This is a genomic window from Anaerobacillus alkalidiazotrophicus (genome assembly GCF_001866055.1).
This window is the reverse complement of record NZ_MLQS01000019.1, coordinates 1-57,671: the sequence shown is the minus strand read 5'-3', so window position 1 is coordinate 57,671 and position 57,671 is coordinate 1. Positions and strand designations below refer to the sequence as shown.

Genomic DNA, 57,671 nt, shown 5'->3' with positions numbered 1-57,671 from the left:
TTAACATATGTAATGAACCCTTTTTCATCGGTCACCAAAATAATGGAATCTTTTTTTAGCACTTCATAAATATCACGTAAACTTCCATCGTTTCCTTCATAATTGGTATTTTTCACTTCTTCTTCAAGATAGGTGACTACACCATTTAACTGCTTACAAATTTGTGAAAATTCCTTAGGAACTTCTATATTTTTTCCGAAATTAACTAATTGTTGTTTGATTTGTTCTATTTCATCTAACAATTTTGCTGCCTTAACTAAATTATTCATATACTGCTCCTTTAATCTCTCTACTTTCATTAAGTACACGCTCAAATGAGAACTTACAGAATACTCAGTTATTTATTCGAAAAGCAATTCTGTCTAGAAACCATTCTTTTTACACTATCCCCAAATATAAAGCTGAACTTCAATCAGTGGGGGTTTTCCTTCATCCCCCACTGATTGTTAGTTTAACTTATACCACGGGCATAAGAATAACTAATCATCAGCTTTCACTGATGAAAGTTATTCTATATCGGACCTTTAGGGGCAGTTAATCCCCCACCTAAACTTTTTGATTCTCTTATGTTTTGAGGTGGGGGTCTTACTGCCCCTTAAGAGTGGGATAAATTTGTAATTGTATAAGTAATACGAGTCTAATAGATAGGTCTAATTTAATACTTTTAACAAGTGTATAAAAAAAGACTATTCCAATTAAGAATAGCCAAAAAATTTAAAACAATAAAAAAACTTAAAATTTTGGCAACCCGGCGATCATAGTTTTAACCTTAGACCCGTAGCTTTGCGTCCTTACTTTTCAGTAAGTTTGCCTTTTTCAACTGAGTAAGTAGAAAGACGTAATACTATCTAACTACTTTTACTATTATAAATCAAAGATATAAAATTTCAATGTTTTTCCAAAGTATCGCAAGTTTTAATTATTCTAAGCAGTGAGTGAATTTAATTAATGACTTAAATAGTATATTAGTGGAGAGAATGATGGATAATCAAATTCATTAATTACGTTGATACTGAAATACTTTATTTCGATAAAGCTGAACTTCAATCAGTGGGGGTTATCCTTCATCCCCCACTGATTGTTAGTTTAACTTATACCACGGGCATAAGAATAACTAATCATCAGCTTTCACTGATGAAAGTTATTCTATATCGGACCTTTAGGGGCAGTTCATCCCCCACCTAAACTTTTTGATTTCCTTAAGTTTTGAGGTGGGGGTCTTACTGCCCCTTAAGAGTGGGATAAACGTAAAGGTGAATATTATGATACAATTATGATACAATCTCATTAATAAATTTTCGATAATTGATAGTATTAATTATCATTAAAGGGGTTATTTTCATGGGAAGTACATACGTTTTCCGACTTCTCGAAACTGCGGTTGTCGGTTTTATTGGTGGATACTTATTTAGTATCATCCATTTTCCACTACCATGGATGTTAGGGTCATTAACGCTTGTTATGGTTTGGCAAGGACTGATGAAGCGAAAGTCATATTGGCCTGGTTCCATAAAAAATAGTGGGTTAATTATTTTAGGTATTTATTTTGGGTTATATTTTTCAAAGGAAACATTTTTAACAGTTGGTCCCTATTTTCTCCCTTACCTAATAGCAACCTTCCTCCTTATACTCTTCAGTATTTTCCTAAGTTCAATTGTAACTAGGTGGATAAATGTCGATAACATTACTAGTGCTTTCGGTTCTATTCCAGGTGGGCTTACAGAAATGGTAATTGCTAGTGAAGCTCTAAATGCTAAATCTTCATTTGTATTAATCTTTCAAACTGTTAGGTTACTTACCGTTTTATTTCTGGTACCAAGTACGATTACTTATATTTTCAATGAACGAAGCTCTTCTAGCTATGAGTGGTCAACAGCAACGGTGTTTAGTTTTGGAAATTGGAATTTATTATGGTTTGTAATCCCTGTAGTTATGGGAATATTATTTCGAAACAAATTACCAGCCGGGACAGTAATAGTACCACTATTAATTACAGCACTTATGAACATTAGTATAATCAGCTTATCAACCCTTCCCCCTTTTTTATTAATTTTAGCTCAAGTAGCAGTTGGAATTGGATTAGGTAAAAATATTTCTTTTAGCGACTTGAGACTAGGCGGGAAATATTGTTTCGTTTATTTTGGAGTTTCTCTTGCCCTTATTTTTGTTTCGTTTGGTTTAGGAGGATTGTTAGCACACTTTACTACTCTAAATCTGTCAACGGCTATTTTGAGTATTGCTCCTGGAGGTTTAATTGAAATGGTGTTAACAGCTTCTATTATCGGTGGGGACCCTGCCATAGTTAGTGCCCTACAATTAACAAGAATCCTTGTAATCGTTATATTTGTCCCTTCATTTATAAAATGGTATTTTAAAAAAGCGGAAATACAAAACGCGGCATAACACCTCAAGAGAACTCGTTCTAGCTTCGCTACGCTTAGAGGTGGGGGTCTATGACCCTTAAGAACAAATCATTTGATTAACTTTTCTTAAGTGGAAGTTATTAAAGCTGAACTTTAATCAGTGGGGGTTTTTCTTCAGCCCCCACTGATTGAAGTTCAACTTATACCACGGGTATAAGAATAACTAATCATCAGCTTTCGCCGGCCGATGAAAGTTATTCTATATCGAACCTTTAGGGGCAGTTTATGTGCCAAAAAAATGTTGTATGAAGTTACTTTATTTAATTTTCATCCTCAATTTGATTGATCTTTTCAGCTTCAGTAGTTGAATCTGTAGGAACGTAACCATACCCTGTTTCACTAATTTCTATTGAATGTGGTTCTTGCTGATTATTTTTTAGTTTATTAATTTCTGAAGACTTTTTTTTCAAGTAAACACCTCATTTTTAAAATTAATGAATATTATTCTGCTCGGTTTTCACGAAAATAGTAAAACGATACTTTATCATTATTCCAAATGATTTCGTTATTATACTTACTAGAGTGTCACGGTTTTTTATATAATGAATACTCTGTCCTAAGGGGGTTAATAGGGGGCTCTATAACAGTTTAGTTAAAAATATTTAATCTTATCTAAAATTCACTATTTTAGGTAAGGTTTTTTTATTCAAATAATTAATAGGTTGTTATAAAATGGTTTTATAGGAGGTGTTTTCATGTATACACTAAAAGAAGCCGCAAACATTTTAGGGGTTTCTAGTTCCACGTTACGTAGGTGGGAAAAAGAAGATAAAATTACTTCAACATGAACTTCCGGAGGGCACAGGAGATACACTACCGAAGATTTATCTAACGTTAATAAAAATAAAGTTAAAAATCCTAAAATGACTATAGGATATTGTAGGGTTTCTTCTACAGACCAAAAAGATGACTTGAAAAGACAAGTTCAAAATGTTAGTCAATATTGCACTGCTAATGGTTACTCTTTCAAATTTAGGTAGTGGATTAAATTACAACAAAAAAGGATTGAAAGAGTTGATTGTTTTGATAGAGTCCAATAAAGTTGCAAATATGTGAAGGATTTCACAATGTGGAAATCGAGATCATAAACCACAGCGAAGATAAAACATACGAACAAGAGTTGGTAGAAGATATACTATCTATCATTACTGTTTTTAGTAGTAGGTTGTATGGAAGCAGAAGTAAAAAAACTAAAAAAGTCAAGGAAACTATTGAAAGTGCTTTAAGAGAATGACTTACAATGAACTTAGTTAAGGGAGGTGAAAATTTGTGATATTCAACCGAAAAAATAAGTTAATCACTACAAAAGAACAAGAATTACAGCTAGATGGACAATCAAAAATGTGCAATTGGTTATACAATCAATTATTTCAATTAGTAGAAGAAGATTATAAAAATGGTAGACAGGAAAAACTATTAAACGGGCGTAATTTAAGGAACAAAGTTCCAAAAATTAAAGCACAATCTCCGTTTTTGTACAAAGTTCATTCATCTCCTTTGAAAAATACAGCCTTACGTTTAAAAGAAGCGTATGATAGATTTTTCGATCAAAAATTAGATAACCAAAAACCAAAATTTCGTTCTTGGAAAAAGAAATGGTTTTCTCTTTTTTACGATGAACCGAACAAAGGGTTTAAACTCCTTGATGAAGGTAAATTATCTATTACTTTCGGAAAATTATCTGTTGAAGAACATCAAGAATTAAAGAAAAAAGATAAAAAAATAAAGAAACAATTGTCTACAGTAGTTACTTTAGTAGAACCGTTGGCTCTCGGAGAGAACGAAAAGGTTAAAACACTTCGTATCACGAAAGATATTGGTGGGTATTATGCTATTTTTACGATTGAAAACTCAAAAGGAATAGAAATGGTTAAGGAAAACTCTTATATCGTTTTTGACCCTAACCACAAGAATTTAGCTGTTGGTATAGATCATAAAGGACGTTCTTACGAGCTTAAAGCGTTATCTTCAACACTAAAGTATTGGGATAAGCGTATCGACCAAATAAAATCAAAACGTGATAAATGCGAACGTTTTGCCCGTTTAGTTACAACACCAAACACACAGTATTGGAAACCAAGCAAGCGTTGGAATTATTTGAATCGTGCATTAGAGCGAGCTGAACTCACTCGGCGAGAACAAATTAAGCAAGTGTTATACAGTTATGCTCATTACTTCAGTAAGAAGTACGACCATATTTTGATTGGTGATTATGTACCAACTCCAGACGTTGCAAAGCATGGTTCCATGAAACGTGCCATGTTAAATCAAACACCAATTGGACAGTTTCGTAAAATCCTTGAATGGGTTCAAGAAAAGAATAGAAAATATTATACAAAAGTTGATGAAACAAGCACTACGAAAGCGTGTTGTGTTTGTGGTCATCACGAAAAGAAAGAACCTGATGTACGAGTATTTACGTGTAAAAGTTGTGAAACAACAATGTATCGTGATATGAACAGCGTTGTTAATATTGGTAAGAAAGAAGGAAAATTATTGCCACGCTTGGGCTATGTAGGCGTGAAATCCCCTACATATACGGTTTGGTGGGATTGGAAACGACAATCTATTGTCCGTGGAAAATACCGTCAACTGGCTAGTGTAAATGAGTCACTAGGAGAAATTAAAAGAACTCTTCGCCTGAAGAAGAGTTCCTCTTAAATATTATCTAGATATGCTCAACTTTGAGTAATTTTAGGTGAGTTAAGGGAAGCGGTGAGTTAACATGCCAAAATTTAGAAGAAAGCCAGTCATTGTAGAAGCTGTTAAAATTACTAGCCCAATAACTATTGAAACGGCTGAAGGAACATTAACTGGTAAGGCGGGAGATTATTTAATAACACATGCTGATGGTACGCAATATCCATGCAATGCTGACACTTTTAAACAAACATACGAACCCATAAAGGTAGATATAAGAACATTCGTGTATAAAGTATTAAGAAAAGTAAAACATAAACTAAAAACTCAGTAAAAAATTCAAAAAGTTCAATAATCTTTTAAGGTTTACATGTAACCCTGAAGTATAATAATACTCCAGGGTTCACTTAAAAATACGACTCTTAAGTACAAGAAAAATTCAACTAAATTTTACAAATTGGGTATTGTAATGGTAAAAGTTGTTCCATGATTAACCTCACTGTCTACAAAAATTGTACCTTTATGATCATGAATTATTTTAAAACAAACCATTAATCCTAAACCATTTCCATACTCTTTTGTCGAATAAAATGGTTCTCCAAGATGTTGTAACTTTTCTTTTGGTATACCCACACCTTCATCTTGAAAATCAATACTCACCGTTTTTTTATTTTGCCTTACTCTAATATAAAGATTTCCTCCAGTTGGCATCGCTTCAATCGCGTTCTTAACAAGATTTAGAAATACTTGTTTTAACTGGTTTTCATCACATTCGACAATAATCTCGTCTGAATTAAAGTCAGTTGTTATTACAACTCGTTTATATTTAGCCTCTGTTTTAAGGAATGTTATAGTATGATTAAGGATTGAAATTAGATTTTTCTGATTAAATTTTAAGATCTTTGGTTTAGCTAATAACATAAACTCGTCTACAATAAAATCAATCCGCTCAATCTCATCTAATAATATGTCAAAATATTGTTGCTTTTCTTCTTCTATCGTTTCATCTTTTAAAAATTCTGTATATCCCCTTAACGAGGTTAAAGGATTACGAATTTCATGCGCTACTCCAGCTGCTAGTTCTCCAATAAGTGCTAGTTTTTCAGACCTTAATATCATTTCTTCAACTTTTTTTCTGTCTGAAATATCTTTACGGATTGCAACATATTGATAAGGTTTGCCTTTATCATTCAAAAAAGGAACAATCGTCGTATCTACCCAATATTCCTTTCCATCTTTCGTAACATTTTTCACTTCACCTTTCCAAATATTACCCTTTCCGATCTTCTTCCACATGTCTTTAAAAAAGCTTGGTTGATGATAGCTAGAGTTTAATATGCTATGACTTCGACCTATTAATTCTTCACGACTATATTTTGAAATTTCACAAAATGTATCATTCACATACGTAATAATTCCTTTATTATCAGTAATTGCTAAAATCGAAGAGGCATCTAATGCGTGTTTTATATCTGCCAATTCTTTATTAGTATTTGCTAATACTTTTAATGTGTTTTTTAAATTTTCTTCAGTAGCTTTTCTGTCGGTAATATCAGTGCGAATTGATATATACTGATACGGTTTCCCATGTTTATCTAAAAAAGGAACGATCGTTGTATGAACCCAGTAGTACGTTCCGTCTTTGGATTTATTTTTAATTTCACCGGTCCATACAATCCCTTTTAATATTGTTTTATACATTGTGTGAAAAAATTGTTTATGATGATGACCTGAATTAAGGATTCGATGATCCTGTCCGATTAATTCTTCACGGGTGTATTTTGATATGGTACAAAACTTATCATTCACATAAATAATTTCACCTTTACAATCAGTTATAGCGATTATTGTAGTTGCATCTAATGCATATTTAATATCAGTGGTAAAATTACTAAAAGCGTTTGTAGAATTCAATTCATTTTCCTCTCTTCCTGTTCGTACGCTATTGTCTTTTTTCTATTATGCACCACAGAAAAACACTATGTCCATAGTGTTTTTCAACAAGAAGCCAAAGTACTTTTTTGTAAATTACTAAATTGAGTAGAAAACATGACTTTGCATTTATCATTTAAAAGGGACGAAACCAAGTGGTTTCGTCCCTTTATGTTCCATAATCAGAATTTATAAATTTCTAACTTGAAAACTGTCTAGCTTCAGCGCCTTCGCTTTTCTTAAAAGTTAATAACTTGAAAATTCTACTTTAGGATATTTCCTATCCCTATGACATTTCGTAAACTTTTCAAGTACAGTTCATAAATCTCATTTGAGTTGTTTTCGTTTTTTTCCATAATGACAAATAAATGTATTATGAACCGGGTGTATGGCACATGGTCGTCTCGTTAACTTCCTTCTTCAACTTCTCCTCGGATCGCTCGATACACTGCATTTCCTTCTGAATAATTGTAATATTACAATTATTTATTGCACTTGTTACTTATTCAGGTTCTTCATAAAGAGAGATAATTGCAGGGTTCAATAATGAAGTATTAGAAAAGTCTAAATTTTCTAGTGGATGTCCATTTGTATAAGACATTATTTCTTCTTCAATTTTTGTTAGATCTACATTAATATTGTCAAAGTTTTCATTACTGACACTTAATTCAGCAACTTTATCACGTAATATTTGACGAGTTTCGGTTAATATATAAAGCTTTTCTAACTTTTCAAAGTAAGTTAAAGAGTTTTGTTCCATACTGCTCCTCCTGATTATAAAGTTAAACAACACTGATTTTATAAGTATTACCACTACAATAACGAGATATGAATTATTTTTTACCGATATACCGAATTTATTCGATTGATCGTAAAAAGTAAAAATTTCTTGATTCAACTTTTACTGAGTAAAATTCATAACTAAATGGTGCTACATAAGTCTAAATGTTGTTGGAAACGATCTTTATTCAACAACATTTAGTATCAGAGTAGCAAAAATAAACAATTATGAAATTCATTAGCTAGGAAAAATTAATAAGAGTCTATTAAGGAAGGTGATAAAATCATGGAAATCGATGCTATTAGAGATCAAATTACAATTGAAGATGAAAATGGCAATATGAAGGACTACAATGTTGAGGGGTTATTCGATATGGAAGATAACTCTTATGTTTTACTTTCGGATGATGGTGAAACAATTCTTATGAGGATTGAGGATCAAGATAACGAACAATTTTTAGTGGGGATTACAAACCCAGACGAGAGAGACTCCATTTTAACTGCTTATGAACTCGCAGTAGAGGCAGAGCCGACAGAAATCCAATAAAGCTGAACTTCAATCAGTGGGGGGTTTTCCTTCATCCCCCACTGATTGTTAGTTTAACTTATACCACGGGCATAAGAATAACTAATCATCAGCTTTCGCCAAACCTTTTTCATCATCAAAACAACACCTTTTATAATGGAAGAAACTTCCTAACTTATAGTTACGTAATATCAAAATTTTGTAAGACATATTAAAAAAAACAAAACACATAATAGTCTTGTTTCAAAAAACAAATTCAATTTGGAGGTTAGATCTTATGAACACTATGATGCCACAAGGTACTTCGATCCAACAAATTAATGAATGTCGTCAGCAAGCTCAACAATTAATGCACCAAACTCAACAAGGTACTCAACAGTACAAACAAATGATGCAGCAAGAACAACAGAACATCCAAATGTTAGAGCAATTACTTCAACGCGAAAGACAAGCAGTTCAATATATTCAACAGTCTTTACAAGGGCATGACCAAGCTCTAAGACAGTGTCAACAAATTATCCAAACATGTAATCAAATAGAAAGTCAAATTGGGCATCAACAAACGAGCATGATACACTCATATCAACCAATACACCAACCAGCTCAACCTTCTATGATTAATCAGATGCAACATCAAATGGCTAGTCAACCACAATACCAAATGAGCAATATGCAACAACAATAACGATTAAATAGCTGGCTTTATTAGTCAGCTATTCTCCCCTACCCCCTTTTGTAAATTCATGCATTTTCTAATTGATGATTCCTAAGATAAAATCATGTTTTTTTACTAAACTTAAATCAGTTAGTTTTTTTCATCTCTCCCCTAACCTTTACTTTTTTCTTAAGTTTTGAGGTGAGGGGCTTACTGCCTTTAAGGGTGGGATACAATTATCGTAACCTACTAGCCCAAACATTATTTCTGTACTAGCAGTTCTTTGATTATTGTACCTTTATAACTACCAAAACCTAGCCGTTCAAATCTAAATCTATTTTCGAAAGGCCCATCGTAACAGTGACGAGAATAACGAACGATGAAATTAGTCCCGCTTTTCAATTCACCTAACGTGTATCTATAGTCTTTTGGTAGGGTGAGGATCTCTAGTACTGAAACTTATGAACTATCTTCACTATTTGTTCACACTTTAGACAAAACTACCCATTAATTCACTATCAAATATATAGGATAATAATACTATCTGTTTTAAAGGGAGTGACACATATGTTAAATACTTTGAGCTTAATAGAAAAAATTGAAGAAAAACGTCGTGAAATGCTTCAAATATCATTAAACTATGGGATTTCATCAAAACAAACTATAAAATGTAGTCAAGAACTAGATGATTTATTAAATTTATACGATAAATTAAAAAATTACACTTCAAAAACTTATGTTATCCTATCTTACTTCATAATACAGCTAATGAGTATTTAAAAATAACTTTACTTATAGAGGATGATTAATGAATGATACGCTTGTAATAATATCATTTGGAGTAGAAGCAACATAATCTGGACTCACTATATCTACCACTTCAATAGAATCAAAACCCCAGTTTACCCAAATGATTTTGATTGATACTTGTCGACAAGCGACGATATCTCGTAATTCATCCCCAATATAAAGAACTTCTGATGGATGTAATTTATGCTTTTTCAAAAATCTTTTTATAACCTGAGCTTTTCCAAAAACATTATTTGAACAATAAACCTCATCGATTGAATAGATACCTCTATTTTTAAAAAACTCTCTAATCGTTTCTTCAGTATTAGAAGAAATAACCGCTAATCTATATCCGCTGCCTACTAACTTTTCAAGCATATCTTTTATTCCTGGAAAAAGAATAAGTTGATGTGTGAATTTTTTATAAAGAGTTAAAAAATCAATAACGGCAAATGGAATTTTATATAAAGGAAATCCAAGGGCTTTGCACCGTTCTTTAATTGAAACTTTTCTTAATTTCTCAATTTTTTCTTGAGTTAACTTTTCATAGTTATATTTAACCGCTAATTGGTTTATAACTGAAATAGCTATATCCTTGGAGTCTACTAATGTACCGTCAAAATCAAAAATAATGTACTTTATCATATATAATACTTCCTCTCTGGTCGTCCTTTCCCAAGACTAAAAGGTCTTTAAAACCGTGTTGATAAGCAGGAATGTTTTATATTTTTATATCCCACGATCTTATCAATGCTAACCTAAATATTTCATCTAATTGAAAAGTAGATTGATTTAGTCCTTGATCATTTGGAAAAGCTTGATTTGATAATCTCTCTAACTCGCTTTCAATGTACAAATTAACAATATCAAAATGAATACTACCCTCGCTTTCATCTCCTTTCTTCCTTTTAATGAGTTGTTCGATTTCTTTATTTATTGGTTGATATAAATCAATTCCATTTATTAACTCATTGACTTCAATAGGTGGGAATGAGTTATTTTTTTCTAACCAAAGGCTTGCAAGTAATGGTCTAATCACGTTAATATAGTGTTTTATTTCCTCATTACCTTTACGTTTACATACCTAATTCCTCTTAGTCATATTCAAATAGTGGAAAAAACATGTTTTTCTAGAATACATCCACGGTATAATTCTTCTTAGTTCTGCCACAATCATAGGATCTTCCAAATATACAACGGATGATGAAAGCCATTCTAACAATGTTGGATTTGATTTCTTCATTAGATAAAGTGCCTTACGTAAATCCCAACCATGTATATCTAACTTATTATTTATAGGAAATGATAACACATCATTTTTGGAATCAATTGATAAATACCAATCAATTGGCTTTATGTATATAAACCGAACATCAAAGTCACTCAGTGACGTATGTAAGCCAGCTGCTCTACTACCTGCTTCACAGGCAAAGATAACTTTAATACGATGTACCTCTTCTAGTTTTGTTAATGTAGACATTATAAGGTCTTCCATAATATATTTACCTCATTCTTATTCACATAGAAACTTACTAATTAAAATAGTAAAGACAGTGCACTTATGACACCGTCTCCTTTTCAACATCTATTTTAAATCAAAATTCCATTTTCTAAAATAGTAATTCATACACTTCGCTAAGTTCGTGAGCTCTTTTATCATCTTGCTCTTTTTTTGCATAATTTATTTCATTTTTTAACACTAAATCTAATACTGCCATCTCAGCCTCATTTAGATCATTAACAAATTCACCTTCGTCTTTATACTGATTTTCTTTTAACTTAGCATAAATTTGTTGGCAACTTTCATATTTTTCTGTGTAATTAGATAAAGACTCACGTAAATATCCTAATGTTACATCCATCTGTACTACCTCCAATTATTATATATTGTGTTGATTACAATATGTATCAACAATCTTTTCTATTTGTTCTGTTTCAGGAAACTCTCCTTGAAATTGAAATTTTATTTCTTCAACATACGTACCACTTTTATAGACATGTACTGCTCCAACCTGACTGATCACACTGTATTCTGGTTCAAATCGATAACCATTTCGATCGATCGCTCCCAATCCATACAACTCCTTTACTATCATTCAACAATATAATTATTATGACTCAAAAATGAAAAATTATCGTTCATATACAAGTATTTTAATGAGTGTTCTAAAATGTATTTTGAAAACTGTATCTAGGCGCATTAATCGTACAAACTAGATATAGTTTGTTGTATTTAATAAATTAAATAAATATTACCTAGTTAAAGCATATTAAAAGTGTAAAAGAAACTAATAAAGGGGTATGAAAATGGATTTTATATCAAGAGAAGCTATCATTCGTGAAATGACTGAATCATTACCAAGCATGATTGACCAGTATGAACTAGAAGATATTGGAGTATTTGAAGAAGAAGGCGAAGATGATCGATACTATTTTGGCTTTACAATACGTAAGAACGGTGATGTTTACATGATTCACCAACCATTTAAAAAAAATCATGAAGGTAAATTAGCACCAATTGACTCTAAATGGGTAATCGAGTGTGATGAAGGAGACTCCACAGGTTATAACAACCTTGACGATGTTTTCGACTATATTAAAGAAGGAATTAAACATTAAATTTAAAATAATTTAACGATAACGGCTGCTTATTTTATATAGGCAGCCAGTATTAACAAGTTCTTGAGATTTCCTACAAACCGATATACTCCAAGGCTAATTTAGCCTATTATTTATGAAAATTGTTAAAGTATCTCATCTACTTATGCTTGTTTAATTTCACTAATATTATTTTTTCAAGTAGTGACCAAGGTAATATATTCTTCCAAAATATCATTGACTTTACTCCGCTCCCTACTTGATAACGTAGCTTTGGATTTCTTGCTTTAGATATTTTTTCAATTAATAAAACAACTTTGTTTGGGTCTGCGGCTTTTTTAGCTGTTTTATTAGCTTCATTAAAAATTAATTTCATAAAACCATGATAATCTTGTTGCTCTGGAAGTTGAACTTCACTTAAACTTTTCTTCCAAATATCCGTTTGAAAAGAACCAGCTTCAATGATACTAACATATATATTAAAAGGTAATAATTCCAATCGAAGTGATTCACTAAAACCACTTAAGGCAAATTTCGATGTCGCATAAGCCCCCAAACCAGGGAAACCAAAACGACCGCTAATGCTGCCAATATTTATGATTTTTCCTTTCCTCCTTTCTCTCATCATAGGTAAAAAAGCTTTTGTAACAGAGACAACGCCTAAGACGTTTGTCTCTAATTGATATTTCCAATCGTTAATGGAGAGAAGTTCAGTCATCCCCCCACAGCAGTAACCTGCGTTATTAATTAAAATATCAATTTTATGATATCTTTGTTGAACATAGTTTTTTATTTCATTAATTTCTTGATCTTTGGTAACGTCTAATTGTAAAACATCTATATTGTTTAATATATTGTTTTTCTTGGCTTCTTCTATTAATAAATGTTTTTTATTTAAGTCTCGCATTGTAGCAACAACAAAGTAACCCTGTTTAGCTAAATGCAGCGTAGCTAAATAACCAAACCCACTGTTTGTTCCGGTTATCAACACAATCGTTTTTTCCATTTTCGTCACTCTTTCTTTAAATCTATTAAATATATATTAGTTAATAAATTTCATAATTGCTTATTTTCGGTAGTCTTGATACTAAATGTAGCTCCTTTTAGGTAGTTAAGCATAAATATTAAATAAAGATTTTCTTTATAGTACAATTGCAAAAAATTATCACAGTTCCTTATAATAAATTTTTTCTGCAAAAAGAAAACCTAACCTTACATTCCATTCCATTTTAGGCTAGGATGAAATAGTCCGATAAGGTGTCGTTTATACAATAAGTTAACTTCGCTTAAGTTAACACCACTACTATAAAATGTCAATTATATTTGGTATTCTTATTGAATTCTTATGTACACTGACTACACAATTAAGAGTGAGAAGAAAAAAGGAGTAAGGATCTCTGATTTTTCGTCCTTACTCCCTTATTTACAACTAAATAAGTCTTACACCCTTCGTCTGTTTTTTTATTATTTCATCACGCTCCCCACCATCGGAAAGCTCTTCAGAAAACTCATGGTCTTCTTTCGGGACATATTTTGAAGCTTTTATATCTCCAGGTGTCATATTGTTATTTGGTGCCGCTTCATTATTTAGTTTACTCATTTCAAACCCTCCTTTAGGTTTTTATTATTTCCAAAATCGTATGAATAATTTTTACCCAAGAAAAGCGCAAGGCGCCCACCTATCGGCGACAAACACTGGAAGACCGGCTCGTAGCGGTCGGGTTTTTGACCGAAAGAGAAGGTCTGAAGTGATCGAGCCGATGGCACCTGGAGCTAGACAGTTTCCAAGTTAGAAATTTATAAATATTGATACTATAAAAAACAAGAGCCTTTGAAAATTAGGGCTCTCGTATATATTATTTAATTTTTTTCGGAATATATTAAGGATTTCTTTTAATTAATTCCTTTTGTAACTCTTCAACTCCTATGATCATTAATGCATATAGCTCCTCATCAGAAAAGCGGTCTTTTAATTGGTCTACTAATTGAAGTTGTTCATCTATCGTTAAAGCAATTTGAAACTGATTTGAAATATCGTTCAATTCTTTAATAGAAAAATTATTCAAAATAACTTTAACTCCCTCTTCTTTTGTAGAAAATGGTAGATGTTCAAGATTTTCTTGTGTTGGATTTATCTGATGGTTTTCCATAAACTCTTTAACTAGCTCAGTAATTTCAGAGTTACTTAATAGTTCATCCACAATCTGATCATCTAATAAATCATTAATTACGTTTTCTATTAATTTATCTGATACCACATTAATAAAAAAATCATAAGCATACTTTCCTAAAACGACAAGACAAACAATAATTGAGAATGTAATAAATAGCTTTTTCATTCTTGTCTCCCTCAAATCATATTTATTTAATATTTAACATACTAAAACCGATTTGGGAAGAGCCATAATTTACTAAGATACCTTGTAAATTTATCACTTCAAATAAAAACTACCTGATGAGGTTCGAACTTTTACTTTATGACTTTCTGAACCAATTGTTCCTAAAATACGATTATTCGACTTTTCCTCAAAATTCATACCAGGAATATGAACATTTCCATTACCCGAGCTTCCTAGGAAGTCAATAATGGCTGAGCTTGGCGAATTAGTAAACTTTACTTCGACACTACCACTTGAGGTATCTGCTGTAATATCATTAGTTAGTTCTTCGTTTACTATCGTAATTTCACCTGAGCTCGAACTAGCAATTATATCTCCTTCAATGTCAGATAAATTAATTCTTCCAGAAGAAGAAGTAACCGCTAACTTTTCCGTAATAACATTTGATAAAGATATAGTTCCACTACTTGCTGTAACAGCTAGAAACGTTGCTACACTATCTTTTGCCTCAATTCGACCACTTGAAGCTTCTAATTTAAGATTTTTTTCTACAAATAAATTTATAACTTCAATTTTTCCTGAACTTGCTCTTATATCAAAGTTCTTAGCTTGTAAATCTGTTGCGATAACCTTCCCTGATGAAGAACTGATACTAATAGAATCGTAAAGCTTTTCTGGAACATAAATGTTAAGTTGCATATTTATTCTCGTAGCTCTAAAATTAAATCCGGTTCTTATTGGACTTTTATTTTTCATCCCAACTTGCAATATATCATTATTTTTTTTCACTTCAAGAGTAAATTTTTTTTTATATTTTTCACTTACTTTACCTTCAAACTCAATCCTTATGTCATTATTTTTTGTAGGTTTTATAAGTACTGGATGTGATGAGATGCTTACATCGATGTTTGATATGTTTCTTCCGTCAATCACTTCATACTCATTTATATTCACAACTTTATCCGAAAACAATCCAAAAAATGGTTGGTTAAAAGTTATAACTAAAGCAAACAAGCCAATGACTATTAATGATAAACCTAAAAATGTTACTTTATTCATCTATGCTCCTCCTAAATTTTTATAGTGCCTCGTCATTCTTCCGATAGCCTCTCGTTCATATATAGTTTACTTTCCTTTCTTATTAGATAGAATGAACTTCAGATATATTTATTGTAAGACTAAAGGCTTATAACTTAATATCAAGCAACGAATGATTAGAGATCGAAACATATCGCTCTTTAGATTTATCAAATGAAAAAGATGAAAGAATGCAACTTGTCAGCTTAAATTATTAAGTTGAACTTCAATCAGTGGTGGGGTTTTCGTTTATTTCACACTGAGTGTTAGTTTAGGTAATACACATTAACTGGCTAAGGATAAGTAGCTATCTTAACATTAAAATCAGGTGGTCTTAGAGCCTCAACAGAGTTTAATTAATTCAAGATTTCAATAAGTAGAGAAGTATTTTTTTCCATACTCGTTTTTAACGTTATCATTTGTTCTTCTGTTAACTTCATAAAATCTCTCCTAATAAAACATCATTCATAACAAATTCCAATTATGTAAGAGAAAGAAATGTATAAAGAGAATATTATTTTCAAAAAATAATTCAGAAAATTACTGTAGAGGAATGATCTTTTTGAAAAAACTATTTGTATTTATGTTAATCTGTTTGTTTTTATTAATGTTAACTGGCTTTGAAAGTCAAAATGATCTTGAAATAACTGATGTAGAAACGACGCTAATAAAAGCAGAGCACATACTACGTTATGATATAAAGATAAAAAATCTAACAGGTACCCGATTAGTTCCCGTATTTGATTATCCTGGGCATTACTATTATGGATTCGAGATTGTCATTAAACCAAATAAAAAGTTAGCATCATTAATGGTAATGGATGATAATACGAAATATAAAAAAATGATGTTTAGAGGCGGAGGAGCAAGTGGTTTTTTAGAGCCTGGTGTCGATACAACCTTTAGTGTCGAGTATCAAATAAAAGATGACTCAGATTTGGAGAAAGTAAAAAAATATGCATTTGATTCAACATTATTATTTTTAGACGGGACAAAAGTAATTGCAGAATTCCCACTCAAGAAATTTGACTAATCCAGAAAAACCTAACCACCAAATCTATTAGAGATCATAAGGAATTGATGAAAATCAATAGTTTAGTTTACTAAGCAAAAATTTGCTTTTTTAACGGACAGTAGATCCTCTATTTTGAAAATAACACGCAAATTTTAGATTTCGCGGACAGAGGATCCGCTATTTAATCTTATAATGTCATTCTTTTAATGATTTTGATCAAATAAGAGATCTGATGTCCGCGAAAGTTTAATTAGATCGAATTTTTCAAAAATAGCGGAACCTGTATCATAAAGCTGAACTAGTGGGATAAAAAATTAGCAAACATAGTTATTATGAGGCTTAGAGATAATTTTTTCTCCAAGTCTTTTTAATACACCAGAATTTATAAATTTCTAACTTAGAAACTGTCTAACTCCAGCGCCTATCGCTCGTGACCAAGGCGCTTGCGCTTTTCTTGGTGTGAATTACTTTTTATAAATTTGACTTTTTAGATCAAATAGATTGCGTAGTTGTTTATAGTACAAATCGTTAAGTTTTACTTGATTTAGATTTTTCGTTTCGAATATGTGTTTCGATAACCAGTTACAAGCCTTACGATAAGCATTAGTTGTTATTTTTAGACTTTCAGTTTGATTGTCAGAAACATAGATTTGTATTTTTGCGGTAATTGTAGACATTACCCTCACCACCTTTCACTAACTAAATTATCCCAAAATTTTAGTGAAAGTTAAATAACTAAAATAGAGAAAGGAGTGACAAGGTGGAAGTTTCAGATACTTAATATGGTACAAAATCTTACGATTTTAACGTACCATACCGTATCTGACGGCAATTCCTCCCCAACTTATCGTTGGGCTATGCCCTTCACACGATTGAAGTGGGGGTATCCTTGCCGATTTTACATGAAATCTGTTCCAAGTGATTGATGACAAGTTTTTGACGGTCAAATGGATGGTTTTGAATTAACTTCGCCTTACCCTCTATCTTGTTGATTTTTAATCTAAATCCTTGAACATCCTTGTTCATACGAATAAGAAAATCAGCATCTACATCCTGTAATTTATCGTTGTAAGCTCGATACCATGTTGTTAACGGCACTAAACAGAGCTTTTACTGAAGAGGTCATAATATCAGTGTCAATTCCGCACCCCCAATATACAGCACCATTCTTTGCGGTAATTCCTACATAAGATACAGCGTTTGATCCTGAGCCTATTTCTAACGCATGCTGCTTATAGACCAAATCCGTATAACCGATACCCAGTTTGGTTTTAAGTGCGTTACTGATAGCATCAAGCCTTCCATTTCCCACACCAGTAAATTCATGTTCTTCATTATTCATCCGGATCGATATGATCGTTTCATAATGACCATTTTGAGTGTATTTGTAACGGATTAATTCTATAGGGGTATTAATATTCACATATTCGTTGATGAAAATGTTATAGATTTCATTCGGCATAAGTTCCTTGTGCTGATGATCTGATACATTTTTTACACTATATCCAAAACTCTCACGCATTTCGAAAGGTAGATCAATTCCATATTTTTGCTGAAGAATATAACCGATCCCTCCCTTACCGGATTGACTGTTAATTCGGATGATATCTCCTTCATATTCTCTTCCAATATCCATAGGATCAATTAATAGATAAGGTACAGTCCAATACTGACATTCTTTTTCCTCGCGCCATTTCATACCTTTTGCAATGGCATCTTGATGGGAACCTGAGAATGCAGTAAAGACAAGTTCACCACCATATGGATGTCTTTCGTGAACCTTCATTCTTGTTAATTTTTCGTATTTGGAAATAATGGTAGGGATATTTTCAAAATTCAGCTTTGGATTTACCCCGTGTGAAAACATGTTTAATGCAAGCGTTACGATGTCCACGTTCCCTGTTCTTTCTCCGTTTCCAAACAATGTTCCTTCGACCCTTTGTGCTCCAGCAAGCATCCCTAGCTCGGCATCTGCTACCCCAGTTCCTCTGTCATTGTGTGGATGAAGTGATAGGATGACATTATCACGGTAGCTTAGATTGTCACTCATATACTCAATTTGACTTGCGTAAACGTGAGGCATGGACATTGATACAGTAGCTGGTAGGTTTATAATTACCTTGTTATCAGCTGTCGGCTGCCAAATATCAAGTACCTTATTGCAAATTTCAAGCGCAAACTCCATTTCTGTACCCGTAAAACTTTCTGGAGAATATTGAAATTGAAAATTCCCTTCAGTTTCAGCAGCATATTTCTTAAGCATTTTTGCCCCAGTTACTGCAATATCGATAATTTCTTCCTTAGATTTTCTAAATACTTGCTCACGCTGTGCCACAGATGTGGAATTGTATAAGTGCACCACTGCTTTATTTGCACCCTGTAACGCTTCAAATGTCTTTTTAATAATATGTTCTCTTGACTGTGTTAAAACTTGAATTGTCACATCATTCGGAATCAAATTTTCTTCAATTAATGTACGTAAAAAAGCAAATTCAGTTTCAGAAGCAGCTGGAAAACCTACTTCGATTTCCTTGAAACCTACTTGTAAAAGCAACTGAAAATATTCTAACTTTTCCTCTAGACTCATCGGGACGACCAAAGCCTGATTTCCATCACGAAGATCCACACTACACCATGTAGGAGCTTCTGTAATATACTCCTTCTCTGTCCATTTCAAGCTTTGTACTGGGGGCATAAAGTAACCTCTAGAATATTTATTCGTATTTTTCATTCTGACTCCCACCTTCTCATTAATAATTGTTTGTTTATTAAAATAAAAAAAGCGCAAGCGCCTTGGTCACGAGCAGCTGCTCCTGTGCCACTTCGTTTGCTCGTTGCAAAGCTGCTTCGAAGTAATCCAAGTAGTAGCTTCACTGGGGCGGCCTTTGACAGAAGCCGTTCTTTGGCTTCTTACGTGCTTCTGCGTCTTCAAGTACTGCTTCGTAGTAAGCTTCCTCGAAGCAAAGCTGCATGAAGCTAATCAACGAAGAATTTCAAGCGGTAATTGAAGTCAGTTGCTTGACTGAAGTGACCGAGCTCGTAGGCGCTGAAGCTAGACAGTTTCTAAGTTAGAAACTTATAAATTCTGATACTGTAAAAAAGCCCCGTCTCTATAAAAATATAGAGACGAGGCATTACTCGCGGTACCACTCTAATTGATTAATCATAATAATATTAACCCACTCATTTTCGGTGGCTATCACCACCTATCTAGATAACGGTAGAAAACCGACATCCCCTACTGATTATATTCAGGGAGTAGCTCTTGGATGAGTTCAAAGGTTATAACTACCGATTCTCACCAACCATCGGCTCTCTGACAAGTTTATCAATCCTTTTACTATTTCCAATCTTTGCTTATTTTTATTAAATTAAATAATATAATATATCGATAAACTCGAGTTGTCAATACTAAATTTATGGAACAGCGGGACAGGTTTCTCTGTCCCTTTTGTCCCATTTTATTTATAAATAAGGACTTTCATGTTTTGCTTTAAGCTGATTCCAGCGGCGTTCTACTTCATCATTGAACATTTGAAGCACTTCTTTACTCTCTTCTTTTAGTAAATGCTTCGTTTTCCCCATCAGCGTTAACCAATCGGAAACGTCAATTCGTTTCTTTTTCTCCTCAGGATTATACGTGATGGTCGTAACGCCTCGTTCAACCTCATAAAGCGGGAAGAAACAGGAGTTAACAGCAGCTTCTACAATGGTTTGCCCTAATTCGTCTTTTGATTTCCAGTTTAACGGACAAGTAATTAAAATTTTCCCATAAACAAGCCCTTCATTTTGGGCATACCATTGAGCTTTTGCTGCTTTTTGTAGTAAATCACGATCGAAGGCTTCTGTTCCCGTGAAAACATACGAAATATGTGTTGCAGCCATAATTTGTGCGGTATCTTTATGGTGGAATGGTTTTCCTTTTTGAAAGTTACCAACACTTGAAGTACTCGTCATATGTCCCATTGGAGTTGAATACGATAATTGACTTCCAGTATTCATATAACCTTCATTATCATATTCTAGAATAATCATTTTATGATTTCGTAACGCAGTACCGATAGCCGGACCCATTCCTATGTCCATACCACCGTCACCAGTAACCATAACGAAAGTAAAGTCATCACTTAATCCTAATTGTTCAAACTCACCTCTTCGCTTTCTTTCATGAAACATTTCAACCAATCCAGATAATGTTGCCGAACCATTTTGAAATAAGTTATGAATGTAGGTCGCTTTATGCGCGCTATACGGATACCCTGTTGTCACTACCATTGCACATCCTGTATGGAATAAGGTCACAATGTCCCCTTCAATTCCTTTAAAGAATAATTCTAATCCTGAGAAGATTCCGCAGCCTGGACATGCACCATGACCAGAAGCAATTCGTTTTGGCTTTTTCGTTAAACTGCGTAATGGTGGGATTCGGACCTTTAACTTACCAGTACTCTCATCTCTCGCCACTTTAATTAATCCAGAATTCAAATCTTCCTTTTTCATTGGATTTAGTACTCTCTTAGGGGCATATTCTGCCTTCCCAGGTCGGTGGCCAAAGTAATCAAATGATTTTTCCACATAGCCAGTATCAGCGGCATCGATTGCTAATTGAAAAAAGTTTTCTGCATCGTCTGCATAAAAGTCTTTACCACCTAAACCATAAATTCGATTAATTACCTTGGTAGAAACATTCCCGTATACTTGGAGTGCTGCTCGTAATTCTAGGGCCATATTTCCGCCATGAGCGCCATAAGAATCTGCACGGTCGCCTACTGTTACTGCTTTTACATTTTTTAATGCTTCAGCCAGCTGTTTTTGTGGAAATGGACGAATCATATTTGGAGAAATCACTCCAGCCTTTATACCACGTGAACGCAAGTGATCCGCTACATCCTTACAAACCTCGGCTGAAGAGTTTAACATAAAAACAGCGACCTCGGCATCATCCATTCGGTATAGATCAAGAACAGGATAATCTCTTCCCGTTAATTTTCCATATTCTTTAGCAATTCTTTCGTATACTTTTTCTGCTTTGTACATGGCTTCAGACTGCTGGAAGCAGTTATTAATATAATCTGGTTCATTCATATATGGTCCAATTGTCACTGGATTTTCTCGGTCTAATGCATGAAGAAAACCTGTCGGTGGTTCACCTATAAACTGATGTACATCCTCTTTATTTTTAAACACTTGTACGCGTCTTTTTTGATGAGAAGTAAAATAGCCATCAAACGACACGATAACAGGCAGGCGAACTTCAGGATCTTCAGCTAGTTTAATCGCCATTAGATTCATATCATAAACCATTTGCGGTTCACGAGCCATCAAAATTGGCCACCCTGTGTTTAAGGCAAAATATAGATCTGAATGGTCGCCATGAATATTTAATGGTCCAGATACTGAACGGTTGACTAAGTTTAAAACCATTGGAAAGCGTGTTCCAGATTGAACGGGCAGCTGCTCAAGCATATACAAAAATCCGTTTGCACTTGTAGCGTTAAAAACACGCCCTCCACCAGTTGAAGCTCCGTAGCATATTCCTGCTGAACCGTGTTCGCCATCTGCAGGAATTAATACGATATCATGCTCGCCTTTAGCCTTCATACTATCAAGAAACTGAGCAACTTCCGTTGAAGGAGAAATCGGATAATAGCCCATCACATGATAATTGATTTGGTAAGCTGCAAACGCTGCCATTTCATTTCCAGATTCAAAAACGATACTCTGTTCAATTTCCCCTGGTACATTCACTTTATCTTTGTTAGTTTCTACAGACATCCCTCTCCCACCTTTCTGTTTATTTCGTTGCTAAATCAAATAAATGAGGTACACGATTTTTTTCAGCATAACCGTCATTGTATTCACGTTCTCTTGTTAGGGCATCAACAGGACAAGCATGAACACATTTGAGACAGCCTTTACAATACTGATAGTCAATTCCTTTTAGGAACATTTGCGTACGTCCCTTTTTATCTGGTTTTTCTTCCCATACAAAACAGAAGTCAGGGCACACTGTATCACAGGCTGCACAATTGATACATTTATCATCATGAAAATGCGGAAGCATTCCGACACGAGAAATACTTAAATCTTTTAAAATACTGTTTCCGGGATTCGTTACCATCCCGCCGAGAGGTTGTGTTTCGTATCCAAGGACAGGTTCATGCCTTGAGAATGATTGTAAAACGGTTTCCTCTTTCGCTTCATAGGTTTGAAAAACGACTTCACTAAACCCGCGTTCAAATGTACGAATGTTTGGTTCAACAAGATGGGGGTATTTATTTTGAAATGTTCGACGAATGGTATTTTTCATTGATTCAGGATCTAGGAAGTCTAAAATTCGGTAAAGTGCACCTAACATTGCGGTATTTGCTTTCGTTTGTTCTTCTAAAGCTATTCCAGTGGCATCCACAACGGCAATGCTTCCGCTTGGAATATTCATTAATTTCATTAATTCGTCTGGGGATTTTAGTGAATTGACCAGAACAGTACTATCGGGATAAATCCCACTCGTACAGTTGATCGTTTTAAATAGTGCATCATGAAAAATACCTATAACATGGGGACGTTCAATCGGTGTATTATCTCGAATGTTTGTTTTAGGATCGCAAAAACGAATATGTGCTTTCACTGGTGATCCTTTTTTCTCTGACCCATAAGAAGAAAAACCTACTCCATTTAATCCATTTCCAACTACGCCATCTTCAGAAAGTAGTTTTCCTGCTAAGTTTGCTCCTAATCCTCCAATCGATTCAAGTCGGATTTCATAAAAACCTAACTCATTAACTTTTGGTAACTTTCCCAAACATAGCCCTCCCATCTCTAAAAAACACATTTCGATACTTAAATATTTAAAATATTTTTAAAATTACAACTTTATTGTAACAGCATACGAAATTGAGAACAACAGAAACTTATACTATTTTTCCTACAATAAATTTTATAGGGCATTTAACTTTTAAAATATATAGTCTATACTACTTGTTGGTATAGTACAGTTTTTTATTGTGTTGTAACAGAATGTGCAACATAGGACAGGTTTATTATGAAAAAAAAGGATAATTTGTTAAATCTCATTATTTTTTTAGTATGCGGTGAGCGACATCACTGCTCTATAAAGATGGACAGGTTAGGCTACCTAAAATTCATTTGGGACAAGGTACCTGTCCCTTTTTCCCTAGAAAAATATGAACCCCTCTTAGGAAGAGATCTTGCACCCATTCAGTTAGTAACTTGTTGATGCGTCGGCTAATTTAAGAACCACTTATACTTTAATTCTTTAGCGAAGAATAAATGATAATGTATTTTCTCAAATCTTTGTTTACACCTTCATTCCCTAAATCGTCTATTGGTCTATCCTTATTCAAAAAAATCAAAACAGCCAATTCCCAAAATGGAAATTGACTGTCGATGTTAATGTCCCTATATCAATCTATAACTTTAGCTATAAATGAATAAGAGGCTTTCTCATCACCCCACTCACCTAGGAGTACAATTAAGTAATCGCCCTTTTCTGTCGGTAATTGAAGTTCTTCTAATGAACCTTTACTATAAATATTCCTCTGCATGTTCATAATTTGAAATTCAATTGTCTGGGGTTGCTCATCAAAAGTAACTTCCATAATAGCACTAGGAGTAACGCCAATTGGTTGTAAACGCTCTGCAAGTTCAAGAAGTATTTCACTATCATTACTATCATTACCATGAATGTCTGAACCAAGATAAGTAAGTACTACATAATCCACTTCAATATTTTGATTATTTATCGAGAAATTAGGGATAGGGAAGGGACTATCACTTGCTATTGTCATAATTTTATTATCGACATCCTTTATTATGCCTCTAGCATTTAGAAATTGGTCAAGCAATTCAGGTTTAACATCTGTATTTTCAAAGCTTTTACTAGGATTAATCCCGCTTTGTACTAGTATTTTTTCATACGTCATGAGCGCTTCAATATATAATTCATATTCCTCAGCAGATAACATATCATTACTAGACTCATGACCATTTAATCTATCAAAATACGGTTGTACAACCATCATTGCATTTTTTATCTCCTCAACTTTGTCTTGAGGAAGCAAATCAAAGTCAATGTTTCCATATTGATTTCCGTAATCTATTTTTACACCTGTTATTATTTTTAAATGATCTTTAAATTGTTGAAATTCTTCTTTTCCAAGTTCACCTTTTACTTGTAATAATTTAGCATTCAATAACATATAGCTGTCTATTGTTGCAGAAGCAAAATGGTTTTTTACATTTTCAAATGAACCATATAATTCGTCAGCTAAATAGGCTTGGTAGGCAATCGCACTAGTAGGAATAATTAAGAAAATTACGATCAAACCCGCTACTATGCGTTTTTTTATTTTATTTAAACCACTGTTCATTTCAATTTTATTTAATACTTTTTGTTTCAGCTTTTGAGGGGGATTTACTTCTTTACTTTTTTCTATTAAAGATTGTTTTACCGTCTTTTCAAAGTTCATTGTGCATTCCTCACTTCCTCAAAAAGATTTTGATTACTATGACCTTTTTGCCGTAGTTTTGTTAATGCGGCATTAATTCTTGACTTCACAGTACCGAGTGGGATATTCAAAATTTCGGAAACTTCTTCTTGAGAATATTCGTTTAAATAATGAAGAATAATCACCTGTTTTAGTTTGTACGGTATCAAATTTACAAGCTCATAGATTTCTTTGTTGGATATTTTATCAATTAGGTCGTCTGTCTGATCTATGACATTTCTTGGCTCTGTTCTTTCAAACTTTTTAAGTATCCTAAGTCCCATCCAACTTTTTCTGCGATAAGAGTGAATTTGTTTAATGGCAATTCCAGTGATCCAAGGCTTAAAAGGTTTCGTTTTATCGAACTTTTTAAGATTTTTATAAACTTGAATATACGTTTCTTGAACAATATCATCTACATTTGTTTTTTCATCTAGTAAAAAATGAACGGTTCTATAAACGTCATGAATCGTACGTTCATAAAGTTCACCGAACGCTTGTTGATTTTTAGACAATACTAGTTCTATGAGCTGATTTATATCATTTGCCTCTTCCATAATCAATCCTCCTTTTCTTTTTACACACCATATTGGTAAGAAATCGAGATTTCGTTCGATTTTTTTTGAAATATTTCAAGTTATTTTTCGAAAAATACTACATATTCCACTCGGTATGCGGTTTAACAGCTTAAAAACAAAACATTCCAATTATTGACGATATATCTGAAAATGAAGTAATTAAAGCAAAAAAAAAGAAAAAGATCATTTGAGGACTTAACAAAAGCAAGTAAAAGTAGCCTAGAGTTTTCTGGGATAACGATATGATGATGAGGTTTGGAATAATGTATTAACCATGAAATTTCACGTATTTTCATTTTTCTATTACAGTGATACAACATTATTTCAGCCATCTATACAAAGACGGTAAAACTGTCAAAGTAATGATTAAACAAATGAGTAATCCTAAGGACACGGTAGCACCTAGCATAGCCATTCCTGGATGATTAATAAATATTAGGCTACCAAAACCAATACACGTAGTCATCGCAGATAGAATGATTGCTTTTCCTGTTGTCATTAAAGCGTAGCCGATATTTCTTTCTTTTTGTGTTTTGAGTCGGTGTAAGAGATGGATACTGCTGTCAATCCCAATCCCGATAAGTAAAGGAAGTGCGGCAATACTTAGGATGTTTATTTCTAAATTTAATAACGGCAAAACCCCAATTGTTACATAAAGTGTTAAGACAACCGGTGTAACACAAATAAGCATCTCTTTTATTGACTTAAAGATGACTAATAAAAAGATTGCCACAATAACGATACATAATATTGAAATTTTAATAATGTCTTCTTTTACTAAACCGATGACTTCATTCATAATAGCTGCCATGCTCACAGGTGTATTTCCGCTTGCATTTAAAATCGCTACTTTCAATTCGTTATAATAGGCTTCTTCATAGATGTTTACAGCTGGAATCACTTCAACGAGTAATCGGCCTTCTTTACCGGCAAAGTTTGCGATTAAATTAGCTGGCAGGTCATTAATTTCCATTTTGTTTATATTAAAGATTCCTATCTGTGGGTAGCCAACATTTTCTAGAAACGTCATTAATTTATTGATGACTTCTGTTTTATATTCTTGTTGTTCAGGTAAATATTCATAGATTGATAGGATTTTTTCGACATCCGCCCTTTTTTCTAATTTTCTGACCACATCTTTTAAAACTTCTTCATTTTCAACCATAAAAGTTAATGTATTAGGGTTATAATCAAACTGCTCTTTCACAACAGCTTCCCACTTCTTACTTTCGATATTATCAGGATAGATTTTATCCAAATCACCAATCACTTCAGTATTTTTCACGTTAACGAACAATAGAGGCAGTAAAACTAGGATACTTAGTATAAAAATCGACGGTTTTTTTTCAATGATTTCTCCAAATGAATATAAAAAGGTAAATTTAATTTTTTTCTTTTTAGCAAATGGTCGCTTTGAATCAATGATCATCATTAACGCCGGAACAATCATGATCATTGTTGTACAAAGGAGAATAATTCCCATACCCGAGATAATACCCATTTGTTCAAAAGCTTTAAATTTTGCTAATACAAACGTAAAGAAGGCTACACTTGTTGTTATAGCGCCGATAGTAATACTGACGCCTGTTCCTTGTATCGCATTTTTTACCGAGTAGCTGACATCCTCGCCATTTTCTCTTTCTTCAAGATATCTAGCTATTAAATGGATGGAAAAATCAATCCCTAAACCAACTAATAAGAGTGCAAAGCTCATTGAAAAAACATTGATCGAGCCATAAAATAAATAAGCGAAAGCAGCAGTTAATAATGCACCAAGGATTAAAGGATAAATAACAGATGTTAATAATAGTGTCCTCCGAAAAGATAGGACGATTAGGAAGATAATGAACAAAATCGTGATAAAAAATGTTCCTAAAAATCCATCAAGTGCGACACGGTCAGCTTCAATATCTTGAATAAATGCTCCGCCTGTCAATCCAGCCTCTAAATCAAGAAATTCTTCTTTCGTAAGTAAATAATCGATCGTTTCTCTTAATTGATCATAAATTAATTCTCGACTTTCTAAAAAGTCAACGTTTTTATCTAATTTAAAGCGGATCATCAACAGAAATACATTTTCATCGTCATTCGTTATATATTGAATCGTATTTTTCTCAGATTGAAAGCTTTGATTATCTTTTAAAGATGTTAACAATTGGTCGATTTCTTCAATGTCTTCAGTATTAAGTGCTGTTTCTAAGTCTATAAAAAAGGATGTATCTAAATATAATAGACCGAAGTCTTTTAAACTACTTAAATCTACTTTATATAATAAATCTGCGTCAATTTCATTTGCTAATAGTTGTTGCTCCAATTCAGCTAAAAAGTGTTTGCTCATCTCTGTGTCGCCTTGCACAACAACAATTCCACTTTCTTGGGAGTCGAAATATTGCTCAAACTCCCTAATAGAATGCAATGTCTGACTATCGTGAGGGAGTAATTCTTCCATATCAGAACTAATATTTAGCTTTGATGCTAATATGACTGATAACCCAAATACAAGTAAGCTTATAAATAAGATAAGTTTATATTTGTTAAGCAATAAGTTTGCTAAATGTTTCATCACTTTACTACCACCCTATTATTTTATTAATGATGTCTTTTAGGTGCGTTTCCGCTTCGTTGAGATCATAGTCTAATTCACCTAAAATCATTCGCTCTAAAATTTCATGTAAAGAAATTAGAATAAATTTGGCATAAAAATCTGAATCTTGAATATCGAGAACACCTTCAGCAATACCACGATCAAGCCAAGCTTTAATTGCTAAAGAGAATTTTTCTTCAAACTTAGATTGGTGATTTTCATGATTAATGAATTCTAAAAACTTCACTTGATGAATGATCCTAATAATTTTTTTGTTTTTTATGGAAAAGTTTATCGCTTTGCTTATTAAGTTGTCGATTGTTTCTTTTGATACGGACGCTTCTTTTAATTCGGTAATTTCATGCCAAAAAATTAACACGCCTTTTTGCACGAGATCCCATGCTAGGTCTTCTTTGCTCTCAAAATAAAGGTAAAAGGTTCCTTTCGCTACTTTTGCTTTTTTGACAATTTCACTTACAGAAACTTTAGTAATATCTCTTTCCATTAACAATACTTCTGCAGCTTCTACTATTTTTCTTTTTGTCTGCCTTGCTTTATCACTTTTAAAAAAATCCATTTCAATACACATCCTTACGCGCGTTTCGGATAATGTGACCACTGGTTATAAATTAATTTTAGGTAGAAATTAACAGTATTTCAATGTACAGTTTAACGATTTTGGTCAGTTTAAAAAGTGTAAAAAGGGATCTAGTCCCCACCGCAGTATCGTTAACGCAGTGGGGATCAGACCCCTTTTAACGTACATTCATTTAACTTTTCTCATGTTCAATCGAGATGGCTACATTGCCCTTTTTATGACCTTTCTCAGCATAGCGATGTGCTTCGGGTACTTGATCCAACGGATAGGTTCGGTCGATAACGGATGTATATTTTCCAGCCTCAATAAGTTCTTTCAAGAAGACTAAATCTTCAGACTTTTCTTGAGCGACTCCTGCTATCGCCTTCTTGCTGCCTACTAATGACGTTCCAACACCTAATAATGTATGAGAAACACCAGCCGAACCTAATAGGAAATAGCCATGTTTGGTAAGTTTACTCTTAGTTTCGAAAAAAGAAATCTTACCTACCGTGTCAAAAATAACATCATACTTCTCACCACTTTTAGTAAAGTCATTTTTTGTGTAATCAATTACCTTATCTGCTCCTAATGATTTAACCATTTCTAGATTAGAGGTACTACATACCCCAGTTACTTCAGCTCCATAGTACTTGGCAAGCTGAACAGCAGCTGTTCCAACAGCACCAGAAGCGCCATAAATAAGAACCTTCTGTCCACTTTCGATTTTTGCCTTTCTAAGAAAGTGTATCGCTGTCATTCCCCCAAACGGAATAGCTGCTGCTTCTTCATAGCTTAGATTTTGCGGTTTTAATGCTATTGGAGCATCTTCACGTAGACATTTGTACTCAGCATAACTACCCAAACTCATACCAGTAGATCCGTATATTTGATCACCTTGTTTAAACCGTGTTACAGCTTTACCAACAGCTTCAACCTCACCAGCAAGGACACCTCCAAGAATAGCTCGTTTGGGTTTGGTAAAACCAAAGAAGAATCTTACTATGAACGGGTCAGCTTTTCGTAATCGCCAATCAGCGGAGTTTACTGCTGTCGCATGAATTTTTATTAATATTTCATTATCTTTAGGGACTGGCTTTTCAACTTCTTGAAGTTGAAGAACATCATATGGACCATATTCCTGACATACAATCGCTTTCACAAAATTCCCCTCCTCTTTTTATTAATGCAGCATTTTTTGTACTACTTTTGCCGTTAACAAATAGTTTATCTACAAATTTTTAAATTTGAATGTTACTTATTCTCTCAAAGTTATGATAGCGAGTGCCTTGAAATGTTAATTTTCCGATATCTCCCTCCGCAATAAGACCATACTGCTTACCCTTTACAGAAAGTTCAATCCGATCACTACTTTCTACTTCAAATGTAATATAGTAATGCGTTGTAGTATTGTGATGATGATGCCCATTGTGATTATGCATATGTCTAGATGTTTCAGTTCTTTTGGAAACAACCCGTGTATTTACTGTCAAAGTAGGTTGCTGATTATTGCTATGCCATTCAGACACACCTTTAGCAACATTAAAAATAATTCCTCCAATCACAATAATGAAAATTAAAGGTATAAAAAATTGGGCAAAAGAAAAAGGATCTATAATAGTTATCACTCTCCAATTCGTTTCTAATATTTACGCTAAAATAGCTGCAAAGGTTACATAAATTTAGGATCATTAGACTTTCACATGAATTTCTTTTGGTTGCATCGTCTTTACGGTGGTTTATTGTCTTCAGGAAATAAAACTACCTAATATATATGTAGATATGTAGGTACTATATTTTTTTCAACATTCGAATGATGCTTTAATTTTTAAAAATGCTTCTACTATGAAATCTATTGACCTGCTATACGAATATATATATACGTCGTAGATAAAAAGTTTAATTGGACCTTTGAATTTGTTAAATATCGTTTGATTTTTTAGTTTGTGGTGAGCGACATCACTGCTCTATAAAGATGAGTACGTTATCACGAAAGAGCCAGTCTTTAAAAAAAGTAATTAATAACACCTAACCTATTACTTGCAAAGTAAAATAGGGAGCCCATTATGATGGAATCCCTATTTTGCATATGGTTTTAGCTTTTGCGTGTTGTTACTTTTCTACACCTAAACTTTCTTTAGCCATTTGTACATATTCTTTTGAACCAGATGCTTCCGCAAACTCGGTAATATCAATTGCATAAGTTGCTTGCAATTCAATGATATGCTCTTTCATGAGAGGCCAAGTAACTCCACCTGCTGCTTCATAGGAGGCAATAACTTGTTCTAACACCTGTTCACCAAACGTCATGTTAATGCCAACAAAATCTTTTGAGACATCTGTTACAGCCACTTCTGTCCAATCGATTAATCCAGTTACTTCAGCCTGGTCATTGATTAACGTATGACCGGCATGAACATCACCATGGATCAGCCCGGTATGCATTGGCCACATTTTGTCATTGTCCACCCATGCTTGCCACCTATTCCATAACTCCTCACCAACGCCATACTTTTCTTTTACCACTGACATTCGTTTTTTCATGCTTGCTTTCGCTTCAGTCATGGTTTGTACCTTTAATCCCGGTATCTTCAACATTTCTTTCGGAACTTGGTGCAGCTCTGCTAACACTTTTCCTAGCGAGTTAAGATAGCTTTGGGGAACATTGTTTATATCAATCTCCCAAATATAGTTTTTTATTGTTGGATCAATTGTTCCTGCTGGAATACCTGATAATTGCTTATAGGCAATGAATTCATCTGTATATACCGACCATACAGGCACTTCGAACGAGACATGACGACTCACAATATCCAACACTTTCTTTTCGACACCAGCTTTCGCCATCGAATTCTCTCTTCTCGGTAACCGCAATATCCATGGTACCCCTTCATGATCAACCGCATGAACGACTTGAAAGTCCAAGCCAGACTCGTTGATTTTCATGGAATCTCCCGCAATGATAATTCCTTTCCTCTTAGCAATCTCTTTGATCTCAATTACTTTTTTATTCATCATCATAAACACCCTACTTCCTCAATTTTAATTGTTGCTCTTCCATGAAATAGACAACATCAGCTACAAGTTCTACAAACATTCGATCATGGGAAACAAGAAGGACCGTTCCTTCATATGCTGATAGAAACTTTTCTAATGCTAGGATACAATCAACATCCAAAAAGTTCGTTGGTTCATCTAAAACAAGGACATTGTATCGTCCTAGAAACAATTGACACAATACGAGTCGAATTACTTCTCCCCCACTTAACTTGCATATATCTTTTTTTAAATCATTTCCTTTAATATTCAAATTGTGTAATACCGCTCGGATTTTACTTTCGTCATAGTCACTTTTATTTTTCATATATGAAAGGACGGTTTCAGATTTTCCAAACTGATAATTCAATTGCTCATACATACCAAACTCGATCTTTGGAGAAAGAGTAATCCCTTCACCGCCGTTTAAAATGTGCTTAAGAAGTGTCGTTTTACCAGATCCGTTAGGCCCTGTTATGGCAATCGTCTTCCCTACCGGAAATTGAAAGCTTGCATTCTTTAATAACGTCTTTTCACCAACCTGTAACGTTATGCGATCAGCGATAATTGGAAACTTATTGTGTAATTGAAGTGCTCTTGGTTGTTGAAACTGAACTACTTTTTCTTTTTTTGGAGCATCAACCGCATCAAGCTGCTTCACTCGTTGCTCAATCGCTTTCGCGGCACGTTGCATGGACTTTTGACTTGTATCCTTTGATTTTGTTTCGAACATTCGATTACCTTTTGTCTTTATTTCTTTCTTCGTCGTTTGTTTATTCGCTTGAGTAACCTTTTCTGCCTTTTTCATTCTCTCCTCTGCCGATTTCAGTAGACGATTTTTTTCTTTTGTATACTTTTCATACTGCTCTTTGTGCTGTTTTCTCTCTAATTGTTTTTGCTCAACGTAAGCGGAATAGTTGCCCGCATACTCGGTAACTTTTCCATTTTGCACCTCCCAAATCTTTGTCACCAATTGATCGAGCACATAACGATCATGACTAACGAGGACAAGAGCGCCGTAGTAATACTTCAATTCCTCAACTAAAAAATCTATCCCCTCAGCATCTAAATGGGTCGTGGGCTCATCAATCAATAACCCTTCATGATAGGTGGAAAACAACTGCGCTAACTTCATCCGTGTTTGTTCTCCACCACTTAATTTCTCAATTTCCGTTTTGGGAACCGCTAGTTTTCCTAGTAGCCCATCATTGACTTCTATCTCCACAGGCTTTGCCATTTGTTCAAAATAGCCAACGTTTATCAAACGTTTGACTTTTCCTTTATAAAGACTGACTCTATCAGCCAAGACTTTTAATAGAGTACTCTTTCCTTCACCGTTCTTTCCAACAATCCCAATTCAATCAAACTGATAAACTGATAATTTTTCAATGTCTAATACGACCTTATCTAAATACGAAACTTCTATTTTCGATAGTTCTAAACATAATTGTTCCATCATTCGTTACCTCCCGTTATTTACCCAAATAAAAAATCACAGGCTACTGCCTGTGATTTTGAGTAAACGGATGATAACAATCCTTATCATAGATCCTAACGTACAATCGCCTGACCAAATAAACCCACTTTTACTAGAAAAGAAGGAATACCTGTGGCCGATAGCCTCCATTTATTTTATACTTTTCACATTTATATGCATAAAAAAACCTAGCTTATCGCCAACTCCTGGCTTTAGACTTAGCTTTCCTATAGCGAAGTTTAACGTAAAGTATAAAAAAGAAAGGCAGAACGATCCGCCTTTCAACATATAGCATATCTCTATGCGAAATGAAGATTATTAAAAAAGGACAGACTGATCCCGTTTACTCTGCATACACAAGCAGAGCCTTTGAACGTATGAAATTACTTGTTCAAAGTACGGAACCGAATTCTGGATGGCAACATCTTTTTAATAATCCTCCTTAAAATTTAAACTAATTGACATAAAAACCTTAGCACTATATTAGTAGAAAGTCAATAATAACTTTCCTCTTATTAAGAAATTAGTTAGTTTTTTTTCATAGTACCGGTATAAACAAAAATCGCATCTCTTAAAAATTCTGTCATCCCTGGTTTCTTTTCATAGTACTTTTTAAACCGTTCATCATCTAGATACATTTGAGCTAGACCAGCGTGAGCATCCTTGTTGTACTCACTCCAGTAATACATAAGCCATTTTTTATGCAACTCCGCCGTTTTTTGTGCACTATCGCCCGATGGGTCTCCAGTTTTAAACGCTTTTTCAAGAGTTTCCTGAACTTCAATGGCAAGACGGCTAACCTCGTCATAATCTTCTTTTTTCATATTCTTAAGTTTTTCATTAGACCGGTTCACCATATCATTGCCATATTTTTCACGAATCTCTTTCCCGTATTTTGCCTCGTTCTCATCAATCAACTGCTGCTTAAAACCTTCAAATTTCTCTTTGTCTGTCATCATTGTTCTCCCTTCCATTGAATCAATTGTTTTTTCTACATTGGCAATTAGAACATCTAACTGCTTCCTTTTTCCAAGAAGTTGTTCCCGGTGTTCCTTTAGAGCTTCAGTTTCATCGTATGAAGGGGAAGTAATGATTTTTTTAATACTTTCTAGACTTACCCCTAATTCTTTATAAAACATGATTTGCTGTAATCGATCCACTTCTTTCTGACCATAAATTCGATATCCTGACGAGTTAATTCTTGCTGGATTCAGAATTCCGATCTCATCATAATACCGAAGTGTCCTCGTACTGACTCCGGCTAATTGAGCCAGCTTCTGTATCGTGTATTCCATTTGTTCACCTCCTGATACTTTTACTCTACACCTTTACGTATGCGTGAAAGTCAACTAAATCTTTTCATTTATTTCCGATATTCAATCATCTCAGTGTCGCTATAAACAAAAAAACTTCTGGCAGCGAAAAACCAGATATTCTCCTACTATCCTGTACCGATTATAATGATTTCTGCTAGAAATAATGATTCGGATCAAATTCTAAGGATGGAACTTGTTGCTGATGATTATGTCATTAAACCGTTTAGTGTTGAGGTATTAATTCTGATTATATTAGAAAGCCTCCTTTTCATTTAAGAAAAGGAGGCTTTGTTTGTTGTCGGAGCAAATGTCTGTGTGCTAATATTGTTAGTTCACTGGGACATTAACTTGGAAAGTAACTCCGAACTTGTCTTTTACGATCCCGTATAAGGGGCTCCAATCCGTTTTCTGAAGTGGCATGATAACTTGCCCACCATCTTGCAAAGCAGCGAAGATTTCTCTCGCACTTTCCTCTACAGTAGGATGTATGGCAATCTGAACCGAATCACCTGGCTGATAAGGCATGCCTGGGAACGTATCGGAGAACATGAGATCCGTGTTCCCAACCTTCAAATGCGCATGCATAACACGATCCTTCATATCATCCGTCAACGGATGATTCGGATCCGTTGGCATATCTCCAAACGTCATGATGCCCATCACTTTCCCGCCTAGTGCTTTCTCGTAAAAATGTACCGCTTCTTTCGCGTTGCCGGCAAAACACAAATATGGGTTTAAACTGATTGACATTTTTCAGCAGCTCCTTGGAAAAAATTTTGATAACCTCATTCATTATATCCCAAAAAGTAATACTTCAACATTAATGTTAATGTTGGATAACTCTACTATTATTGGAAGCCACTCGTTACTACAAATTTCAAATTATTTTACGTTGATTTGTCATTCACCAACATATTCAATATACTGATGTTCTTGCTGAATCACTTCCACATTACGCGGAATTTGAATATAAATAGCGGAAAAACCTAAGGAGCTGCTCCATTCGTTCATCCAACGTTTTTCTTTATAAAATTGATTGATCGTAAACTCCTTATCAAATTTAGCAACATTTATCGTAACTGGTGGTGGCTCCCCGATAATGATTCTACCTCCTGACAACTCTACTGTTGGTGGCTTTAAATAATCAGTAAATTCCACACCTTCGATAAATGTTTTTGTAGTAAGGTACGTTACATCAATGGTATCATCCTCAATTTCCTTTCTTTCTACCACTAAAATAAAATGGTGGTTGTTATTACTAATTTCGATTGTATCTCCAGTGTACGGAAATTGCCATTTTTCTAGTTGGGAAATGGCTTCCGTTTCCCCATCATTCATCGCTGCATAAAAGTCTTGTACATAATTATTAATTTCATAAATCATCTCTTGATTATCTTCCCTGTTTATCGTTACCAATTGTGCTTGTAATAAATAAAACAACACGGTAGAGAGGAGTAAAATACTAGAATACATGATTAATATATACTTCGCTCTCTTTTTGTACATGATAGGACCATTGAATATTCGACTTTTTCCATTAAAAGAAAACAAGATTGCGATCAACAAAACGACTAACAGTGGTAAAAGTAAGCTCATTTAGCGCACCTCCAATCGGTTAGAAACGAATAGTGATGCAATAAATAATGCAATGCTAGTTAAGATCACCTTTAATATAAATAGGTAAAGTGTTGTTTCCCCAATATAAAATTGAATGGCAGCTGCAGCAATTCCATCGTTCCCCGCACCCAAAAACAATCCTCCAAAAATCAATATTGGTAGTACAATTTTGATCATACTATGAAGTTGAGATAACGTACCAACAAAATATCCAACAGATGCAAGGAGTAAAATATACAAAATTGCGACGAAGGTTCCATTGAATAATTGTCCGAGCGTAATAACTTCATTAATAATAAATTGATGGTCGTAATAAAAATACATCCCTACCCTTAACAGCATTCCGGATAACATAGAGGTTACTCCGCCAATCACACTTGCTGTGATTAAAAACAGAATATTGGATACGTTACTTGTCAATCGGTTTGTCACAAACGTAAAATCACAGTTACGATATACCCTTGTGGTCATTGTCACACCAATATAGAGGCCCCAGATCATCGTAAAACCAATAACTAAATTGGATGAAAACAGCTTTGCCGATAAGGAAATATTTTCAGAATGCGCTCCCATACTTCCAACTCCCATCAACGACAAGGAAAGAGCTGCAATTTGTACGGCTATCATTGCTGTTAAAGCATTTAAATAGGCATTCATTTTGTATTTATATTGTTTTTTCGTAATGTCAGCTACATTAGCTTCGGTTAAATACATCGTCAATCCCTCCCTTCGTCGAATTCGTTAAGTACACACATAAGTCATCTGAAGATACTGGTGTGACTTCAATTCCTGCATTTCTAATGTTTTGTACTACTTGATTTGAAAAAACATTTTCCACAACGACATAGGAAGTATTTACGCCGATAGAACGTTGGTGGAGCACGCCTTTACCTAGCGTAAACCCATTGACCTTCTCTGTATTACCCCTCAGACCAATTGCATATTCCTTCACTTCTGCCATTGACTTATGAAGGGCAATTTCTCCTTCCTTTACGAGTATCATATCCTCAAGAATATCTTCAACTTCGTTTAATAGATGACTTGATAAAATAATGGTTCGGGGCCATTCCATATAATCTTTTAATAAAGCGCGATAAAAATCCTTCCGAACCGATGAGTCCATTCCTGATGTTGGTTCATCCATAATTGTTAATGGACAACGCGCAGCTAAACCGATAATCATGTTAAATGTACTTCTCATTCCTTTGGAAAGGTGGCTGTGATATTGTTTTTTTGTAAAGGAAAAATACTCAAACAATCGTTGAGCTAGTTCCTGATCCCAATTTTCATAAAAAGCTTCTGCAGCCTCTAAAATATCCGCAAGACTTAATGCTTCAGGAAACGTCATTTGTTCATCTACAAATACCATATTGGATGCCACTTTTAAATGATTAAATGGCTCTTCATTAAAAACACGTACTTCCCCTGATGTTTCACGTAAATACCCTGCCATTATTTTTAGTAACGTAGTTTTCCCAGCTCCATTCCTTCCGATAAGTCCAGTTATTTTATTTTCTTCAATGGTGAAACTGATGTTATTGATTGCTTTCACACTGCCGTATTGCTTCGATAGCTCTCTTGCCACTATGACATTCATAACCTTCCCTCCTCTTCCTTCTTTACCGATTTAATCATCTCAATTAATTCAGCCTCTGAAACAGCTAAACGCTGAGCTTCAGAAACTAGATCCTCTATCATTTGTTGTAACGTCTCACTTTTTCGCTTCATAAGTACCATTTCTTTTGCATTTTCAGATACAAACATACCCAACCCTCGCTTTTTATAAAGGATTTTTTGATCAACCAATATATTTAACCCCTTTGCAGCAGTGGCTGGATTAATCGTAAATATCTCTGCTAATTGATACTGCGAATATATCTTTTCGTCACTATTGATGTTCCCTGACAATATTTCTGTTTCTAGCCATTCAGCTATTTGGACATATATAGGCTTATTGCTATTTGGATTAACAACCATTTCATTCCCACCTCCTTACGAGGATTGCCGACATAGTGCATTACCGATGTAATGTAGTGTATATTTATATTATAACGATGCGGGGAAATTTTAGCAAGGGGGTTATTGGAAAATATTAGCCTTTATTTTGGGTGTAACGAGTCCTTTTTATCTAATAAAGCTGAACTTCAATCAGTGGGGGTTTTCCTTCATCCCCCACTGATTGTTAGTTCAACTTATACCACAGGCATAAGAATAACTAATCATCAGCTATCACTGATGAAAGTTATTCTATATCGGACTTTTAGGGGCAGTTTATCCCCCACCTAAACTTCTCGATTTTCTTAAAGTTTTGAGGTGGGGGTCTTACTTGCCCCTTAAGAGTGGGATAAATAAAATGTGCCACAAAAGGAAAAGAGGCCACTGAACAAAAGCTCTTCGGAGTGACCTCATACTATAATTATAGATTTTGGAAGGGAAACTTTATCTATCATTCTGATTTGCCTAAAGTCATATAATGCTTTTTCGTGCTTTTATCTAATTTTTCAATCGCATATCGTAAAGTGACTCTTGGCATTGTTGTTGCATATTTGTCCAAAAATTGCTTTAGTCGATCTTCATCTTTCTTACCAGCTTCACGTAAAAAAGTTCCAACAGATTTGTTAATTAATTCTTCTTTATCGTCCACTAATAATTCAGCAATTCGAAATGTATCTTCTACATCTCCATTTTTTATAAATGCAAAAGTACTGACAATGGCGGTTCTTCGCTCCCAAATATTTTCTGAACGCACCAACTCATACAAAATCTCCTTAGATTTATCCTTTAAATAATTACCAACTACTGAAGGAGCTGCCCGATCTACAAAATCCCAATTATCGATTCGATCATGTCTCTCAATATATAATTCAAATAATGCTTTCCTCTCGTCATTTGTCGTCTTCTTACTTTTAGTTTGAAAATCCATAATACTCACTGCACCCATTCTTACTTCATAATAAGGGCTTTCCAATAACTTTTCGATTTCATTTAAAGACATGTTCATAAAGTCCTTAGCAGCCTGAAAAACGGTACGCATGTGTAATCCTAACCATAACGTACTAGAATCAGAGCCTTTATAGTACCTTTTCATTTTTTCAATATCTGCTTCACTCTTGTGCTCTTTCAATACTTCTACAAATCGATTTGCATTCATATTTTCGATAGACTGCTTATTCATCATGTATTCAGTCCTTTCAGAGACTTTTGAATAGTAGATGGCTATTCTTTTTTACTTTTAACAAATTGAACAAACCAATACAACGCTATCCAAGGAAGTACATAACGAGTTGCCCACTCAAAAAATCCAATAATAATAGCAAAACCATCAAAATTTAATATATTTAGAACAATAAATAGTAAGACCAAGCCTATTGTACCGTATATGAAATACTTCATTTATTTCTCCCCCTCCAAATTGTGTGGAAAAACCGCTTCTTAAAACCCACCTATAGTTTACCACTATTTCCCATTATGTGAGTATAAAAAAACAGGAACAGTATACTGTCCCTTTGTTTCACGCATATCCACTTAATTAGCTCAAATATCACATACATCAACTAACTTCTGCCTTCTTTGAAAACTGGCTATAGTATAACTCTGCATAAAAGCCATTTTTATTAAGGAGCTCATGATGTGTCCCCTTTTCTAATATCTCACCTTGATTCATCACTAATATGACATCGGCATCTTGAATAGTGGAAAGACGATGTGCGATCACAAAGCTTGTGCGACCTTCCATTAGCTTTTTCATCGCTTTTTGAATATTCTTTTCTGTCCTCGTGTCTACACTACTAGTCGCTTCGTCTAAAATTAATATTTTTGGATTCGATATAATCGCTCTTGCAATCGTAAGCAGCTGTTTTTGTCCTTGTGAAATATTCGAAGCATCCTCACCCAAGACCGTGTCATAGCCGTCAGGTAACGTACGGATAAAATCATCAGCAAAAGCGCTTTTAGCTGCTGCTATCACTTCTTCTTTAGTGACCCCTTCTCGTCCATACGCAATATTATCTCGAATCGTTCCATTAAATAACCATGTATCCTGTAATACCATCGCTATCATGCTACGTACCTGTTCACGAGAAAATTGTTCTAGGTTGATCCCATCAATATGAATCGACCCACGGTCTAATTCATAAAAACGCATAAGCAGATTGATAATCGTCGTTTTCCCTGCCCCTGTTGGACCAACAATAGCAACTGTATCGCCTTCTTTGACATCAAGACTCATATTTTTAAGAATAGGTGTTTTCTTATCATAACTAAAGCTGACATTTCTTATCGAAACATGGCCTTGAAGCTTCGTTAATTCCACTTCAGCAGCCTGTTCTTTCTTCTCCTCTTCCTCATCTAGTAATGCAAAGATACGTTCCGCAGAGGCTATCGCCGATTGGATAAGGTTAGCAATGCCAGCTAAATGGGCCATCGGATGGGAAAATTGCTGAGAATATTGAATAAACGCTTGCACATCACCAATACGAAGATTACCATTTATCACGAACAGCCCGCCGACAATACTAATCATCACGAAGCCGAGATTCCCAACAAAAGACATCAGCGGCATCATAATCCCGGAAACAAATTGAGCCTTCCACCCCGCTTTGTATAATCGATCGTTAATGTCGTCAAATTTTTTTATCGCTTCCTGTTCATAGCCAAAAGCTTTTACTACCTGATGACCACTAAACATTTCTTCCACATGCCCATTCACCCTACCTAGCTCATTTTGTTGATTGACAAAATGTCTCTGTGAAAAAGAAACAACCTTTTTTACAATGAGTCCGCTTAACGGGAGCATCAGCAAAACAACGAGGGTCATGATCGGACTGATGATCAGCATCATCACAATCACTCCAATGATCGTAAAGATTGAAGTGATCATTTGAGTTAAGGATTGCTGTAAGGATGTTTGAATATTATCAATATCATTAACCGCTCTACTTAAAACATCTCCATGTGCATGCTTATCTAAATAACGAAGCGGTAAACGCGACAGTTTTTCATTCACTTCTTGCCTTAATTCAGCAATCGTCATTTGAGATACTCCAGCAATCAGATAATGCTGCAGCCAGGAAAAAATCGATGAAGAAGTATAAAGCAGAATCAGGATGAGAAGTAGATTCCCTAGAAAATCAAAATCAACTCCACTACCAGCTATAAAACTTTCAAAAATAGAAGAGGTCGCATCTCCTAATAGCTTTGGGCTTATCACGTTAAATAATGTAGCTAATAAACTAGCTATAACCACAATGATCAACATTTTTTTCCTAGGGTTAAGGTATTTCAGTAAACGCCAAAAGGTTTTTTTGAAATTTTTTGGTTTTTCACTCGGGATGAACGGACCAGGTCCAAAAGCCTTTGGCCCACTTGACTGTGAAGGAGTACGTTGATCTTTCTCGTTCTTTTTTTGCATCATGCACTCTCCTCCTTCTCTTGCGATTCCACGATCTCTTGATAAATTTTATTTTCTTTTAGCAATTGTTCATGGGTGCCGACACCTGCAGTCTTCCCTTCATTTAGTACGATAATCTGATCGGCATTTATCACTGTATTCACTCGCTGAGCAACCACCAAAATTGTAGAATCCGATACTTTCTTCTTTAAAGCTTCTCTTAATTTTGCATCTGTCTTATAATCTAGTGCGGAGAAACTATCATCGAAAACATAAAGCTCTGGTTTTCTCACAAGCGCACGCGCGATCGATAAACGCTGCTTTTGCCCTCCAGATAGGTTCAATCCAGACTGCTCGATATGTGCAAAAATACCATCTTCCTTTTCTTGCACAAAATCGAGCGCTTGCGCTGTTTCTAGAGCCTCAAAAATCTCTACCTCAGTGGCATCTTTCTTACCTAGAAGAATATTCTCGGCAATTGTGCCGCTAAAAAGAGATGCTTTTTGTGGGACATACCCTATTTTTTGACGAAGGGTATGCTGCTTCATACGTCGTATATCTACCCTATTTAATAGAATCGATCCACTTTCTACATCATAAAAGCGTGGAATTAATTGAGTAAGAGTCGTCTTGCCAGCACCAGTACTTCCGATTATAGCCGTCACTTCACCTGGTTTGGCAGTAAAGGAAATATTTTCTACTGCGGGTTTTTCAGCTCCTGAGTAACGAAAGGTCACATTTTTAAATTCTAAATGACCACGTAATCCATTTTCTTCTCTTAATTCATCACGAGCGTCCACAATCTCTGGCTTCACATGAAGAACTTCGCTAATTCTTTTAGCCGAAGCCTCTGCACGCGGGATCATGACAAAAACCATGGAAAGTAGGATTAAAGAAAATAGGATCATTAAGGCATATTGTAAAAAGGCCATCAGATTCCCTATTTGCATCATTCCCTGATCAATTCGAATTGCTCCAAACCAAACAATCGCAATACTCGTAAAGTTCATGACTAGCATCATAACAGGGAACATAAAGGACATGATCTTATTGACCCTTATACCTGTATCTCGATAATCGCGGTTCGCCTGATTAAATCTAGACTTTTCGTACTCGACGCGATTAAACGCACGAACCACTCTCGTCCCTATTAACGTCTCTCTTAAGATCAGATTTAATCGATCGGTCTTTTTCTGTAGAAGACCAAACAAAGGTAATGCTTTTTTCGATATGAAAAAGATCAGGCCAGCTAAAATCGGTAAGGCAGCTAAAAAAATAAGCGATAAAACAGCATCTCTAGAAACTGCTAGGACGATCCCACCAACAAGCATTAAAGGTGCTCTAGTCATCATTCGCAGCATCATATTGATCACATCTTGAATTTGTTTAATATCATTTGTCGTTCTCGTAATGAGTGATGATGGACCGAATTTTTCATATTCTTTTAACGAGAAATTCTCCACCGATAGAAATAACTTTCGACGGATATCTCTTCCAAGGCCAAGTGCCGCCTTCGTTGAAAAATAAATAGAAATAATGTTAAAGACAATCGCTAAAAGAGCACTTGCTATCATTAACGCTCCAGTTTGTAGAATAAAAGAAATATCATGATTTACGATACCGATATCAACAACATCCGCCATAAGCGTAGGTAAATATAGTTCAAGAAGAATGGCCGAAAGGGTAAAAACGAAAACCATCACCATAAAAAACCAATAGGGCTTTAAATATTTAAGGATGGATATCACGATTACTCACCTGCTTTTGAATTGAAAAATTGAAAGGTTTTATTTAGAAGTTTAGACAATTGACGGCTATCTTCAGGCCCTAAATACTCAGCAAGAGACGTGAAGCGTTGATGAAACTGTTTCTTAACTGCATCTGCAGCCTCCCAGCCAGATTCCGAAAGGACAACTCTAACGACCCGTCTGTCCTTTGGATCATTTTTCCGAATGATCCATCCACTTTCCTCCATCTTATTGATTAGCTGCGTAATGAAAGGTGAACTAACATGCATTTTTTTGCTTAATTCTATAATTTGTAACCCTTCTTCTGGTGCATGACTAAGCAAAACTAATGCTCTTGCTTCACTAGTTTTCTTATCATTGGTTGCCTCTATGTGTTTTCGTTTTAAACGAATAAAGGCTTGCATTAAATCCTCAACGGTCTGATGATCGATTTGGTTGTAAGTTTGCTGCTGACTTTTTTCTTCCAATCCCATTCACCTCTTATACAAAAATAGATAAGTAAGTTAATTAATTACTTTGTTATCTATTATACTACCACAAGAAACAATAGAATGAAAATCAATTCGACTATCCCTGCAGAAATGTAGGGACGGTTCTTGTGCTTCCTTCGTTTAGCTAAACGAAGGAAGCAACAGGTCCGTCCCCAGTGCTTCAATCCACTTTAGCAACTCCTAGTGCTAAATGTTCCCAAAGTACCTCTTCTACTTTCTCTACAAGTTCATTGGGGCACTCTACCACTAAAACAACTTCTGACTTTTTACCCTTCACTTCTCTTTTCCTTTTATGAACAACCTTAAAAATAATGTAATCGATGATAAATCCAATAATAAATCCACTTACAGCACCGATTAAGCCCCAATAAATAGGACCCCACTCTAATACAAAACCGACACTTGCTCCAATAACACTAAATGCAGTTCCAACTGCTGCACCTTTATCAAATAAGCTAATACCATCCGCTCGGTGAAGTGTATCAAATAACCTTCGTTCTTCCACTCGATTGATGAGGGGGACGGCAAGTATATGCTCTTTTTTTACACCTACATTTTCCAAAGAAGTTATCGCTAGCTCAAGATACGTTGAATGCTCAAAAGTAGAAAAGATTTGCAATTTATTTCACTCCATCTGCTGGTACTAGGAACTTTACACGATGCTGCTGATAATACGTTTTTAAAAATTTTCTTTGTTCACTTTCAAATAATTTATTGTTTTCAACTGTGTTAACATACGAATCGTATGCAGAAAACCCAATGTGAGAAGGAATAAACAAGAACCATTGCGGGTCGATGACTTCTGTTGCCTGCTGAACATCTCCCATAAAAAGGAAATTAACTGCAATGAGAATATTAGAAAGGTACACAAAAACAACCATAAACGCCATTGTAAAAATGGCTGTTAGAACTCGATGGATATATAATTGCCCCAATCCTGGTGTGAAAAGCGACCATACAACTGCCATCAATGGTCTTCTTTTATCCAAATAATTGATTTCAAAAGCTGTAATTGTGTACGAATTAAAATCTGCATTTTCTCGTTCTGCTAATATAAATACTTTATTCATATCAACAGTCGTTCGATAGCTATCCCATATTGCAAAGATATAGACTGGTATATACAAAAGCAACCACCTAGTTTCAAGAACGTCCTTTGCCATACTAATATTCCCAGTGAAAGAATAGACAATCGCTTGATTTAAATTAGCCATATTATTTATGAGAAGCTCCCAAAGAAAAAGTGCATAACCTCTTAGATACTTAGATAAAAGGAGATGCCCAAAACCAGGAAAAGCCGCTGACCACCATGCAATAATATAGGGGTTTCGAAGATGTAATTGTGAAGTACCGATAGAACTTACGTTCGCTTTAAAACGACGCTCACTATTTGTAGGATTAAAATTTTTCATGATGTATATACCCTCAAACTTTTTAAAAGTTAAGGTTACTATTTACTATATTTGGTATTTATATTCATATCAACTCAATGCATTATGTAAATATCTATAGCTTACTTTGTTGAACAAGAATTCCCTATACTCAAGAACAATGACTCTAATGGTATTACAATAAGTTCGAAATAATAGGATTTAAGGCGTGAAATAATTATGGATAATACACTCGAAGTGTAAGCAGTTAATATGAGAACTCGTTCTAGCTTCGCTAGAACGAGTTCTCATTAATGTATTTCATAATTGTTTATTTTCGCTACTATGATACTAAATGTCGTTGGATAAAGAGTATATTTTCAACAACATTTATGTAGCTCCATTTAGGTAATTATGAAATTCATTCAGGTAAGAACTTTTTGTAATGTGTGTTCAGCATCTCTCTCATTTATTACATAACCCATTTTAATGTAGGTAACGTAGAGGATTAACGACTTTTTTCACTGGTGCTTTATATTAGCAGAAATATCGAGATCCATTTCTTTTTTGGCATCCAATGCTTTTTTCATTGCAAGTCTGCACATTGCTTCACTCTTTTTCCTCTCGATCCTGCAGCACTCTACAATATTCAAGCTCTAATTCATCAGGAGTCATTGAACTTAGTAATCTACCATCTGTGCTTACGAAAACTCCTAAATCATTTAACTTTTTTATCAATACCTGTCTGCGTAATTCCACTTAATTACCTCCCATTACCTTATATATTGTCTTGGATACCGTTTGGTCGTTTCTTAATTTCCCCTTTTCTAGAAAGGTCAAAAATTAATAAGCACACTTCGTCATATGTCCGTTCCCAATCGCGTTTCCTTAACACGTTATATATATCTACTAAGGGATGTCCTTCATTCCAAAAAAATTTATCCTCATATCTTTTTCTCTGAAATGTAGGGAGGATTCCCTCTGTTAAGTCTTGAACATTATTAAAATGCACCCGACCCACCACCACCACCACCAGTACCTGAACCCCCGCCAGTAAATCCACTTGAACTTCCATCTATACCAGCGTTCTTCTCAGCACTGCGGAAATTTGTTTTGGCAGCGGCGGCAATGATTAACCATGACGGATCAAAGCCATAAACTGTACTTGACTGCCACTCTTTTGTTTTAAAGGTATTAATTAGTGATTCATTTTTCTTAATAAGCTCTTTTTCATTGCTCCCGATCCCAATAATAAAAGCTCGCATTTTATCATCATCGGATAATAATTGCCATGTTGACTCTATTAGTTTTGGAAATTCTTGTTTAAACTGGCGCAACTCTAGCGTAAGTTTCAATCCTTTCATCGTTTTTGGGTAGTAACAAATAGCAAATAGCAACAGCCCTAAACAGATAACAATTGACGTCACTACTAAAGCATTTAACCCATAGATTGCAAATAAAATTATAAAGGGAATTAGCAATATACTGATAAAGCCTACTGTTAATCGGTACTTCACTTTATTTTTATAAAGGCCAGCTTCCTTTATCTCAGCTCTTACTTCTTTTTCCCAGTCCGCTTTTAATTGTTGATATGTTTGGTGATTTTTTTTGTTTTTCAGATACATCTCTATATCGTCCAAGTGAAATTCATCTCCTGACCCTACCTCATGAAAGAGCCACCTAACCAAATTTTCTTCATGGTGCAATAAGCCACTCTTATTCACTAATCGGAAGCGGTCATTTTCAAGCTTTTTCACATGACCTTTACGAACTAAATCTAATAATGCAGCAACAGTCGTTTCCGGTTCTAACAGCTGGTAATTCATAAAACAAATTGTAGTCGGTAAAGACAATGTTTCTTTTGGAACAGGAGTCGTATGCTTCAACTCTCCCATAACTACAGCTTTATCATTTCTTGCATCAAGCCAGGCTTTCACGAGAACGAACAACAGTAATAAAGCAAATAACGGAACTAGTATAATACCGATCGATGAAAGTTGCTCTTTTCTCGCTGCTTTTGCAATTTCTGTATCTAATAAATGTTGCTTTGCAGCTACAATTTCATCATACATAAGTTTATTTGCAGTAAGACTACTTGTAGGAAAAAGTTCAGAAGTATAGGCAACACGAATGTCACCATTCCGTTTCCGTGGAACCTCCCCCATCGCAAACTGGACACGACCGTCTTCAAGTACGGATTCAGTTTTGTACGCCTCATCATAGCCAAAGGTAATTAGAGCGGTTGTCGGCTCTGGCGGAATCACATAGACTGTTAAATTTCCATATGTCGCCTCATTTCTTTTATCAAAAAATGGCCAGTAAAATTCAGCAACATCTACATAAATATCTACACCGTTTTTGATTTTATACGTTAAATTAATGCTAATTGTTTCGTCTTTCCCTCCACGGTGAATACGATGTTCTGTTTTGTCTGTCTCTATTCGTAGCGGCTTGTTGTCTTCAAAGGCTTCAAGCTCTACAATTTCAGTGCGCTCTTTTGGAATTAATTCCCGAATAATCCCCCCGAATTCGCCACTAAATTCATACGTATGTTGCTCATGAACTGTAACATCGCCATTTGGTTGTAGATATGCATGAATTTCTACATTAGTAATGTTGTAATCAACAGCGAACACTTCAGTCGGGATAAAAAATAGGATCGTCATAAGAAGCACAGCGATTATATTTTTATTCATTTTTTAACCTACCTCCCACTCACTTAATTTACGGAAACCTTTTTTCTAATCACTTCACTCTTTCAGCCTGTGGAAAATACTAAACCTCTCCCTTAGCTTTTTCGTTATCGTTATACTATCCTATACGTTTTAAGACATATTTAGTTTCATTTCATTTACTTTGACCACGACTAATCGAAATTCCTCTTCTCCTAACTAAATAGGACCCAAATCTTTTCACTAATTTCCCATATGTAATCATCTCAGGTTCGTTATAAACAAAAAAACTTCTGGTAGTGGAAACCAGATATGCCGCTATCATCATCCCTTGTTATTCCTATAAATCATTTGATAACAACTCTTCCCTTACTTCCTACCTTTACTTTGCATCTGATCATTTAATCAAACTGATTTGAACTTCAGGGTCATAGACCCCCACCTTTAAGCGTAGCGTAGGTGGGAACTTCCATTCAGTTGGAGTTAAGACTCCATCTGAATTTCCGATGTTCTAGCAAAGCTTGAACGAGTTCTCTCTGCAAGCTTTATGCTTGTCTAACCTCCTCAAGACAACGATCATCCCTTTGAAAGAGTCATTGTTTTAGATAAGTATTTTAGATACTATGGATGAAGAATAAATTAGATACTTCTCGGTAATAGATACGAGAAAACGGAATGAGGGGGATGGTTAATTTGTATAAAATTGCCTTAGTAGAAGATGATTCAGAACTAAGCTTATTAATTTCTACAATGTTAAAGAGGTATGACTATGAGGTCGTAGTAATTAATGATTTTGAACATGCACTTGAGCGATTAATTGAATTGAAAGCTGATGTCGTTTTGTTAGATATTAACTTACCTTATGTAGATGGTTTTCACATTTGTAAGCATGTAAGAAAAAAAAGCATTGTACCGATTATCATGATTTCTGCTAGAAATAACGATTCGGATCAAATTTTAGGGATGGAACTTGGTGCCGATGATTATGTCATTAAGCCGTTTAGTGTTGAGGTATTACACTCGAAAATTAAAGCAAGTATTAGACGTGCTTACGGTGCCTTAACTCATGAAAAAAGTAATGTCGTATTTGGAAATTTCAGCTTGGATTATCGTACGTTTATCGTATCAAACCAAGGAAATGAAATTGAATTAACAAAAAGTGAATTTAAACTATTAAAATATTTAATTGAAAACCTGAATGAACTTGTTCATCGTGAAAGTTTATTACGTGAGCTTTGGGATGATGTTTCATTTATTGATAATAATACATTGAATGTAAATATTTCGAGAATCAAGAATAAATTAAAGGAAATCGGAATTGAGGAAGTGATCCAAACGAAAAGAGGATATGGATATAGATTTGTTCCAACAGCTCTGGAGAAAGTAAATGAATAAAAAGCTCCTACTCAACTTTCTTAAAGATCATCTGTTGTTTACCTTTGCTTTATTTGGCAGTTCTGCCCTTGTCATTACATTTTTCTGGCTGCAAGCGAATCATAAAATTGAAGTAATCTATCCATTCATACTCGTATCTTTTGTTTATCTTATATTTATGATCATTCGAGCGTATCGATATATCACATTTCATCAACTGATTGAGAATGCTAACGGTAGGCTAGATGACGTTTCTCTCAAAAGGACAAAATGGACGGAAGAACAACGCATGGTTATCGAAAAAATCAAATCCATGGAAGACGACTCACTAGCAAAGGTCAATCAGCTTGAAATGCAAAACGAAAATAAATATAAAATCATCTCGCAAATCATCCATAATATAAAAACACCTACATCTGTGATCGACTTGATGGTCCAATATAGTCAAACTGAAAAAACAAATGCTCATGAAGTCATTATTAAGATAAACAAAGAAAATCAATTAATTAATGAGCATCTCGATCAAGCTTTACATTATTTACGGTTAGATTATTTTCAACATGACTTTTCCATTGAAAAAACCGATTTAATTCAACACTTACGTGAGATTATCAATGTAAAAAAAGATCAGTTCATTTATAATCAAGTGTTTCCACAGTGGAACGTGGATGAAAATTCTATCTATGTGCTGACCGATAAAAAGTGGAATAAAATCTTGCTAGATCAGTTAATTTCTAATGCCATTAAATATACAGCATTGAAGCCTGGAGAAAAGAGGGTTTCTTTTCACGTCCAGTGTAAGGAAGACCGGGTGCTCTTATTCATCGAAGATACAGGGATAGGGATTTCTGAACATGACTTAAAGAGAGTCTGTGAGCCATTTTTCACTGGAGAAAATGGACGTAAAATACGAAATGCTTCTGGCATCGGCCTTTATTTAAGTAAAAGTATATCGGACAAAATGAACCATCAGATGGGCATTTCATCTAAAGTCGATAAAGGAACAATAGTAACTTTGACTTATCTTACAAAAATGTAATATTAACGTAAGTTCGTGTAATTGTTTCCGAACGATTGCCTTTACTATAATAACAAAAAATGTATACAAAAATGGGAGGCAATCATGAGTGTAATAAAGGCAATAAATATTAAGAAAGTATATGGCGGTGGAAAAGAATTTGCGCAAACAATCGCGTTAAATAATATTAACATCGAATTAGAGCAAGGAGAGTTTACCGCCATCATGGGGCCTTCGGGCAGTGGGAAATCGTCATTGCTAAATGTCCTTAGTGGTTTTGATTACCCTACATCTGGAGACGTTTTTATTCAAGGGGCTAAAATGAATGAGATGACAGGTGATGAATTAGCCATTTTTAGACGAGACCATATCGGCTATATTTTTCAGGAGTTTCATTTACTTGATAGCTTAACAATTCAACAAAATATTATGTTACCGATGATGTTAAACCGTGAAGAGACAGAGTTAATGAATAAAAAAGCGGAAGAATTAATGAATCTCCTTGGCATTTTAACGATAAAAAACAAGTATCCTTATCAAGTCTCAGGTGGTCAGCAGCAAAGAGCTGCCATCTGCCGTGCTCTCATCAATGATACAACCGTTATTTTTGCAGATGAACCGACAGGGAATCTTGATTCTAAATCTTCAAAAGCGGTACTGGAATGTTTAAAAGAAACGAATGAAGCATATCGTACAACGATCTTATTAGTAACCCATGATCCTTTTGCCGCAAGTTATTGTGATAAAGTGCTATTTTTAAAAGATGGGACGTTAAGGACGCAGTTGTATAAAAAAGAATCACAAGATCACTTTACCAAACAAATTTTGGACAACTTAGCGGTGTTGGAGGAAGATGACTATGACGTATAATCAATTCATCTTCAAAGCGGTCTTGTACAATTTCCGCAAATATCTCGCTTATTTTTTCTGTATTACGTTTTCGATGACGGTGTTCTTTTTATTTACTGCCATTTGGTTTACACCAAACTTTAACGAACATACGTCAGCAGGCACACAGCAAATTGTTCAAATTGCAGGCGTTATTTCATGTGTCTTTTCGATATTTATTATTACATATTCCTATCAGCAGTTTTTTAAAAGTAGGACAAAAGAGTTGGCGATTCTCCTTTCTTATGGGCTACTACATCGAGACATGAAAAAAATGATCATCTTTGAAAATAGTTTTATTTTTCTCACAAGCCTCATCGTCGCCTTGATAAGTGGTAGTGTATTTTCACGCCTCATCTTTATGATCACGACATCGATTTTAGCGATCGAGGATATTCATTTTTCCTTAACGTTTCAAAGTTTTTTATGGACAACCATTGCTTTTATTCCGATTTATGCTTTGATTGTTGGTTTAACATTAATGAAAATGAAAAATAATCACGTGACAAATCTGTTGAAAACAAATCGAGTGAAGGAAATGAATCGAGAAGGCAATCGCTTTTTCATGGTAATCGGACTTGTCATTATCATCACTTCTTTCACCCTCTTAACGATCTATACGAGTGATTTTTCGAACGTTGATTCGATGAGAGAAGTGATCCTACTAGCAGTCGCCCTTTGTATTGTTGGTGTATATTTATTCCTTAGTCAATTGATGAGTCTACTCTATATGTTTTTCAATCGAAAAGGAAAGCTATTTCATCAACATATATTGCCACTAACTGAATTTGCGAGTAAGTTTGTTCAAAATCGAACGATCATCTTTATGGTTTGTTTACTGAGCATGGGAACTGTTTTCTTCTCAACCCTCTCTTATACTTTGTATCATCAAAGTTATGCGATTGCTGACAATGAACAGTTATTTGATGTGATGATGAAGGATTACGAAGCCGTTCATTTAGCGGAACAGATGAAGATCGATCAACTGCTAGCACAAGAAGAACATATAGCGGATACGCATATATTGCATGTTGCTTACTTATATGCTCCCGAAATGGATCATACCCCATGGAGAACAAATAAGCATGTGATGGCAGCATCAGTCGAAGAAATGAATGGCGTGCTTGGAACAAACTATTCAGTAGACCAAGGTCATGCAATTATTATTGATTTTAATCAGCAATATGAAACGGTTACCTATTTTACAGATACTATTTTAATAGAAAACAATCAATCTCGTTATACGTACGTGAATCAAGGAACAGAGCAATATAAGTTGTTTGATCGTTATGTATTTTCTCAGCCCATCGTTATTTTATTGAATGAGGCAGATATGAAAACGATCGTAACCGATGCTTCGACCTACGAATTAGGGACGATTTATATGTTTACGTTTGATGATTGGTTAAGAAGCGGAGCCTTTGTTTCCGAGCTAAAGTCAGAATTGGATTCTGCTCTTGAAGGTATAGCCGATCAGAAGCGAGAAGCGATTGAAACCATTAAAGAGCGTTACAACCAACCTTTTATCGTCCATTCAAAATATGATCGTTACCATCATACGAAGCAAGTATCGGGGTTTGCACTCTTTATTATGTCATTTATTAGTATTTTGTTTGTCATCACAGCTTGTATAGTCCTCTATTTTAAAACGTTTGCGGATGCAGAGTCGGATCGCCAAAAATTGAGATTATTACGGTCAGTTGGCATTACCTCATCAGAAATCAAGGCTTATATATATACTAAGCTAAAAATGCTTATTGTCCTACCAATAATCTTCGGGAGCTTATTAGGCTTATGTTTAAGTGTAGCGATCAATTTGTACAATGTAGCAGAAATCGAAGTACATAATGGAAAGATATTCGCAAATGGACTAAAGATCATCAGCTTGTATTTTGTCGTTATCGGTGTTTACTATTACTGGCTGCGTATGACGTATCGAAGAACTGTAGAATAAACATTTTTGTCATGCTAAAAGAAGGAGTTATTTGTGATGAGAAGTGAGGAGATTTTATACGTACACTCCCTTTCAAAGAACATTGGAAAAGAGACTATCGTGAAAGATATTTCTTTCCACTTACAAAAAGGTGAAATTAAAGGGCTACTAGGACCAAACGGCTCAGGAAAAACAACAATTTTAAAAATGTTAGTCGGTTTATTAAAGCCAACAACAGGGAGTATTACGATTGACGCGAAAGACATTCAAAACGACTTTGAAAGCGCCATTCGTAAAGTGGGTGCCATTATTGAAAACCCTGAATTTTACGATTACTTATCTGGTTATGATCATTTACGAATCTTTTATCGAATGTCACCTGGTGTATGCGAAAATAGAATAGAAGAAGTGATTAAATTATTAGCGATGGATAGCTACATTGATGATAAGGTCACTACGTATTCCCTTGGAATGTTGCAAAGGCTGGGATTAGCGCAAGCCATGTTACATCGTCCTGCTGTTCTTTTGTTAGATGAACCAACGAATGGTCTGGATCCTTCAGGGATTCAAGACCTCAGAAAACACTTAAAAATGCTTGCAAATGATGGGACAGCGATTATTATTTCAAGTCATTTATTAGCAGAGATTGAACTAATTTGTGACAGTGTTCTTATTCTTGACAATGGAAGGATCGTTAGTGATGGAAATCTAGAAGAATTAAGACGAAATACAACTCAAGAAAGTTTATATCAATTTAAAGTGTTAGAAACAGACAAGCTAAAAGAAGTGTTGGCGCTTCTCCCCCAATTTGATCAAATAGTTGACATCGTTTCAGATGGTTTTTCAATCCATGTATCCGAGCGTGAAGCTGCCACCATCAATCGATTTTTAGTAGAAAATCAAATCAGTGTTGTTGGTATTGAAAAAAATAAAACAACATTAGAAGAAGCATTTCTTTCACGACTTAATCAATCGAAAAGAGGTCAATGATGAAGTACTTTCTTGATCTAGTATTCAATGAAAATGTAAAGATATATAAACGCCCAAGGGCATGGGTATTACTCAGCTTGATAGTGGCAATGAACCTTTTTATTGCGATGGTTATGAAGTATATATTTTCAGATACACTTTTTACCTTTTGGGACCATTTAACTGTTAGTACCTTTGTTATATTTGTGTTGAATTTTCTTTGTATAATTATTGCAGGCGATATCGTATCTAGTGAGTTTTCAACAGGTACGATTAAGCTCATCCTCATTCGCCCAGCCAGTCGCCTAAAAATATTGTTAACCAAATATGTTTCCGTCCTATTATTTATTGTAGTAGTCGTGAGTGTACATTTACTCTCATCTATGATATTTGGCGGCATCTTCTTTTTTAACAGTATAGTTGCGTTGGATCCTTCTTTAATCATGAACATAATCTTGAGGTATGGATTTGGTTTTATCGAAATTGTCGTTGTTTGTTCTTTGGCGATGATGTTATCAGTTGTCACGCGGAGCAGCGTGTTTTCAGTGTCAATTCCTATTTTTTTACTAATGTCTATCACATTACTATTAGAATTACTCGCTCATTATCAAATACAAGTTGGCAAATATATATTACTTGCCAACACAAACTTAACACAGCATTTCCTCGGACGACCGCTATTTGAAGGGATGACTCTTCCCTTCTCCGTTATGAATATAACGGTTCATATGATTGTATTTTTCATTGTATCAACTGCGATTTTTTCTAGAAGAGATGTAAACATATAAGTTGAAGGTGGTTCCTTTGACAGAAGCCGCTCTTTGCTTCTTGCGTACTTCTCTCGTCTTTTAGTATCGCTTGCGCTAGACAGTTTCTATGGAAGAAATCTTTTTGAAATAAACAAACGTTCACTGAACCGACTTTCAATGTGTAGCCGGTTCAGTGTTGAATTTTTTCTCCCTTTTGTTAAATAAAAAATAATTGATTGGTAGTTTTGATGCTTATTTGTTTTCAATTAATAACTTGTTCCGTTACAGAGGTAAAATTCACTTACAGGTCTTTATTAACATCCGCGGATTAGAAGTAAATGCTGTAAAGGATAACCATACAGGAACATACCCTAACGTTTCATTTAATACAATTATTCTCTTTTCCCATAAAGCTCCCCATTATTTCAATAAGGAAAGCTCTACTCCCCTATTGAAGTAAAGCTCCCGTTTGTTTAAGTGTATTGTTCACATTCTCTATATAAAATCAGGAGAGCATTTCCTATTTTGAAAGAATATATTTCTTAAGAATACTAATAGTTGTCAACGATTCCCCCTAAAGAAGCTGCTTTTATAATAGGTTCTTTCATAATTTCTAAGATTTGACCCTTCGTTCCATACACGACTACTCCTAAAATTTCTATATCCTCTATTTTTTTACCTTTAATGTTGGTGTAAGCATTCTTGTGTTCAGGTGAAATGCTAGTTTGAAGTAATTTGAGAAATTTGTTATATTCATAGTCCAAAACAGTTGTTGAATTATAAATTGAATTAGTTGAAAAACCTAAAGCTTCATGTTCACTAATAAATGTTGCAGACCAATCATATTCTATTGCTTCTTCTTGAAATGTTTTGATTTGGCTATCGGTGTAGGTGTTGATCCAGAACCAAGTCATTTTCGGAAGTTCAACAAAAGGTAATTCACTTTGTTTGTACGGCTTATGAAAGGAGAGCGCAACCTCGTAAATTTTATCCCCTTGCATGCTATTAATTAGCTCTTCGTCATTATTGTATTTTTTATAAGTGACATTTGGGTGAAAAAACATCATTTCTCTCCATCCATTTTCTTTATACGCAAACTGCCAATCTTCACCTGTTATTCCAATACTTCCGCCTGAACCTCTTGAAACCAAAATAGATGGAAAAAGACCAAATGAATATTGTTTTTGTTCAATTACAACCGCTTTTCTTTTCATGTCTTTTGAAACTTTATAATTGCTAATTCCTCCAAGAAAGCCTCTTGAATCAATTGTTTCACTTATAAAGCCATTAGGAGTAGTAAGTCTGACATAAGCATCCCATTGCTTAAATGCCTTTTGGCTAAAATAAGCAGAAATAGCGAAATTTGATATGTTTAAAACAACAAATACTAATAAAGAAACGAAAATAATCGTAATTATTGACTTCGTTTTGCTTTTTTTAATCGCCTTTTTTATCTTCTTTTCATCAAAAAAATCATCTGTATATTCACTCATGAAGATTCCTCCACTTCTTTTGAAATTCTTTTCTAGCTCGGTATAAATAAGTCCTAATGGTCCCTTTATTCGTCTATCGCGTTTGTTAGTTTAATAACCTTGAAATTCCAAAGAATATTAAAAGGATAGCAAGACAACAAGAAGCTAATAAATACTTTTTATTACCTTCTGATAATACATATCCAAGGACTAAGAAATATAATCCAAATAAAATATTTAAAATTCCTTTAAATAAATCTGATTCAATGAATTCTGGCAAAATTAAATACACAAATAAAATTGGAAACAGTACATTAGGTTTTTTTAACGTTGTTACTATATTTTGCATTACATACACCCCTCTTTATTATTAAACTAACTTGCCAGTAAGTACAATAACTTCTATAAAAAAGCATTTCCCCTTCTTGAAGAAATGCATCCGTTAATGCAATAAGAAGTCTTTATCTATTAAGAATTTTTTTATTTTTCACATTAACTAATGTTTTGGCGATGATATCGTGTAATCCTTGTTTATTAAACTCTCGTATCTCGTTACTTTTATAAGCTATAACGGTTTCCAATTAGGGTCTTTCTCATCTTTTTCATTAGGTTTTCTTACAAACTCAATACATCTTTTCTCACAAGCTTCAAATAAGGTATAGTTTTTCTGTGCTTGCCTTAAAGATGGGATATTAGCACCACCCTCATAATCAGGGTCATCATACTGAACCCCATCATCTTCCCAAAAACAGATACTACATATATCATAAGTTCCAGGAGGTTCTTCATCTAATGTTTTATAGCCACAACAAGGACAAGTATATTTCATCTACCCACCTCAATAAAGTATTACGTTAGCAAAATAGCGTTTCCGCTTATTGTGGAAGTCGAGTAGAAGAGAACCTCTCTACCTCTCGGTAGATTGCATTCTCTCCCCTCACAGAACCGTGCTTGCGCTATTAACGCACACGGCTCCTCCTAGTTACCATTTACAGAATATAGCTAATCTCTTTTCTTAAGTCATAAATATTAACCTTAACTCTGGCGTAAGGTAATGGATATCTAGTAAGAAAGAGCCTGAATTTATCCCAGGTAAATGACTTCCTTTGACTTCTTCTGTTGAGCCATTTAA

At 34.6% G+C, this 57,671-nt stretch carries 56 protein-coding genes, 3 pseudogenes, 1 riboswitch and 1 other annotated feature (1 of these 61 running past the window's edge); of the genes and pseudogenes, 15 read left to right on the top strand and 44 right to left on the bottom strand.

Annotation, left to right across the window (positions count from 1 at the left end; translation table 11 throughout):
* On the bottom strand, window positions 1-269 hold the 5' portion of the coding sequence (locus BKP45_RS13820; RefSeq protein ID WP_071390281.1) for a sensor domain-containing protein. The gene continues 1,987 nt to the left of window position 1, outside the view; the window shows 269 of its 2,256 coding nt (coding positions 1-269); it begins with the start codon at window positions 267-269; its stop codon lies beyond the left edge, outside the window.
* 470 nt (window positions 270-739) lie between these two features.
* A riboswitch (cyclic di-GMP riboswitch) is annotated at window positions 740-822 on the bottom strand.
* Window positions 823-1,341: 519 nt separating this feature from the next.
* On the opposite strand from BKP45_RS13820, the gene BKP45_RS13815 reads away from it, so the two are divergent.
* The gene (locus BKP45_RS13815) at window positions 1,342-2,403 is read left to right on the top strand and encodes an AbrB family transcriptional regulator (protein WP_071390280.1); all 1,062 of its coding nucleotides are present in this window, start codon (window positions 1,342-1,344) and stop codon (window positions 2,401-2,403) included.
* Between the two features lie 280 nt (window positions 2,404-2,683).
* Here BKP45_RS13815 and BKP45_RS22615 read toward each other — a convergent pair whose 3' ends face one another.
* On the bottom strand, window positions 2,684-2,833 hold the full coding sequence (locus tag BKP45_RS22615; protein WP_169824127.1) for a hypothetical protein: 150 nt from the start codon (window positions 2,831-2,833) through the stop codon (window positions 2,684-2,686).
* Between the two features lie 285 nt (window positions 2,834-3,118).
* Here BKP45_RS22615 and BKP45_RS13810 point away from each other — a divergent pair.
* The 3 genes and pseudogenes from BKP45_RS13810 to BKP45_RS13800 all read left to right on the top strand — a co-directional run bounded on the left by BKP45_RS13810 (window position 3,119) and on the right by BKP45_RS13800 (window position 5,397).
* Window positions 3,119-3,657 (top strand): annotated as a pseudogene (locus tag BKP45_RS13810) (recombinase family protein).
* A 35-nt stretch (window positions 3,658-3,692) separates the two neighbouring features.
* Window positions 3,693-5,084 (top strand): RNA-guided endonuclease InsQ/TnpB family protein, encoded by a 1,392-nt coding sequence (locus tag BKP45_RS13805; RefSeq protein WP_071390279.1) that lies wholly within the window; start codon window positions 3,693-3,695, stop codon window positions 5,082-5,084.
* 64 nt (window positions 5,085-5,148) lie between these two features.
* On the top strand, window positions 5,149-5,397 hold the full coding sequence (locus BKP45_RS13800; RefSeq protein ID WP_071390278.1) for a hypothetical protein: 249 nt from the start codon (window positions 5,149-5,151) through the stop codon (window positions 5,395-5,397).
* Window positions 5,398-5,513: 116 nt separating this feature from the next.
* Here BKP45_RS13800 and BKP45_RS13795 read toward each other — a convergent pair whose 3' ends face one another.
* Both BKP45_RS13795 and BKP45_RS13790 read right to left on the bottom strand, forming a co-directional pair.
* Window positions 5,514-6,977: a PAS domain-containing sensor histidine kinase gene (locus tag BKP45_RS13795; protein WP_071390277.1), complete on the bottom strand. Its 1,464-nt coding sequence runs from the start codon at window positions 6,975-6,977 to the stop codon at window positions 5,514-5,516.
* 520 nt (window positions 6,978-7,497) lie between these two features.
* Window positions 7,498-7,755, bottom strand: coding sequence for a hypothetical protein (locus BKP45_RS13790; protein ID WP_071390276.1), 258 nt, complete (start codon window positions 7,753-7,755; stop codon window positions 7,498-7,500).
* A gap of 306 nt (window positions 7,756-8,061) precedes the next feature.
* Between BKP45_RS13790 and BKP45_RS13785 the strand changes: the two genes are divergently transcribed.
* The 3 genes from BKP45_RS13785 (at window position 8,062) to BKP45_RS13775 (ending at window position 9,736) form a co-directional block, all read left to right on the top strand.
* Entirely contained in the window at window positions 8,062-8,322 is a 261-nt protein-coding gene (locus BKP45_RS13785) for a DUF1292 domain-containing protein (protein ID WP_071390275.1), read from the top strand.
* A gap of 256 nt (window positions 8,323-8,578) precedes the next feature.
* Complete coding sequence (locus BKP45_RS13780) at window positions 8,579-8,986, top strand: hypothetical protein (protein WP_071390274.1); 408 nt, start codon at window positions 8,579-8,581, stop codon at window positions 8,984-8,986.
* Between the two features lie 537 nt (window positions 8,987-9,523).
* Window positions 9,524-9,736, top strand: coding sequence for an aspartyl-phosphate phosphatase Spo0E family protein (locus tag BKP45_RS13775; protein ID WP_071390273.1), 213 nt, complete (start codon window positions 9,524-9,526; stop codon window positions 9,734-9,736).
* Window positions 9,737-9,748: 12 nt separating this feature from the next.
* Here the strand turns inward: BKP45_RS13775 and BKP45_RS13770 are convergent, their stop codons facing one another.
* The 4 genes and pseudogenes from BKP45_RS13770 to BKP45_RS13755 all read right to left on the bottom strand — a co-directional run bounded on the left by BKP45_RS13770 (window position 9,749) and on the right by BKP45_RS13755 (window position 11,817).
* On the bottom strand, window positions 9,749-10,390 hold the full coding sequence (locus BKP45_RS13770) for an HAD-IA family hydrolase (protein WP_071390272.1): 642 nt from the start codon (window positions 10,388-10,390) through the stop codon (window positions 9,749-9,751).
* A 76-nt stretch (window positions 10,391-10,466) separates the two neighbouring features.
* Window positions 10,467-11,240 (bottom strand): annotated as a pseudogene (locus BKP45_RS23040) (nucleotidyltransferase domain-containing protein).
* A gap of 115 nt (window positions 11,241-11,355) precedes the next feature.
* Window positions 11,356-11,607: a sigma-G-dependent sporulation-specific acid-soluble spore protein CsgA gene (locus tag BKP45_RS13760; RefSeq protein WP_071390271.1), complete on the bottom strand. Its 252-nt coding sequence runs from the start codon at window positions 11,605-11,607 to the stop codon at window positions 11,356-11,358.
* A gap of 18 nt (window positions 11,608-11,625) precedes the next feature.
* Window positions 11,626-11,817 (bottom strand): YbxH family protein, encoded by a 192-nt coding sequence (locus tag BKP45_RS13755; RefSeq protein ID WP_071390270.1) that lies wholly within the window; start codon window positions 11,815-11,817, stop codon window positions 11,626-11,628.
* 235 nt (window positions 11,818-12,052) lie between these two features.
* Between BKP45_RS13755 and BKP45_RS13750 the strand changes: the two genes are divergently transcribed.
* Window positions 12,053-12,364: a DUF5634 family protein gene (locus tag BKP45_RS13750; RefSeq protein WP_071390269.1), complete on the top strand. Its 312-nt coding sequence runs from the start codon at window positions 12,053-12,055 to the stop codon at window positions 12,362-12,364.
* A 139-nt stretch (window positions 12,365-12,503) separates the two neighbouring features.
* Here BKP45_RS13750 and BKP45_RS13745 read toward each other — a convergent pair whose 3' ends face one another.
* From BKP45_RS13745 to BKP45_RS13730, 4 genes are all read right to left on the bottom strand, one after another.
* Window positions 12,504-13,349 carry an SDR family oxidoreductase gene (locus BKP45_RS13745; RefSeq protein WP_071390268.1) on the bottom strand — a complete coding sequence of 282 codons (846 nt, stop codon included), beginning with the start codon at window positions 13,347-13,349 and terminating at the stop codon, window positions 12,504-12,506.
* A gap of 423 nt (window positions 13,350-13,772) precedes the next feature.
* The gene (locus tag BKP45_RS22610) at window positions 13,773-13,943 is read right to left on the bottom strand and encodes a hypothetical protein (RefSeq protein ID WP_169824124.1); all 171 of its coding nucleotides are present in this window, start codon (window positions 13,941-13,943) and stop codon (window positions 13,773-13,775) included.
* A 280-nt stretch (window positions 13,944-14,223) separates the two neighbouring features.
* Window positions 14,224-14,682 carry a hypothetical protein gene (locus tag BKP45_RS13735; protein WP_071390266.1) on the bottom strand — a complete coding sequence of 153 codons (459 nt, stop codon included), beginning with the start codon at window positions 14,680-14,682 and terminating at the stop codon, window positions 14,224-14,226.
* Window positions 14,683-14,775: 93 nt separating this feature from the next.
* Window positions 14,776-15,741, bottom strand: a complete 966-nt coding sequence (locus BKP45_RS13730; protein WP_071390265.1) for a DUF4097 family beta strand repeat-containing protein — start codon at window positions 15,739-15,741, stop codon at window positions 14,776-14,778.
* 580 nt (window positions 15,742-16,321) lie between these two features.
* Between BKP45_RS13730 and BKP45_RS13725 the strand changes: the two genes are divergently transcribed.
* The gene (locus tag BKP45_RS13725) at window positions 16,322-16,792 is read left to right on the top strand and encodes a hypothetical protein (RefSeq protein WP_071390264.1); all 471 of its coding nucleotides are present in this window, start codon (window positions 16,322-16,324) and stop codon (window positions 16,790-16,792) included.
* A gap of 446 nt (window positions 16,793-17,238) precedes the next feature.
* On the opposite strand, the gene BKP45_RS13720 is transcribed toward BKP45_RS13725, so the two are convergent.
* From BKP45_RS13720 to BKP45_RS13595, 29 genes and pseudogenes are all read right to left on the bottom strand, one after another.
* Window positions 17,239-17,451 carry a hypothetical protein gene (locus BKP45_RS13720; protein ID WP_071390263.1) on the bottom strand — a complete coding sequence of 71 codons (213 nt, stop codon included), beginning with the start codon at window positions 17,449-17,451 and terminating at the stop codon, window positions 17,239-17,241.
* 383 nt (window positions 17,452-17,834) lie between these two features.
* Complete coding sequence (locus BKP45_RS13715) at window positions 17,835-19,505, bottom strand: 2-isopropylmalate synthase (RefSeq protein ID WP_071390262.1); 1,671 nt, start codon at window positions 19,503-19,505, stop codon at window positions 17,835-17,837.
* The gene (locus tag BKP45_RS22605; RefSeq protein WP_169824123.1) at window positions 19,502-19,648 is read right to left on the bottom strand and encodes a hypothetical protein; all 147 of its coding nucleotides are present in this window, start codon (window positions 19,646-19,648) and stop codon (window positions 19,502-19,504) included. The genes BKP45_RS13715 and BKP45_RS22605 overlap by 4 nt, the downstream gene beginning before the upstream one ends.
* Window positions 19,649-19,893: 245 nt before the next feature.
* Window positions 19,894-20,137, bottom strand: a binding site (T-box leader).
* A 102-nt stretch (window positions 20,138-20,239) separates the two neighbouring features.
* Window positions 20,240-22,549 (bottom strand): thiamine pyrophosphate-dependent enzyme, encoded by a 2,310-nt coding sequence (locus BKP45_RS13710; RefSeq protein ID WP_071390261.1) that lies wholly within the window; start codon window positions 22,547-22,549, stop codon window positions 20,240-20,242.
* 19 nt (window positions 22,550-22,568) lie between these two features.
* Window positions 22,569-23,576 (bottom strand): 2-oxoacid:acceptor oxidoreductase family protein, encoded by a 1,008-nt coding sequence (locus BKP45_RS13705; RefSeq protein WP_139193836.1) that lies wholly within the window; start codon window positions 23,574-23,576, stop codon window positions 22,569-22,571.
* Window positions 23,577-24,198: 622 nt separating this feature from the next.
* A complete protein-coding gene (locus BKP45_RS13700) occupies window positions 24,199-25,263 on the bottom strand; it encodes a DUF3600 domain-containing protein (protein WP_071390259.1) in 1,065 nt (354 codons plus the stop codon).
* Window positions 25,260-25,838 carry a sigma-70 family RNA polymerase sigma factor gene (locus BKP45_RS13695; RefSeq protein ID WP_071390258.1) on the bottom strand — a complete coding sequence of 193 codons (579 nt, stop codon included), beginning with the start codon at window positions 25,836-25,838 and terminating at the stop codon, window positions 25,260-25,262. The genes BKP45_RS13700 and BKP45_RS13695 overlap by 4 nt, the downstream gene beginning before the upstream one ends.
* A 340-nt stretch (window positions 25,839-26,178) precedes the next feature.
* The gene (locus tag BKP45_RS13690; protein WP_245747500.1) at window positions 26,179-28,422 is read right to left on the bottom strand and encodes an efflux RND transporter permease subunit; all 2,244 of its coding nucleotides are present in this window, start codon (window positions 28,420-28,422) and stop codon (window positions 26,179-26,181) included.
* A gap of 7 nt (window positions 28,423-28,429) precedes the next feature.
* Window positions 28,430-29,020 carry a TetR/AcrR family transcriptional regulator gene (locus tag BKP45_RS13685; RefSeq protein ID WP_071390256.1) on the bottom strand — a complete coding sequence of 197 codons (591 nt, stop codon included), beginning with the start codon at window positions 29,018-29,020 and terminating at the stop codon, window positions 28,430-28,432.
* 193 nt (window positions 29,021-29,213) lie between these two features.
* On the bottom strand, window positions 29,214-30,182 hold the full coding sequence (locus BKP45_RS13680) for an NAD(P)-dependent alcohol dehydrogenase (protein WP_071390255.1): 969 nt from the start codon (window positions 30,180-30,182) through the stop codon (window positions 29,214-29,216).
* Window positions 30,183-30,261: 79 nt separating this feature from the next.
* A complete protein-coding gene (locus tag BKP45_RS13675) occupies window positions 30,262-30,648 on the bottom strand; it encodes a DUF2500 domain-containing protein (RefSeq protein ID WP_211272975.1) in 387 nt (128 codons plus the stop codon).
* Between the two features lie 484 nt (window positions 30,649-31,132).
* On the bottom strand, window positions 31,133-32,035 hold the full coding sequence (locus tag BKP45_RS13670) for a macrolide 2'-phosphotransferase (protein ID WP_071390356.1): 903 nt from the start codon (window positions 32,033-32,035) through the stop codon (window positions 31,133-31,135).
* 13 nt (window positions 32,036-32,048) lie between these two features.
* Window positions 32,049-33,512 (bottom strand): annotated as a pseudogene (locus tag BKP45_RS13665) (Msr family ABC-F type ribosomal protection protein).
* Window positions 33,513-34,060: 548 nt separating this feature from the next.
* On the bottom strand, window positions 34,061-34,828 hold the full coding sequence (locus tag BKP45_RS13660; protein ID WP_071390254.1) for a MerR family transcriptional regulator: 768 nt from the start codon (window positions 34,826-34,828) through the stop codon (window positions 34,061-34,063).
* A gap of 348 nt (window positions 34,829-35,176) precedes the next feature.
* The gene (locus BKP45_RS13655; protein WP_071390253.1) at window positions 35,177-35,599 is read right to left on the bottom strand and encodes a VOC family protein; all 423 of its coding nucleotides are present in this window, start codon (window positions 35,597-35,599) and stop codon (window positions 35,177-35,179) included.
* A gap of 150 nt (window positions 35,600-35,749) precedes the next feature.
* A complete protein-coding gene (locus BKP45_RS13650) occupies window positions 35,750-36,445 on the bottom strand; it encodes a hypothetical protein (RefSeq protein WP_071390252.1) in 696 nt (231 codons plus the stop codon).
* Entirely contained in the window at window positions 36,446-37,180 is a 735-nt protein-coding gene (locus BKP45_RS13645) for a hypothetical protein (RefSeq protein WP_071390251.1), read from the bottom strand.
* Complete coding sequence (locus BKP45_RS13640; protein ID WP_071390250.1) at window positions 37,161-38,063, bottom strand: ABC transporter ATP-binding protein; 903 nt, start codon at window positions 38,061-38,063, stop codon at window positions 37,161-37,163. Before BKP45_RS13640 ends, BKP45_RS13645 begins: the two co-directional genes overlap by 20 nt.
* A complete protein-coding gene (locus tag BKP45_RS13635) occupies window positions 38,060-38,443 on the bottom strand; it encodes a GntR family transcriptional regulator (protein ID WP_071390249.1) in 384 nt (127 codons plus the stop codon). Before BKP45_RS13635 ends, BKP45_RS13640 begins: the two co-directional genes overlap by 4 nt.
* Window positions 38,444-38,912: 469 nt before the next feature.
* Complete coding sequence (locus BKP45_RS13630) at window positions 38,913-39,644, bottom strand: DNA alkylation repair protein (protein WP_245747492.1); 732 nt, start codon at window positions 39,642-39,644, stop codon at window positions 38,913-38,915.
* Between the two features lie 38 nt (window positions 39,645-39,682).
* Window positions 39,683-39,859, bottom strand: coding sequence for a hypothetical protein (locus BKP45_RS22600; RefSeq protein ID WP_169824122.1), 177 nt, complete (start codon window positions 39,857-39,859; stop codon window positions 39,683-39,685).
* 157 nt (window positions 39,860-40,016) lie between these two features.
* Window positions 40,017-41,879: an ABC transporter ATP-binding protein gene (locus BKP45_RS13625; RefSeq protein WP_071390248.1), complete on the bottom strand. Its 1,863-nt coding sequence runs from the start codon at window positions 41,877-41,879 to the stop codon at window positions 40,017-40,019.
* Window positions 41,876-43,603 (bottom strand): ABC transporter ATP-binding protein, encoded by a 1,728-nt coding sequence (locus BKP45_RS13620; RefSeq protein WP_071390247.1) that lies wholly within the window; start codon window positions 43,601-43,603, stop codon window positions 41,876-41,878. The genes BKP45_RS13625 and BKP45_RS13620 overlap by 4 nt, the downstream gene beginning before the upstream one ends.
* A 2-nt stretch (window positions 43,604-43,605) precedes the next feature.
* Entirely contained in the window at window positions 43,606-44,070 is a 465-nt protein-coding gene (locus BKP45_RS13615; RefSeq protein ID WP_169824121.1) for a MarR family winged helix-turn-helix transcriptional regulator, read from the bottom strand.
* Between the two features lie 184 nt (window positions 44,071-44,254).
* A complete protein-coding gene (locus tag BKP45_RS13610; protein ID WP_071390245.1) occupies window positions 44,255-44,713 on the bottom strand; it encodes a hypothetical protein in 459 nt (152 codons plus the stop codon).
* A gap of 1 nt (window position 44,714) precedes the next feature.
* Window positions 44,715-45,506, bottom strand: coding sequence for a hypothetical protein (locus BKP45_RS13605; protein ID WP_071390244.1), 792 nt, complete (start codon window positions 45,504-45,506; stop codon window positions 44,715-44,717).
* A gap of 567 nt (window positions 45,507-46,073) precedes the next feature.
* Window positions 46,074-46,223: a hypothetical protein gene (locus BKP45_RS22595; RefSeq protein ID WP_169824120.1), complete on the bottom strand. Its 150-nt coding sequence runs from the start codon at window positions 46,221-46,223 to the stop codon at window positions 46,074-46,076.
* 19 nt (window positions 46,224-46,242) lie between these two features.
* Window positions 46,243-46,476, bottom strand: a complete 234-nt coding sequence (locus BKP45_RS13600; RefSeq protein ID WP_071390243.1) for a hypothetical protein — start codon at window positions 46,474-46,476, stop codon at window positions 46,243-46,245.
* The gene (locus BKP45_RS13595) at window positions 46,466-48,160 is read right to left on the bottom strand and encodes a DUF2207 domain-containing protein (protein ID WP_071390242.1); all 1,695 of its coding nucleotides are present in this window, start codon (window positions 48,158-48,160) and stop codon (window positions 46,466-46,468) included. The genes BKP45_RS13600 and BKP45_RS13595 overlap by 11 nt, the downstream gene beginning before the upstream one ends.
* Window positions 48,161-48,829: 669 nt before the next feature.
* Between BKP45_RS13595 and BKP45_RS13590 the strand changes: the two genes are divergently transcribed.
* From BKP45_RS13590 to BKP45_RS13565, 6 genes are all read left to right on the top strand, one after another.
* Window positions 48,830-49,531, top strand: coding sequence for a response regulator transcription factor (locus BKP45_RS13590; RefSeq protein WP_071390241.1), 702 nt, complete (start codon window positions 48,830-48,832; stop codon window positions 49,529-49,531).
* Window positions 49,524-50,549 carry a sensor histidine kinase gene (locus BKP45_RS13585; RefSeq protein WP_071390240.1) on the top strand — a complete coding sequence of 342 codons (1,026 nt, stop codon included), beginning with the start codon at window positions 49,524-49,526 and terminating at the stop codon, window positions 50,547-50,549. The genes BKP45_RS13590 and BKP45_RS13585 overlap by 8 nt, the downstream gene beginning before the upstream one ends.
* Before the next feature lie 84 nt (window positions 50,550-50,633).
* Complete coding sequence (locus BKP45_RS13580; RefSeq protein ID WP_071390239.1) at window positions 50,634-51,398, top strand: ABC transporter ATP-binding protein; 765 nt, start codon at window positions 50,634-50,636, stop codon at window positions 51,396-51,398.
* The gene (locus tag BKP45_RS13575) at window positions 51,388-53,370 is read left to right on the top strand and encodes an FtsX-like permease family protein (RefSeq protein ID WP_071390238.1); all 1,983 of its coding nucleotides are present in this window, start codon (window positions 51,388-51,390) and stop codon (window positions 53,368-53,370) included. Before BKP45_RS13580 ends, BKP45_RS13575 begins: the two co-directional genes overlap by 11 nt.
* A gap of 36 nt (window positions 53,371-53,406) precedes the next feature.
* The gene (locus BKP45_RS13570; protein WP_071390237.1) at window positions 53,407-54,339 is read left to right on the top strand and encodes an ABC transporter ATP-binding protein; all 933 of its coding nucleotides are present in this window, start codon (window positions 53,407-53,409) and stop codon (window positions 54,337-54,339) included.
* A complete protein-coding gene (locus BKP45_RS13565) occupies window positions 54,339-55,106 on the top strand; it encodes an ABC transporter permease (protein WP_071390236.1) in 768 nt (255 codons plus the stop codon). Before BKP45_RS13570 ends, BKP45_RS13565 begins: the two co-directional genes overlap by 1 nt.
* A 512-nt stretch (window positions 55,107-55,618) precedes the next feature.
* Here the strand turns inward: BKP45_RS13565 and BKP45_RS13560 are convergent.
* The 3 genes from BKP45_RS13560 to BKP45_RS13550 all read right to left on the bottom strand — a co-directional run bounded on the left by BKP45_RS13560 (window position 55,619) and on the right by BKP45_RS13550 (window position 57,368).
* A complete protein-coding gene (locus tag BKP45_RS13560) occupies window positions 55,619-56,560 on the bottom strand; it encodes an anti sigma factor C-terminal domain-containing protein (RefSeq protein ID WP_071390235.1) in 942 nt (313 codons plus the stop codon).
* An 85-nt stretch (window positions 56,561-56,645) separates the two neighbouring features.
* Window positions 56,646-56,888: a hypothetical protein gene (locus BKP45_RS13555; RefSeq protein ID WP_071390234.1), complete on the bottom strand. Its 243-nt coding sequence runs from the start codon at window positions 56,886-56,888 to the stop codon at window positions 56,646-56,648.
* A 216-nt stretch (window positions 56,889-57,104) separates the two neighbouring features.
* On the bottom strand, window positions 57,105-57,368 hold the full coding sequence (locus BKP45_RS13550; protein WP_071390233.1) for a CPCC family cysteine-rich protein: 264 nt from the start codon (window positions 57,366-57,368) through the stop codon (window positions 57,105-57,107).
* Window positions 57,369-57,671 lie beyond the last annotated feature (303 nt).

Bases quoted from the DNA above. Each gene is read 5' to 3' on its own strand.
- BKP45_RS13560 (WP_071390235.1), bottom strand. From the start codon at position 56,560: ATGAGTGAATATACAGATGATTTTTTTGATGAAAAGAAGATAAAAAAG.
- BKP45_RS13775 (WP_071390273.1), top strand. From the start codon at position 9,524: ATGTTAAATACTTTGAGCTTAATAGAAAAAATTGAAGAAAAACGTCGT.
- BKP45_RS13700 (WP_071390259.1), bottom strand. From the start codon at position 25,263: ATGAACTTTGAAAAGACGGTAAAACAATCTTTAATAGAAAAAAGTAAA.
- BKP45_RS13605 (WP_071390244.1), bottom strand. From the start codon at position 45,506: ATGAAAAATTTTAATCCTACAAATAGTGAGCGTCGTTTTAAAGCGAAC.
- BKP45_RS13660 (WP_071390254.1), bottom strand. From the start codon at position 34,828: ATGGAATACACGATACAGAAGCTGGCTCAATTAGCCGGAGTCAGTACG.
- BKP45_RS13565 (WP_071390236.1), top strand. From the start codon at position 54,339: ATGAAGTACTTTCTTGATCTAGTATTCAATGAAAATGTAAAGATATAT.
- BKP45_RS13645 (WP_071390251.1), bottom strand. From the start codon at position 37,180: ATGTATTTAACCGAAGCTAATGTAGCTGACATTACGAAAAAACAATAT.
- BKP45_RS13670 (WP_071390356.1), bottom strand. From the start codon at position 32,035: ATGAATAAAAAAGTAATTGAGATCAAAGAGATTGCTAAGAGGAAAGGA.
- BKP45_RS13780 (WP_071390274.1), top strand. From the start codon at position 8,579: ATGAACACTATGATGCCACAAGGTACTTCGATCCAACAAATTAATGAA.
- BKP45_RS13745 (WP_071390268.1), bottom strand. From the start codon at position 13,349: ATGGAAAAAACGATTGTGTTGATAACCGGAACAAACAGTGGGTTTGGT.
- BKP45_RS13790 (WP_071390276.1), bottom strand. From the start codon at position 7,755: ATGGAACAAAACTCTTTAACTTACTTTGAAAAGTTAGAAAAGCTTTAT.
- BKP45_RS13595 (WP_071390242.1), bottom strand. From the start codon at position 48,160: ATGAATAAAAATATAATCGCTGTGCTTCTTATGACGATCCTATTTTTT.
- BKP45_RS13760 (WP_071390271.1), bottom strand. From the start codon at position 11,607: ATGGATGTAACATTAGGATATTTACGTGAGTCTTTATCTAATTACACA.
- BKP45_RS13800 (WP_071390278.1), top strand. From the start codon at position 5,149: ATGCCAAAATTTAGAAGAAAGCCAGTCATTGTAGAAGCTGTTAAAATT.
- BKP45_RS13730 (WP_071390265.1), bottom strand. From the start codon at position 15,741: ATGAATAAAGTAACATTTTTAGGTTTATCATTAATAGTCATTGGCTTG.
- BKP45_RS13815 (WP_071390280.1), top strand. From the start codon at position 1,342: ATGGGAAGTACATACGTTTTCCGACTTCTCGAAACTGCGGTTGTCGGT.
- BKP45_RS13635 (WP_071390249.1), bottom strand. From the start codon at position 38,443: ATGGTTGTTAATCCAAATAGCAATAAGCCTATATATGTCCAAATAGCT.
- BKP45_RS13690 (WP_245747500.1), bottom strand. From the start codon at position 28,422: ATGAAACATTTAGCAAACTTATTGCTTAACAAATATAAACTTATCTTA.
- BKP45_RS13715 (WP_071390262.1), bottom strand. From the start codon at position 19,505: ATGAAAAATACGAATAAATATTCTAGAGGTTACTTTATGCCCCCAGTA.
- BKP45_RS13650 (WP_071390252.1), bottom strand. From the start codon at position 36,445: ATGAGCTTACTTTTACCACTGTTAGTCGTTTTGTTGATCGCAATCTTG.
- BKP45_RS13735 (WP_071390266.1), bottom strand. From the start codon at position 14,682: ATGAAAAAGCTATTTATTACATTCTCAATTATTGTTTGTCTTGTCGTT.
- BKP45_RS22610 (WP_169824124.1), bottom strand. From the start codon at position 13,943: ATGAGTAAACTAAATAATGAAGCGGCACCAAATAACAATATGACACCT.
- BKP45_RS13640 (WP_071390250.1), bottom strand. From the start codon at position 38,063: ATGAATGTCATAGTGGCAAGAGAGCTATCGAAGCAATACGGCAGTGTG.
- BKP45_RS13785 (WP_071390275.1), top strand. From the start codon at position 8,062: ATGGAAATCGATGCTATTAGAGATCAAATTACAATTGAAGATGAAAAT.
- BKP45_RS13750 (WP_071390269.1), top strand. From the start codon at position 12,053: ATGGATTTTATATCAAGAGAAGCTATCATTCGTGAAATGACTGAATCA.
- BKP45_RS13625 (WP_071390248.1), bottom strand. From the start codon at position 41,879: ATGATGCAAAAAAAGAACGAGAAAGATCAACGTACTCCTTCACAGTCA.
- BKP45_RS13695 (WP_071390258.1), bottom strand. From the start codon at position 25,838: ATGGAAGAGGCAAATGATATAAATCAGCTCATAGAACTAGTATTGTCT.
- BKP45_RS13630 (WP_245747492.1), bottom strand. From the start codon at position 39,644: ATGATGAATAAGCAGTCTATCGAAAATATGAATGCAAATCGATTTGTA.
- BKP45_RS13570 (WP_071390237.1), top strand. From the start codon at position 53,407: ATGAGAAGTGAGGAGATTTTATACGTACACTCCCTTTCAAAGAACATT.
- BKP45_RS13550 (WP_071390233.1), bottom strand. From the start codon at position 57,368: ATGAAATATACTTGTCCTTGTTGTGGCTATAAAACATTAGATGAAGAA.
- BKP45_RS13575 (WP_071390238.1), top strand. From the start codon at position 51,388: ATGACGTATAATCAATTCATCTTCAAAGCGGTCTTGTACAATTTCCGC.
- BKP45_RS13720 (WP_071390263.1), bottom strand. From the start codon at position 17,451: ATGTCTACAATTACCGCAAAAATACAAATCTATGTTTCTGACAATCAA.
- BKP45_RS13685 (WP_071390256.1), bottom strand. From the start codon at position 29,020: ATGGATTTTTTTAAAAGTGATAAAGCAAGGCAGACAAAAAGAAAAATA.
- BKP45_RS13710 (WP_071390261.1), bottom strand. From the start codon at position 22,549: ATGTCTGTAGAAACTAACAAAGATAAAGTGAATGTACCAGGGGAAATT.
- BKP45_RS13770 (WP_071390272.1), bottom strand. From the start codon at position 10,390: ATGATAAAGTACATTATTTTTGATTTTGACGGTACATTAGTAGACTCC.
- BKP45_RS13585 (WP_071390240.1), top strand. From the start codon at position 49,524: ATGAATAAAAAGCTCCTACTCAACTTTCTTAAAGATCATCTGTTGTTT.
- BKP45_RS13555 (WP_071390234.1), bottom strand. From the start codon at position 56,888: ATGCAAAATATAGTAACAACGTTAAAAAAACCTAATGTACTGTTTCCA.
- BKP45_RS22600 (WP_169824122.1), bottom strand. From the start codon at position 39,859: ATGAAGTATTTCATATACGGTACAATAGGCTTGGTCTTACTATTTATT.
- BKP45_RS13655 (WP_071390253.1), bottom strand. From the start codon at position 35,599: ATGTCAATCAGTTTAAACCCATATTTGTGTTTTGCCGGCAACGCGAAA.
- BKP45_RS13580 (WP_071390239.1), top strand. From the start codon at position 50,634: ATGAGTGTAATAAAGGCAATAAATATTAAGAAAGTATATGGCGGTGGA.